The 56002-nt window shown below is 67.0% G+C and carries 56 protein-coding genes (2 of these 56 running past the window's edge); 18 read left to right on the top strand and 38 right to left on the bottom strand.

What is annotated here, in order from left to right:
* Positions 1-1101: the 5' portion of a serine hydrolase domain-containing protein gene (locus RM50_RS06550; protein ID WP_043451064.1), read on the bottom strand. 75 nt of this gene lie to the left of the window's left edge; 1101 of the gene's 1176 nt are visible here — the first part of the coding sequence; it begins with the start codon at positions 1099-1101; its stop codon lies off the left edge, out of view.
* 279 nt (positions 1102-1380) lie between these two features.
* Here RM50_RS06550 and RM50_RS06555 point away from each other — a divergent pair, with 279 nt between their 5' ends.
* Both RM50_RS06555 and RM50_RS06560 read left to right on the top strand, forming a co-directional pair.
* Positions 1381-1782 (top strand): DUF4259 domain-containing protein, encoded by a 402-nt coding sequence (locus RM50_RS06555; protein WP_043451153.1) that lies wholly within the window; start codon positions 1381-1383, stop codon positions 1780-1782.
* A complete protein-coding gene (locus RM50_RS06560) occupies positions 1779-2177 on the top strand; it encodes an STAS/SEC14 domain-containing protein (RefSeq protein WP_052260004.1) in 399 nt (132 codons plus the stop codon). Before RM50_RS06555 ends, RM50_RS06560 begins: the two co-directional genes overlap by 4 nt.
* Here RM50_RS06560 and RM50_RS06565 read toward each other — a convergent pair.
* Both RM50_RS06565 and RM50_RS06570 read right to left on the bottom strand, forming a co-directional pair.
* Positions 2174-3208 carry an AAA family ATPase gene (locus RM50_RS06565; protein WP_043451065.1) on the bottom strand — a complete coding sequence of 345 codons (1035 nt, stop codon included), beginning with the start codon at positions 3206-3208 and terminating at the stop codon, positions 2174-2176. The two genes, RM50_RS06560 and RM50_RS06565, sit on opposite strands and share 4 nt — an antisense overlap.
* A gap of 71 nt (positions 3209-3279) precedes the next feature.
* Positions 3280-3459: a hypothetical protein gene (locus tag RM50_RS06570; protein ID WP_043451067.1), complete on the bottom strand. Its 180-nt coding sequence runs from the start codon at positions 3457-3459 to the stop codon at positions 3280-3282.
* A 239-nt stretch (positions 3460-3698) separates the two neighbouring features.
* Here RM50_RS06570 and RM50_RS06575 point away from each other — a divergent pair, with 239 nt between their 5' ends.
* Positions 3699-4622 (top strand): phosphotransferase family protein, encoded by a 924-nt coding sequence (locus RM50_RS06575; RefSeq protein ID WP_043451069.1) that lies wholly within the window; start codon positions 3699-3701, stop codon positions 4620-4622.
* A 68-nt stretch (positions 4623-4690) separates the two neighbouring features.
* Here RM50_RS06575 and RM50_RS06580 read toward each other — a convergent pair whose 3' ends face one another.
* The gene (locus tag RM50_RS06580) at positions 4691-5257 is read right to left on the bottom strand and encodes a hypothetical protein (RefSeq protein ID WP_052260005.1); all 567 of its coding nucleotides are present in this window, start codon (positions 5255-5257) and stop codon (positions 4691-4693) included.
* 101 nt (positions 5258-5358) lie between these two features.
* Between RM50_RS06580 and RM50_RS06585 the strand changes: the two genes are divergently transcribed.
* Positions 5359-5643 (top strand): hypothetical protein, encoded by a 285-nt coding sequence (locus tag RM50_RS06585; RefSeq protein ID WP_043451070.1) that lies wholly within the window; start codon positions 5359-5361, stop codon positions 5641-5643.
* A gap of 247 nt (positions 5644-5890) precedes the next feature.
* Here RM50_RS06585 and RM50_RS06590 read toward each other — a convergent pair whose 3' ends face one another.
* The 5 genes from RM50_RS06590 to RM50_RS06610 are packed head-to-tail and all read right to left on the bottom strand — an operon-like array spanning position 5891 to position 11608.
* Positions 5891-7093, bottom strand: a complete 1203-nt coding sequence (locus tag RM50_RS06590; RefSeq protein WP_052260006.1) for a hypothetical protein — start codon at positions 7091-7093, stop codon at positions 5891-5893.
* Positions 7087-8376, bottom strand: coding sequence for a glucarate dehydratase family protein (locus RM50_RS06595; protein WP_052260007.1), 1290 nt, complete (start codon positions 8374-8376; stop codon positions 7087-7089). Before RM50_RS06595 ends, RM50_RS06590 begins: the two co-directional genes overlap by 7 nt.
* 42 nt (positions 8377-8418) lie before the next feature.
* Positions 8419-9333, bottom strand: coding sequence for a carbohydrate ABC transporter permease (locus RM50_RS06600; protein ID WP_043451071.1), 915 nt, complete (start codon positions 9331-9333; stop codon positions 8419-8421).
* Entirely contained in the window at positions 9330-10280 is a 951-nt protein-coding gene (locus RM50_RS06605) for a carbohydrate ABC transporter permease (protein WP_043451073.1), read from the bottom strand. Before RM50_RS06605 ends, RM50_RS06600 begins: the two co-directional genes overlap by 4 nt.
* Positions 10277-11608: an ABC transporter substrate-binding protein gene (locus RM50_RS06610; protein WP_043451074.1), complete on the bottom strand. Its 1332-nt coding sequence runs from the start codon at positions 11606-11608 to the stop codon at positions 10277-10279. The genes RM50_RS06605 and RM50_RS06610 overlap by 4 nt, the downstream gene beginning before the upstream one ends.
* A 79-nt stretch (positions 11609-11687) precedes the next feature.
* On the opposite strand from RM50_RS06610, the gene RM50_RS06615 reads away from it, so the two are divergent.
* On the top strand, positions 11688-12542 hold the full coding sequence (locus RM50_RS06615; RefSeq protein WP_276202733.1) for an NAD-dependent epimerase/dehydratase family protein: 855 nt from the start codon (positions 11688-11690) through the stop codon (positions 12540-12542).
* A 37-nt stretch (positions 12543-12579) separates the two neighbouring features.
* Positions 12580-13389 (top strand): IclR family transcriptional regulator, encoded by an 810-nt coding sequence (locus RM50_RS06620; protein WP_043451077.1) that lies wholly within the window; start codon positions 12580-12582, stop codon positions 13387-13389.
* Between the two features lie 16 nt (positions 13390-13405).
* Here RM50_RS06620 and RM50_RS06625 read toward each other — a convergent pair whose 3' ends face one another.
* From RM50_RS06625 to RM50_RS06650, 6 genes are all read right to left on the bottom strand, one after another.
* Positions 13406-13924 (bottom strand): DUF2087 domain-containing protein, encoded by a 519-nt coding sequence (locus tag RM50_RS06625; protein WP_052260009.1) that lies wholly within the window; start codon positions 13922-13924, stop codon positions 13406-13408.
* Positions 13925-14016: 92 nt separating this feature from the next.
* On the bottom strand, positions 14017-15537 hold the full coding sequence (locus RM50_RS06630) for a glycoside hydrolase family 32 protein (protein ID WP_043451080.1): 1521 nt from the start codon (positions 15535-15537) through the stop codon (positions 14017-14019).
* Positions 15538-15540: 3 nt separating this feature from the next.
* Positions 15541-16419 (bottom strand): carbohydrate ABC transporter permease, encoded by an 879-nt coding sequence (locus tag RM50_RS06635; protein ID WP_043451082.1) that lies wholly within the window; start codon positions 16417-16419, stop codon positions 15541-15543.
* Position 16420: 1 nt separating this feature from the next.
* Entirely contained in the window at positions 16421-17392 is a 972-nt protein-coding gene (locus RM50_RS06640; RefSeq protein WP_043451084.1) for a carbohydrate ABC transporter permease, read from the bottom strand.
* Positions 17393-17458: 66 nt separating this feature from the next.
* Positions 17459-18751 carry a sugar ABC transporter substrate-binding protein gene (locus tag RM50_RS06645; protein WP_043451085.1) on the bottom strand — a complete coding sequence of 431 codons (1293 nt, stop codon included), beginning with the start codon at positions 18749-18751 and terminating at the stop codon, positions 17459-17461.
* 143 nt (positions 18752-18894) lie between these two features.
* Entirely contained in the window at positions 18895-19917 is a 1023-nt protein-coding gene (locus RM50_RS06650) for a LacI family DNA-binding transcriptional regulator (protein WP_043451087.1), read from the bottom strand.
* 175 nt (positions 19918-20092) lie between these two features.
* On the opposite strand from RM50_RS06650, the gene RM50_RS06655 reads away from it, so the two are divergent.
* On the top strand, positions 20093-20839 hold the full coding sequence (locus RM50_RS06655; protein ID WP_043451089.1) for a glycosyltransferase family 2 protein: 747 nt from the start codon (positions 20093-20095) through the stop codon (positions 20837-20839).
* Between the two features lie 4 nt (positions 20840-20843).
* Here RM50_RS06655 and RM50_RS06660 read toward each other — a convergent pair whose 3' ends face one another.
* From RM50_RS06660 to RM50_RS06685, 6 genes are all read right to left on the bottom strand, one after another.
* Positions 20844-21791, bottom strand: a complete 948-nt coding sequence (locus RM50_RS06660; RefSeq protein ID WP_043451091.1) for an alpha/beta fold hydrolase — start codon at positions 21789-21791, stop codon at positions 20844-20846.
* 57 nt (positions 21792-21848) lie between these two features.
* Positions 21849-22841: an alpha/beta hydrolase gene (locus RM50_RS06665; protein WP_240471900.1), complete on the bottom strand. Its 993-nt coding sequence runs from the start codon at positions 22839-22841 to the stop codon at positions 21849-21851.
* A 90-nt stretch (positions 22842-22931) separates the two neighbouring features.
* On the bottom strand, positions 22932-23798 hold the full coding sequence (locus tag RM50_RS06670) for an HNH endonuclease (RefSeq protein ID WP_043451093.1): 867 nt from the start codon (positions 23796-23798) through the stop codon (positions 22932-22934).
* A gap of 51 nt (positions 23799-23849) precedes the next feature.
* Complete coding sequence (locus tag RM50_RS06675) at positions 23850-24044, bottom strand: hypothetical protein (RefSeq protein ID WP_043451095.1); 195 nt, start codon at positions 24042-24044, stop codon at positions 23850-23852.
* Positions 24041-24571, bottom strand: a complete 531-nt coding sequence (locus RM50_RS06680; protein ID WP_043451097.1) for a hypothetical protein — start codon at positions 24569-24571, stop codon at positions 24041-24043. Before RM50_RS06680 ends, RM50_RS06675 begins: the two co-directional genes overlap by 4 nt.
* A 68-nt stretch (positions 24572-24639) precedes the next feature.
* Positions 24640-25485: a universal stress protein gene (locus RM50_RS06685; RefSeq protein ID WP_043451098.1), complete on the bottom strand. Its 846-nt coding sequence runs from the start codon at positions 25483-25485 to the stop codon at positions 24640-24642.
* Positions 25486-25587: 102 nt separating this feature from the next.
* Here RM50_RS06685 and RM50_RS06690 point away from each other — a divergent pair, with 102 nt between their 5' ends.
* A complete protein-coding gene (locus RM50_RS06690; RefSeq protein WP_043451100.1) occupies positions 25588-27045 on the top strand; it encodes a DUF5129 domain-containing protein in 1458 nt (485 codons plus the stop codon).
* Positions 27046-27095: 50 nt separating this feature from the next.
* Here the strand turns inward: RM50_RS06690 and RM50_RS06695 are convergent, their stop codons facing one another.
* Positions 27096-27368: a YegP family protein gene (locus RM50_RS06695; RefSeq protein ID WP_043451101.1), complete on the bottom strand. Its 273-nt coding sequence runs from the start codon at positions 27366-27368 to the stop codon at positions 27096-27098.
* A 292-nt stretch (positions 27369-27660) separates the two neighbouring features.
* On the opposite strand from RM50_RS06695, the gene RM50_RS06700 reads away from it, so the two are divergent.
* Positions 27661-28035, top strand: a complete 375-nt coding sequence (locus RM50_RS06700; RefSeq protein WP_052260010.1) for a hypothetical protein — start codon at positions 27661-27663, stop codon at positions 28033-28035.
* A gap of 43 nt (positions 28036-28078) precedes the next feature.
* Here the strand turns inward: RM50_RS06700 and RM50_RS06705 are convergent, their stop codons facing one another.
* Together RM50_RS06705 and RM50_RS21065 are read right to left on the bottom strand one after the other, a co-directional pair.
* Positions 28079-28549, bottom strand: coding sequence for a GyrI-like domain-containing protein (locus tag RM50_RS06705; RefSeq protein WP_043451164.1), 471 nt, complete (start codon positions 28547-28549; stop codon positions 28079-28081).
* Between the two features lie 61 nt (positions 28550-28610).
* The gene (locus RM50_RS21065; RefSeq protein WP_240471901.1) at positions 28611-29063 is read right to left on the bottom strand and encodes a DUF5655 domain-containing protein; all 453 of its coding nucleotides are present in this window, start codon (positions 29061-29063) and stop codon (positions 28611-28613) included.
* A gap of 205 nt (positions 29064-29268) precedes the next feature.
* Here RM50_RS21065 and RM50_RS06715 point away from each other — a divergent pair, with 205 nt between their 5' ends.
* The 4 genes from RM50_RS06715 to ppsA are packed head-to-tail and all read left to right on the top strand — an operon-like array spanning position 29269 to position 36758.
* Positions 29269-31224, top strand: coding sequence for a heavy metal translocating P-type ATPase (locus RM50_RS06715; RefSeq protein ID WP_043451103.1), 1956 nt, complete (start codon positions 29269-29271; stop codon positions 31222-31224).
* Between the two features lie 46 nt (positions 31225-31270).
* Entirely contained in the window at positions 31271-31732 is a 462-nt protein-coding gene (locus RM50_RS06720; protein WP_043451166.1) for a universal stress protein, read from the top strand.
* On the top strand, positions 31729-34284 hold the full coding sequence (locus RM50_RS06725) for a cation-translocating P-type ATPase (protein WP_043451104.1): 2556 nt from the start codon (positions 31729-31731) through the stop codon (positions 34282-34284). Before RM50_RS06720 ends, RM50_RS06725 begins: the two co-directional genes overlap by 4 nt.
* Before the next feature lie 47 nt (positions 34285-34331).
* A complete protein-coding gene (gene ppsA / locus RM50_RS06730; RefSeq protein WP_043451106.1) occupies positions 34332-36758 on the top strand; it encodes a phosphoenolpyruvate synthase in 2427 nt (808 codons plus the stop codon).
* Positions 36759-36844: 86 nt separating this feature from the next.
* Here ppsA and RM50_RS06735 read toward each other — a convergent pair whose 3' ends face one another.
* From RM50_RS06735 to RM50_RS06750, 4 genes are all read right to left on the bottom strand, one after another.
* Positions 36845-37267, bottom strand: coding sequence for an Hsp20/alpha crystallin family protein (locus RM50_RS06735; RefSeq protein WP_043451108.1), 423 nt, complete (start codon positions 37265-37267; stop codon positions 36845-36847).
* Positions 37264-39816 carry a cation-translocating P-type ATPase gene (locus tag RM50_RS06740; RefSeq protein ID WP_346421904.1) on the bottom strand — a complete coding sequence of 851 codons (2553 nt, stop codon included), beginning with the start codon at positions 39814-39816 and terminating at the stop codon, positions 37264-37266. Before RM50_RS06740 ends, RM50_RS06735 begins: the two co-directional genes overlap by 4 nt.
* 24 nt (positions 39817-39840) lie before the next feature.
* Positions 39841-40707 carry a universal stress protein gene (locus RM50_RS06745; protein ID WP_043451110.1) on the bottom strand — a complete coding sequence of 289 codons (867 nt, stop codon included), beginning with the start codon at positions 40705-40707 and terminating at the stop codon, positions 39841-39843.
* 65 nt (positions 40708-40772) lie between these two features.
* Positions 40773-41231, bottom strand: coding sequence for a pyridoxamine 5'-phosphate oxidase family protein (locus RM50_RS06750; protein ID WP_043451112.1), 459 nt, complete (start codon positions 41229-41231; stop codon positions 40773-40775).
* Positions 41232-41542: 311 nt separating this feature from the next.
* Between RM50_RS06750 and RM50_RS06755 the strand changes: the two genes are divergently transcribed.
* Positions 41543-43210 (top strand): GAF domain-containing sensor histidine kinase, encoded by a 1668-nt coding sequence (locus tag RM50_RS06755; RefSeq protein WP_240471902.1) that lies wholly within the window; start codon positions 41543-41545, stop codon positions 43208-43210.
* Positions 43211-43234: 24 nt separating this feature from the next.
* On the opposite strand, the gene RM50_RS06760 is transcribed toward RM50_RS06755, so the two are convergent.
* Positions 43235-43858 (bottom strand): response regulator, encoded by a 624-nt coding sequence (locus RM50_RS06760; RefSeq protein ID WP_043451113.1) that lies wholly within the window; start codon positions 43856-43858, stop codon positions 43235-43237.
* Positions 43859-44156: 298 nt separating this feature from the next.
* On the opposite strand from RM50_RS06760, the gene RM50_RS06765 reads away from it, so the two are divergent.
* Entirely contained in the window at positions 44157-44675 is a 519-nt protein-coding gene (locus tag RM50_RS06765) for a universal stress protein (protein WP_082007005.1), read from the top strand.
* A 41-nt stretch (positions 44676-44716) separates the two neighbouring features.
* On the opposite strand, the gene RM50_RS06770 is transcribed toward RM50_RS06765, so the two are convergent.
* From RM50_RS06770 to RM50_RS06780, 3 genes are read right to left on the bottom strand one after another with little or no spacing between them, the layout of a single operon-like run.
* Complete coding sequence (locus RM50_RS06770) at positions 44717-45292, bottom strand: hemerythrin domain-containing protein (RefSeq protein ID WP_052260012.1); 576 nt, start codon at positions 45290-45292, stop codon at positions 44717-44719.
* The gene (locus RM50_RS06775; RefSeq protein WP_043451170.1) at positions 45289-45606 is read right to left on the bottom strand and encodes a DUF3040 domain-containing protein; all 318 of its coding nucleotides are present in this window, start codon (positions 45604-45606) and stop codon (positions 45289-45291) included. Before RM50_RS06775 ends, RM50_RS06770 begins: the two co-directional genes overlap by 4 nt.
* A 37-nt stretch (positions 45607-45643) precedes the next feature.
* Complete coding sequence (locus RM50_RS06780; RefSeq protein WP_043451117.1) at positions 45644-45907, bottom strand: SHOCT domain-containing protein; 264 nt, start codon at positions 45905-45907, stop codon at positions 45644-45646.
* 227 nt (positions 45908-46134) lie between these two features.
* On the opposite strand from RM50_RS06780, the gene RM50_RS06785 reads away from it, so the two are divergent.
* The gene (locus RM50_RS06785; protein ID WP_156133847.1) at positions 46135-46812 is read left to right on the top strand and encodes a hypothetical protein; all 678 of its coding nucleotides are present in this window, start codon (positions 46135-46137) and stop codon (positions 46810-46812) included.
* A 20-nt stretch (positions 46813-46832) separates the two neighbouring features.
* Here RM50_RS06785 and RM50_RS06790 read toward each other — a convergent pair whose 3' ends face one another.
* The 6 genes from RM50_RS06790 to RM50_RS06815 all read right to left on the bottom strand — a co-directional run bounded on the left by RM50_RS06790 (position 46833) and on the right by RM50_RS06815 (position 55178).
* The gene (locus RM50_RS06790) at positions 46833-49667 is read right to left on the bottom strand and encodes an HAD-IC family P-type ATPase (RefSeq protein ID WP_082007007.1); all 2835 of its coding nucleotides are present in this window, start codon (positions 49665-49667) and stop codon (positions 46833-46835) included.
* Between the two features lie 17 nt (positions 49668-49684).
* The gene (locus RM50_RS06795; protein ID WP_043451119.1) at positions 49685-50674 is read right to left on the bottom strand and encodes a polysaccharide deacetylase family protein; all 990 of its coding nucleotides are present in this window, start codon (positions 50672-50674) and stop codon (positions 49685-49687) included.
* Positions 50675-50719: 45 nt separating this feature from the next.
* A complete protein-coding gene (locus RM50_RS06800; RefSeq protein ID WP_043451121.1) occupies positions 50720-51187 on the bottom strand; it encodes a universal stress protein in 468 nt (155 codons plus the stop codon).
* A gap of 75 nt (positions 51188-51262) precedes the next feature.
* Entirely contained in the window at positions 51263-52999 is a 1737-nt protein-coding gene (locus tag RM50_RS06805; protein WP_043451122.1) for a DUF4389 domain-containing protein, read from the bottom strand.
* Between the two features lie 64 nt (positions 53000-53063).
* Positions 53064-53930, bottom strand: coding sequence for a universal stress protein (locus RM50_RS06810; protein WP_043451125.1), 867 nt, complete (start codon positions 53928-53930; stop codon positions 53064-53066).
* Positions 53931-54191: 261 nt separating this feature from the next.
* Positions 54192-55178 carry an AI-2E family transporter gene (locus RM50_RS06815; RefSeq protein WP_052260013.1) on the bottom strand — a complete coding sequence of 329 codons (987 nt, stop codon included), beginning with the start codon at positions 55176-55178 and terminating at the stop codon, positions 54192-54194.
* Between the two features lie 126 nt (positions 55179-55304).
* On the opposite strand from RM50_RS06815, the gene RM50_RS06820 reads away from it, so the two are divergent.
* Both RM50_RS06820 and RM50_RS06825 read left to right on the top strand, forming a co-directional pair.
* Complete coding sequence (locus RM50_RS06820) at positions 55305-55736, top strand: hypothetical protein (RefSeq protein ID WP_043451126.1); 432 nt, start codon at positions 55305-55307, stop codon at positions 55734-55736.
* Between the two features lie 50 nt (positions 55737-55786).
* On the top strand, positions 55787-56002 hold the start of the coding sequence (locus tag RM50_RS06825; protein WP_043451128.1) for a mycothiol transferase. Its footprint extends 309 nt past the window's final position; the window shows 216 of its 525 coding nt (coding positions 1-216); its start codon is at positions 55787-55789; the stop codon falls past the right edge of the window.

The following is a 56002-nucleotide window of genomic DNA, read 5'->3' on the forward strand; positions in this document are numbered from 1 at the left end:
CTTCTCCTCACTGGCTGGGTCCTCGAGTCCGGTCGGCAACGGTGGCACCGTCACGGTCATCGTTGCCTGGTACCGCCCATCAGCGCTGCTGACGGCTGTCGTTTGATGGCCCCAGAGCGAGCCGAGACCCTCGTATCTCGACTCCTTGGAGCACCCGTCCGCATGCTCCCACATGCCCAACCCGTAGGGCGCGAAACCAGGGCTGGTCTTCATTTCCTTCAGCGATGCCGACGAGACCGCCCGGCCGGTGAAGAGCGCGGACATAAAACGATTCACGTCTTCGACAGTGGACGTCGCCCCTCCAGCCGGGTTACCCGCCCAAGCGGTGTTGTCCGTGACGTCTACCCGCTCTCCTCGGATGGTGGCATATCCGTGGAGAAGTCCGGGCACGGTGAGGTCGACGGGTTTCAGGCTCGTATTCTTCAACCCGAGCGGTTCAAAGACCTCCTCCTGCATGACCTGGGTGAACGGCTCGTGCCGAAGTTCCTGTATCAGGAGGCCGAGGGCAAGGTAGTTCGTATTCGAGTACTTGAAAGTTCCGACGCTGGCTGCGGGCCAGGGGAGAGTCCCAGCCAACTTCAACCCACTCTCCATTGTCAGCTTTTGGGAGATCAATGGGCGGAAGTCGACATCCTGTGGCCCCGCCTCGTTGACCTCGGGCATGCCGGACGTATGACTGAGCAGCTGCCTGACGGTAATTGGCGCCGGCGGCTTGAGCGCCGACGTGAATCCAGGTATCACGTCATTGACAGGGTCGTCGAGATCGATGAGATGGTCCTCTACGAGCTTCAACACCGCCACCGCTGTCATCGTTTTAGTGACGCTGCCGATCTGTATCCGGTCCGTTGGCTGCGCGGGCGTTCTGGATTCAAGATCGCGGACGCCATAGGCCTTCGACCACTCGCCCTCGGGCCAGCGGATCTGGACGACGGCGGCCGCCGCCCCCTCGTCGAGGAACAGCTCGACCTGATTTTCCAGAAAAGCGAAGGGGCTCGGTGAGCTTGATGACGGCGCGGGCTCATCGGTGGAATAGGTACAGCCAGGCACAAGGAGGACGGCAGCAAGGGTCGCCAGCATCCAGTAGGGACTTTTCGTTTTCATTGCGGCAGCTGCTCGGGACGAGATGACAGATTTTGGCCGCTTGCGGCACCACATCCGGCCAGACCTGCAACGGCACCGCCGTCCCAGCTCCTAAATTGTATGACTGGTCGACGTGACGGAGAAGTATCGCGCACAAGAACCGCGCCACACGGTTCCGGACAGTAGCGGCTATCGAACCAACGGGTGGGCTCGGGCACGCCCGCCTCATCGTGGCGAGTGACGAGCATCTTGTATCGTCTGGCATATTGGTGCCAGCAACCAGATACCGAAAGGGCAATGATGGGCGCATGGGGTTACCTGCCGTTTGAGAACGACGACGCGCTGGACTGGCTGGACGAACTCGAGGCCGGCGGTGCGGACGTCATCCGCAAGGCGCTTTCGCAGGTGAGTGACAGATACGTCGAGGCGCCGGAAGGGGCGGTTGCTGTCGCCGCCGCGGAAGTTGCCTCAGCCAGCCAGGGCAACCCACTGGGAGAGCTCCCGGAGAACGTCGCTGACTGGGTGACAGCCCACGGGGCGGAAATCACCCCCGAGGACGTGGAAATGGCGCTGGAAGCGGTCGAACGGGTTGCGGGGGAAAGGTCCGAGCTGGCCGAGCTGTGGGACGACGCCGACGAACCCGAGTGGCGGGAATCCCTCACAGACCTCGCAGAGAGGCTGCGCGGGTCGCTAACGGCATGAGCACGGTGGACATCAAAGGCAAAGGCACCATGGAATTGTCCAATGGCGTCCTTATCCTGCGCTGGAAGCGGGGGGCATACGTCGGCATTGACGTAGCGAGGGCCGCTCTTGAAGCGATCTCCGCCCTGGGGCGTGGCAACAGGCTGCCGATGCTGGTCGAAATCCAGGGTGTGACCCACTCGGCAGCCGCTCGAAAAGTCTTTCCTGACCCGTCCAGCGTCTCCCGTATGGCGCTCTTGGGCTCTTCTCCCGTGGATCGGGTGGTCGCCATGTTCCGCTTGCCTCTCCTGCCGGCCGGGTTTCCCATCCGGTATTTCACATCTGCGGACAAAGCAATGGCGTGGTTGCTTGAACCATCGGGGGAGCCGGGCGCTGAGCCGGGAAGCAGCCGCTAGACCAGCCAGCGCCACCAGCGCGGCTGCTCCGGTTCCGGCGTCGGTTCCGGCTCCGGCTCCTCGCCCAGGGCCAGTGCGGCCTCGACGATGTCGTCAGCGGTAAGCGTCATCACGGCCTCGCGGTCGAGCGCGTCCAGGCTCTGTTCCTCATCGCGCGACAACCGCAGCGCTTGGCGGTTGAGCGCCTGCTCGAATAAGGTGCGGGCGAACCGGGCGTTGCCGGAGTCTTCGCCCGCGTGGAGCCCGGTGAAGATACGGCGGAGCATGTGGTCCGCACCCGGCTCCAACATGTACTCGTGCTGGGCGAGCATCTGGTGGAAGATCGTCTGGAGTGCGTCCACGGAGTAATCGGGAAAGGTGATCTCCCGGGCAAAGCGGGAGCGCAGGCCGGGGTTCGAGAGCAGGAAGGACTCCATCAGCGCCGGGTAACCTGCCACGATCACCACCAGACGGTGCCGGTGGTCTTCCATCCGCTTCAGCAGGACCTCGATAGCCTCCGGGCCGAAATCCATCCGGCCGTCCTCGGGGGCCAACGCGTAGGCCTCATCGATGAACAGGACACCATCCAAGGCGCGCCGGATCACCCGGTCCGTCTTGATGGCGGTCTGGCCGACGTACTGCCCCACCAGGCCCGAACGGTCCACCTCGACCAGGTGGCCCTTCTGCAGCAGGCCGACTGCACGGTACATCTCGGCCAGGAGCCGAGCCACGGTGGTTTTGCCCGTGCCCGGGTTTCCGAGGAATACCAGATGCTGTGACGTGGCCACCTCCGGCAGGCCGTGCGCCTTACGGCGTGCCTGGACCTGGAGTAGTGCGACGAGGGCCCGGACCTGTTCCTTCACCGTTTCCAGCCCGACCAGCGCGTCGAGCTCGGCCTGCAGTTCGGACAGCGATCGGGCCGGTCCTGGCCTTGTACCGATAAGATCACCGACCAGGTCGTCCACCCGCTCCGAGCCGGGCAGCTTGAGCTGATCGGCCAGATGGCCGATGGTTTCGCGCAGGTCATCGAGCGGTTTTCGGCTGGCAGCCATGCAACCACTGTAGTACCCGACGCCCGGCCGTGGGGGAGTCGGCGCAAGGTTCCCGCGACGTAGGGGTCTTCTCAGGAGGCGCCCAGCGACGTTTGGGATTCCCTCTCATCGGCCCCTTGGATTTTCCGGCTCCTGACGTCCGCAGGCGGCCGTCGGCGGGTTTTGGCCAAGGCAACCAGCAAGGTCAGGATGGTGCCCATCCAGGCAAGCCCGGTGAGGAACACCAGGCAGATCGCCGCTAAGGGGTGCATGGCGAAAGTCTAGGACTGAAGGACTGGGAGAAACGGGTGAAACTCCGCACTGTCAGCTCGAAAATATAAGCTCCTAACGGGTGGTTGGTCCCAGGATGCGGAAAGGGTGCGCCCCGTTCGCTGAGCGCACCCTTTCGATTCCCCTCGCAGTCGCATCCCCATCCGACTGGATCCATCATAAGCATGCTTAGCATGTGTCGCGCAAGCACCTGAAGGCCGTCCGCTCCTAAAATGGATGGGTGAACCTTTCGCATCTCGGTGCACCGATCGGGCCGATGACTCGGGTCCACGGCGGCTTCGCCAACCGGATGTACCGGCTCGATACCGACCAGGGGTCGTTCGCCGTGAAGGAGCTGAACCTTCACGACCGCCGTTGGACGTATCGGGTTGAGGACGTGTTCAGGTTTGAGCGGGCCGCCTTCGCTGCCGGCATTCCGATGCCGGAGCCGGTCTCGGCCAGCCACTCCACGCTCGTCCACCGATGGGTGGAAGGTGAGACGGTGCCCGAAGCGCCGGTGTCCGCGGCGTATGCCTTTGAAATCGGTGAGGTCCTCGCCCGTATCCATGCGCTCGACGTCCCGTGGACCTCGACGCCGTTCGAGGACCACGCGCCACGGGATTGGTCCGAGCTCGCGGCGCGGGCGGCGGCGACCGGACAGCCGTGGGCAGACGGGCTGGCCTCCCAGGTGGGGACCTTCGACGCGATTGCCCATTTCGTCGACGCCTGCGAACGGCCAGGCCCCGTCGTGCTGACCCACAGGGACATCCAACCGTGGAACCTGCTGGCCCGGGAGGGCCGGCCCGTGGTGCTCGACTGGGAGCTCGCCGGGATGCTCGACCTGTCCGGCGAGCTCGGTTCCACCGCGCTGGGCCTCGCGAAAGGACCTGGCGTCGATGACATCAGGCCCGGCATCTTCCGCTCCGTCCTTGACGGCTACGTGGCGGGGGGTGGAGTGCTGCCGCGGCCAGGTCCAAGCTGGTTCGTGTACATGATCGGCGGTTGGCTGGGGCATATGCGGTGGAATATCCTGCGGTGCCTCGCCGGTGTCGAGGCGCCCACCGGTCCTTCGCTCGCGCTGTCGCACGAGTCTGTGTGCAACGGAGTGACCGGCCTCGCGGCCCTGTTCGGCCGACTTCCGGAGTTGGAGGGCCTGCTCGACTGACACCTGCCTCCATGCGCGGGACAGGTCGTTCGATGCGCTCCTTGGGAAGATGGGCAGCCAAGCGGGAGTCAGCTGCCGGTCAACAGTACTCCGCCCACTGCTCCCGTCCACGGTGTTTCGTCGGACTGGGGCAGGGATAGGTGCGCGGAAACATAGCCCTGCTGAAGGGTGATGATTTCTGACGCGGTTCCCGGGCAGTCCACGGTGAGCTCGACGGGCCAGAGCGTGACAGTGGGATTCTCCTGACGGATGAAGATCTTGGCGTTGGGGGCGCCTATGCAGGCGGCAGTGACCGTGTATCGGCCTGCCTCGGACACCTTTTCCTTGCCGCCGAAGCCCCGCTCAGGGCCGTCCAGTGGGCCCTGCTCGAGGAGGAGGGTCGGCCCCGGCACGGCCCCCAGAAGGTCCTTGAGGTCCTGGTAGTTCCGCTCCCCGCGGCCAAGGACCTGGGGGTCGGGAGGTTGCCTGGGGGTCACCGTCATGGGGTGCGCTTCAGTTGTGGCTGTGTCGTCGGGCCCAGCTGTCGGTGTATGTGCCGGGTCCGGGTAGTCGTAGGCACATCCGGTTGTTCCCGTCAGCGGAACCAGCAGGCACAGGGTCAGTGCGACGCCGGTCCGGATGCCTTTTGTTCCCACGCCTCCATGGTCCCCATGCCCTCCCTTTGAAGCAACCATCCGCTTAGGACACGCCCGCTTTTGTCCGCGGTCCCGTTGGCGCCCGGGAGGACGATGGAGGCATGACGGCTCCTACGGTGGAAGCGGCGATCCATGAATTACTGGATCTCGCCTGGAATGTTGTCTACGACCTGCTCGAGGAGCGGGGGCTGCTCGGTGACGGATTGTTCGTTGAGGAGTTCACTGGCATCCATTCCTGGCTGGACGGCCCTGCCAGGTACACCATCGTCCATTCGCAAACGGTAGCTGTGCTTTTTGTGGACACGCGGCCCGTGGATGCCATCGCCTTCCACCACGACCTGCTGGGAGCCGATAATCCCGCAGGCTACTTCACGGTGCCCGGCTGAATACCCGCCTGCCTGTCTGGGGTGGTTATGGCAGACCCCGTGCAGGGCGCCGTCTGGAACAGAAGGATGGGCCGGCGGCGGTTTGGGGGGCTGCATCCCCGGTCTCCCGGATGCGGTGCCGCCGGCCCTGTCCTCTTTGGTAAGGCCCCGCCCCAGCGGCGGGATCTTGCCTCTAAGGTAGGCCGCATTCCTAAACGCGAGCCCACATTCGCCGCAACTTTGGCTCAAGACTAGCCGTGGATTCAGGTCACTTCCCAGCCTCACCCCGCACGATGTTAACGGCTTCGGACAGGGCGGCCAGCCGCCGGTTCGACGCCAGCCCCAGGTGATACACGTGCAGTTCGCCCGCGCCAGCCCCAGCCAAGGTGCCCCATTCACGGGCCAAAGTGCCGCCGTCGGACGCTTTCGGCGGCAACGCGAGCACATAGGCGCCCACGCGGACATCGTAGGCGCCCGCCATGGCTTCCACCGTCCCGGCGGCCTCGTGCGCGCCACCCCAGCAGGGCACGACGGCGGTCACGTCGCGCAGGTGCCTCCGAAAATGGCTCCTGCCAACCGCCTCAAAGGGGACGAACGGACCCGTGCTCCACGGATCCGGTGTGGTGTGGATGGAGACCCGGGGAAAAGACCCAGTGGCCTGGATGACTGCCAGGCATTCATCCAGAAGCATCGCCGTGGCATCCCATCGGGCATCCAGCAGCGGAAGGAAATCCTGGGCTCCCGACGCAAAAGCCGGCGTCATGGCCGGATCCTCGGCGTGCAGGACCGCCAGTTTCACCTGATGCTGGTATTCCCCGGGAGGAAGCCCCCGGGACTCATAGCCGTCTTTGCAGGCATCGCAAAAACACAGCGACAGCAGGGCCTGGACCCAAGGCGAATACTCTGCGCCCTCGGTTTTCTCGTGCCGGTTCTGGTGGCTGAAACCCAACGGGCCCGCCGCCTCGAGAATCAGTCCGTCCGGCTGTCCCAGCTCCAGGACCTGGCGGACCAGGCCGGCGGCGTAGGACCGGACCTGAGGCTGGGAGGGGCACAACGCGTACCTGTAGGCTTCGCCGAAGGCATTGCGGACGCACAGGTCGGGGTTGTTTCCGCCCGCGGCACTGGAGTGCGTTAACACCGTCCAGGCGTCCACGGGCAGACCTGCCGCCTGGAGGGCGGTTGCCGCCTCACCGAATGCGTTCGTCGTCCCGGTCCACTCCGCGCCGCTGCCCGGCGCCAGCCGCAGGCCAGCGAAGGCCTGGCCCGGGGGCACATAAAGTGCTGCGGAGCGGGCGTCCACCACCCGGCGGCCGGGATGCCGGGGGGTTCCAGCCCGCACCGAATGGTAAGCGGCGGCAAGCGCCACACGGTCCACGCCGGTGTCCCTGACCCAGGCCACCGCATCCGGGTCGCCCAGCACGTCCCAGGGATAGAGATAGCCGGTAACCTGCAGCGGCCGTGCAGCTACCACCGGGGGAGGGCGGCCGTGAAATCCGGGACAAAACGCTGCATGTAGCCAGTGTCGTCCCGGGCCGTCATGCGGGCGTCCAGGTACTGCTGGTGAAGTTCGGCCAGCTTCTCCCGGTCCAGTTCCACGCCAAGGCCGGTGCCGGCGGGTACCCGGACGCTGCCGTCAATGAACTTCAGGGCGCCGGGCTTGACCACGTCGTTATGTCCGTTCCAGGGATAGTGTGTGTCGCAGGCGTAGGTCAGGGCGGGTGTGGCCGCGGCAACGTGGACCATGGCAGCGAGGCTGATGCCGAGGTGGGAGTTGGAATGCATGGACAGTCCTATGCCGAAGGTTTCGCAGATGGCGCCCAGTTCCCGGGTGTGGCGGAGGCCGCCCCAGTAGTGGTGGTCGCCCAGGATGACCTGGACGGAACCGAGTTCCACACTTTTCTTGATGTGCTCGAAGGCCACGACGCACATGTTGGTGGCGAGGGGCATGGGGGCGGCAGCCGCAACCTGGCCCATACCCTCCAGGCCCGGCGTCGGATCTTCCAGGTACTCAAGCAGGCCCGCAGTTTCGGCTGCCACCCACGCGGACGTCTCCACCGTCCATGCGGTGTTGGGGTCCAGCCGGAGGGGAAGGTCCGGAAATGCTTCCCGCAAAGCGCGGATTGCTTCGATTTCCTGGGCCGGCGGAAAGACTCCGCCCTTCAGTTTGATGGATTTGAACCCAAACTCGCGGATCATGCGCTGTGCCTGGCCGACGATGCCCTCCGGGTCAAGCGCCTCCCCCCAGCCATCGGTAATGGCCGGTCGTCCATCGAGTGCGGGATGTTCGGCCCACTTATAGAAGAGGTAGGCGCTGAAGGGAACCTCGTCACGTACCGTTCCGCCCAGCAGTTCGCTGACGGTGCGGCCGGTTGCGTGCCCCTGGATGTCCAGGGCGGCGACTTCGAAGGCGGAGAAGACGGCTGCCCGTTCGAAGGCGGAGAGGTTTGGGTCCAGTGCCTTGTTGATGAGTTGTTCCATCCTGGAGGTCTCAAAGACGCTGATGCCTTTGATGGCGTTGGCGCCGGCGGCAAGGTTGTCCAGGCGGCTTTGGCCGCCGGCGCATTCGCCCAGGCCCAGGAGCCCGTTGGCGGTGCGGAGTTCGATAACCACCCGGTGCACCAGGGGCTCATGGACTCCGACGGCGTTCAGCAGCGGCGGATCGGAAAAGGCGATGGGAGTGATGGTGACGTCGGTTATGGCCAGGTCAGCCGCGGTGGCTGCTGCGGCGGCAGGAATAGTGGAACTGGTTTTCATGAGAGTTCTTTCGTGGTGGGGCTGGGGGAGGCCTGGCCGTCCCTAGCCCTTGGTGGCGCCCGAGGTGATGCCGCGGATCATGGAGCGTTGCAGGAAGAGGTACACCAGGAGGCTGGGGATCATGGCCATCAGTGCTCCGGCCAACAGCACGCCGGGTCCGACGGTGGTGTCATTGCGGAGTACCGACAATGCCACGGTGAGTGTGTAGTCGCCGGGATCATTGGCCGCGATGAGGGGGAGGAGGTACTGGTCCCAGACCATCATGAATCCGAAGATCCCGATCACACCCAGCGCCGGCTTGCACAGTGGCAGGATGATGGTGAACAGCATGCGGAATTCACCCACGCCGTCAAGACGGGCTGCCTCCTCGATTTCTGCGGGAATCTCCTTCATGAATTCGCTCATGATGAAGATGGAGAATCCCCAGATGCCTACGGGCAGGATGACGGCGAGGACTGTTCCCCGCAGGCTGATGCCCAGCAGCGGGAGGTCGCCCAGCACCAGGGACAGCGGGATTCCGATGATTTCCTCGGGCAGCATCATGGTCATCAGGACCAATAGGAGGACCAGGGCCTGTCCCCGGAATTTTTTGCGGCTGAGGCTGTAGGCGGCGAATACGGAGACGGTCATTTGGAGCAGGAGTCCGCCGCCGGCGACCACCAGCGAGTTCAGCAAGTAGCCCCAAAGACCTTGTTGCTGCGCTGCCTGGAAGTTCTGCAGCGTAAAAGTTTTGGGGAGCAGTGATATCTCAGTCGGGCTGGAATTCCGGTCAAAGGCGCCGGAGATGACGGCCATAAACGGCAGGGCGAAGATGCAGAACACCAGGGCGCAGAGGAGGACGCGCAGGACCATGTTGGGCCCGAAGCGGGGGGACCAGCCCAGGGCGGTGTCGAACCTGGCGCCGGCGGATGACGGCCTGCCTGCGCGCGGGTTCTTTCGGGTCAGTGTCTGGCTCATCGTGCTGCCTTCCTCTTGGCCAGGAGTTGGGTTCCGACGGTCAGGAGCAAGGTGACCACCAGAAGCAGGACTGCGGCAGCGGAGGCTACGCCAATATCGTTCCGCTGGAAGCCCAGGGAGTACATGCGGGTCATCCATACCTCTGTTGAGCCGGCCGGCCCGCCGCCTGTCAGCACGTACACTTCCGTGAAGCTGCGCAGGCTGCGGATGGCGGCCAGGGTCAGGACGATCACCAGCGAGGGACGGAGGGCGGGCAGGGTGATGTACCGCAGGCGCTGCCAGATTGTGGCCCCGTCTACTCCCGCGGACTCGTACAGGGAGCGGTCCACCCCGGTCAGCCCGGCGAGGATAATCACCATGTTGTAGGGTGCACCGCTCCAGATACCCACGACGGCGATGGACCAGAGTGCCGTGTCCGTGCCGTTGAGGAACTGCAGCGGACCGAGTCCCAGCCACCCAAGGATGCTGTTGAGGGGTCCGTCAGGGGTGGGGAAGTAGAGGAGCCGCCAGATTTCGCCGACCACGGCCAGGGCTGTGACCACGGGAAGGAAGATGGTGGTGCGGAGGATCCACAGCGACCGTGCCTGCCCTTCGAGGAGCAGCGCCAGGAGAAAGCCGACCACCAGTGCGCCGAGCGTTTGGGTGACACCCAGGACCACCGTGTGTCCGAGGGCCTCCATGAAGCGCGCATCGGTCAGCACGGCAACGTAGTTGTCGAGGCCGACGAAGACGTCTCCCAGGAACGGTTGGACCTTGAAGAAGCTCAGCCGGATGCCTTCGGCCATGGGGATGAATTTAAAGTAGAGACCGAGGACGGCGGCCGGCACCAGGAAGAGCCAGACGGCCAGGGCCTGTTTCGTGTTGCGGCGCCTGCCGCGGGTGGGCGCCGTCCCCGTCTCCGGCCCCGCGGCCAGCAGGCCTGCCGGTTTCGTTGGCGTTGCGGTCATGACGTGGCGTTCTGGCTTGTCAGTTCGTGGGTGATGGCCGAGTCAAGGTCCTTCAGGCCTGACGCCACGTTGTCCGCCGCGCAGTCCGAGAAGATCTTGTTCAGGGCTTCGGCGGCAGCCTGCTTGACCGGCACGAAGTTGATCGCCGAAGGGAAGGATTTCGACGAGTTCTTCAGGGCGTCCTGGACAACGGTCCACCGGGGATCGTTGTAGACCGCGGCAGCATCGACGTCGGAGTTCACGGGCACGCGGACAACCGGCTGCTTGCCGGCGGTCATGCCGGCTTTTTGTCCGTCGGCGGACACCAGGTAGTCAATAACCTTCCTGGTCTGGTCTTTTTTGCCATTGGTGGCCGTGACGTAGATGTTTTCGCCTTCGGCCAGGACAGTGTTGTCCACCGAACCTTTGGGGGCTTCGATGACTTCGTACTTGTCCTTGCCAAGCGCCGTGTCAAAGGAGGAGAAGTTGTAGGGGCCGGTGAGGATGATGCCGGTCTTTCCGGTCTGGAAGAAGGGTGAAGCGGCACTGGTGGCCGCCGTCAGTGCGCCGGGCTGCGTATTGCCGGGTGTGCAGAACTGTTGCTTGATCCAGGTAACGCCTTGCTGGGTTTCACTGCTGCTGGCGGCGGCGGTGTACTTTCCGTTGCCGTTGTTTTTCAGGTAGGCGCCGCCGTCCTGCCAAAGGTACGAAGAGGCCCACCAGCCCAGATATCCGCGTTCGGTGGATCCCGGTACGGTCATACCGAAGGTGTCCGCCTGCCCATTGCCGTCAGGGTCCTTGGTGGCGAATGCGGTGGCCAGCGCGGCGAGGTCGTCCTGTGTTTTCGGAACCGGAAGCCCCAGCTTTTCCCGCCAGTCCTTCCTGATCATAGTCACCATGGTCTGGCGTGAGAATGGAATGCCGTACGTAGCCCCATCCTGGCCCACCGTCTCAGTCCACAATGAGTCGGCGATCTTGTCGCCGCCGGACACCGATGACCTGTCCACTTTCTGCAGATAGCCCTGGGACGTGTAGTTGCCCAGTGCCGCGGAGTCGTTGATCACAATATCCGGCAGCTTCTTTGATGCGGCCCTGGTCTGCAGCTGCTGGTCGAGGTCCGGGACGCCCTGGAAGTTGACCGGGACGCCTGTTTTCGCGGTGAACTCCTTGAACAGCGCCGCGTACGTAGTTGAGGCGTCTGTGCCGGCACGCGCCCAGACCTCGATGGGTTGGCCGTCGTCCTTGGCAGCAGGTGCTGACGCCCCACTGCCGCAGCCTGTCAGCAGGGCGGCTGAGGTGGCTGCCACCGCCAGAACTGTCCGGGAGCGCGCCTTGAACTTCGAATCCACTTTGATTCTCCTTTTTACATATATAAACAGCTGCTACTATGTGAAACGTACTTCACGAGCGTATGATTAGCATCACAGGGTGTCAACCATTGGAGGAAGAGTGCCGGCAGCACCGAAAGCACGCGCGATCGCCATAACGGGTGGCGCCGGGATGATGGCCACCTTGCTGCGGCCCTACCTTGCCGCGGCGGGATACGAGGTGCGCCTTCTGGACCTGGTGGAGGCCCGGGACCCTGGGCCCACCGAAGTAGCCATGGTTGGGTCGGTAACCGATCCGGACTTCATGAACGACTCCCTGCGCGGCGTCTCCGGACTCGTCCATCTGGGCGGCCTCCACCGGGAGATGAACTGGATGGACATTGCCGCCACCAACATCACCGGCACCCAGGTAGCCCTCGAAGCAGCGAGGTGCAACGGCGTCGAACGCGTCCTGCTGGCCAGCTCCACGCACGCGGTGGGGTTCCACAACCTCTCGGATGCTGCGGTGGATGGGGTGCTCGCGCCACGGCCGGATACCTACTACGGCGTCAGCAAGGTGGCCGTTGAAGCATTGGGCAGCCTGTACGCGGACAAATACCGCATGAAGGTGGTCAGCGCCCGGATAGGAACCGGCGGCGCACGCCCGGGCAATTCAAGGACCCTGGGCTCCTGGCTCTCCCCGGCGGATTCATTCAGGCTCGTTGAGGCGGCGTTGAACGACCTCGGCGCCCCGGGCCATCACGTGGTGTGGGCTGTTTCAGCCAATACCCGTGGCTGGGCGAACCTTGAGGCCGGAAGGCGGATCGGGTACGACCCTCAGGACGACGCGGAGCTCTACGCCGACGGAATCGATACTTCCGGGGAGGATGCTGAAACGGGCCTCCTTGGCGGGTTTTGGGCCAGCGATGGCCATAGGGTAGGTATGGACAACTACCCGCACCTGGCCGCGAAGTGAGCTGCTGCAGTCCGGTGTGGCGAAAGGGGGAGCGGTAATGGCACCGGTGGATGTACAGGCCGGCACGCGGGGCGAAGCGCCCGGGGACGTCAAACTGGTCAAGTCCGCAGAGCGGACCATCGCCATCCTTGAGCTCCTGGCGTCCGCCCCGCAGCCGCTGACCACTGCCGAGATCTTCAAGCAGACAGGGTATCCGCGCTCCAGCCTGCACTGGCTGCTGCTGACGCTCCTGGAGCTTAACTGGATCGAGCAGACACCGGAGGGCGCTTACAGGATAGGCACGCATGCCCTGCTGTGCGGTACGGCCTACCTGGACAGGGATCCGGTCATGGAGCACGTTTCGGCCATCCTGGAGAAGGTCCGCAACGCCACTACCTTCACCACCCACTACGCGCGCATCGACCGGTCGGACGTCATCTACCTTGCAACGCGGCAGGCCGTGGACCGGCGCCGGCTGTCCTCACGGGTGGGACGCAAACTGCCGGCCCAGGTGACGGCATTGGGCAAAGCCATCCTCGCCGAGTATACGGACGCCGAGGTCCGGCAGCGCATTGGCGATGGTCCCTATGCCCGGCTGACCCCGAACAGCGTCCCCGATTTCACGGCGCTCCAGGCCGAGCTGGCTGACTTTCGGAAGACTGGCCATGCCATTGAATGGGAGCAGAATACAGTGGGCCTGTGCTGCGTGAGCGTCGTGGTTCCGTACCGCATCCCAGGCACCGACGCCATGAGCTGCTCCATGCCGGTGGAACTTGCCACCGAGGGAGTCATCGCGGAGACCGTCGAGACGCTCCACTCCGCAGCGGGTGAGCTGGCCCGGACCCTTCGCGCGGCCGGTATCCGCTGACCGGACCACACCGACGCTACTCCGCCAGCGAGTATGAGGAACCTGAAGCCGTGCGCCGCAGCAGGCCGAAGTCCACCAGATAGCGGCGCAGCAGCACCACATCGTCGGTATAACTGAGGAGCCGTTCGTTGACCTGCCTCTCAGTAAGCCGTTCCCCGGGCGACATTACCTCGCCCGCGATCCTGGCCAGGAGCGCCCGCCGTTCCGCGGCGTTCGCCGGGTACTGTTCAATCCGGCCCAGCCGCAGGAACCTGTCCAGGCCGGTGCGCGGCTGCCGCCGGGGCTGCTGGGCGAGCAGGTCCCGGAAGACCGCGTCCGCAGCCAGCAGGCCGCCGCGCCCATCCTCTTCCACAAGACCGGACTCGAGCAGGGCGGCGAACGCCTTGTTCCGCCGGTGCTCCTTGACCCCGGCCAGGACGTCGGGCGGGGCGGTTCCCAGCACTATCTGCGCATAGGCGGTTCTCGCATCGGCGTTGCCGAGGGTCGCCAGCACCCGGCGCCAGTGCGGGCCGCCCATTCTCCTGCCTCCGGCCATGCCGCTCCTTCCCGTGCCGCCGTCCCGGCGTCTGGCACCGTGATCTGCGGGGAGATCGTAGTCCTGATGGTCGGGTTCGGGAAGTGCAGGGATCAGGGCCCGACGACGTCGAATCCCACGAGGTGCGCGCCCTCACCCTGGGCGAAGATCGCAAGCGCCGTGGCCGCCCCGGACGGGAACACCAGGTCCGTGATGGTGGCGAGCCCGTCCTGGGCGAAGACCTCCACGGAGCAGCGGTCAAGGAAGACCTGCAGCCGGAGGCGGCCGTCGCGGAGCGGTACCGCCACGGTTTCCACCGAAGGGAACGCACCGTGGAAATCAACCTGCCCCGACTCCCGGCGGTCCAGACTCAGGGTTCCCAGGGCCACGTCGTAGCTGATCAGGGTCCGTTCAGCCCCGGACATCCGCACCATCAGCCCCACCCTCCCAGCGGTACCCGGTTGGAACTCCACGTCGATCCGCGCCACCTCCGCTGGTCCCGCGACCGGCAGAACTCCTGCGGCCAGCGCCTGCGGGCCCAGCCGCACCCAGGGGGAGCCCGTCCCGGTAAACGGGTCGACGGCGTGCTGCCGAAGTACCGGCATGCCGCCCACCCGGGTCAGCGAGACTTCCCGCGGCAGCGACATGGCGCTCCGCCAGCCTCCGGTGGGCGTGGCAGCGGCGTAGTCCCAGTTGTTCATCCACCCGATCATGATGCGGCGTCCGTCCGGCACGTTGCTGAATGATACTGCCGCATAGTAGTCCCGGCCCCAGTCCAGCCAGCCGTACTCGCGCATGCGCGAGCCGTCCTCCTGGAGCCCCTCGGTGACGGTCGATCCGGACCGGAACACCTCGCCGTCGAACTCTCCGATAAAGTACTGTCCTGCGGAGCCGCCGGCGATGCCTCCCGGGTTGATGTTCACCACAAGGACCCACCGCGTGTCTGCCGGGTCGCCGTCGATGGGCAGCTCGAAGAGGTCCGGGCACTCCCAGACCCCGCCCGTAGCGTTGGCTGGCCCGAAGGTGCTCAGGAACTCCCAGGCCTTGAGATCGGCCGACTTGTACAGCACCACCTGCCGCTGGACCGCCTCCACGGCGACCATCACCCAGTAACTCCCTGCGCCGCCGTCGTACCAAAAAACCTTGGGGTCCCGGAACTCCGCCGACGCCCGGTCCAGGACGGGATTGCCGTGGTACTTCGTCCACGTCCTGCCCTCGTCCAGGCTGTAGGCGAGGGACTGCGCCTGGCGGCCTGCCAGCGGTGAGGCGTCGCTGTAGGCACTGGTGTAGATGGCGACGAGCGGCGGAATGTCTGGCGTGCCCAGGCCGCTGGTGTTGTACCTGTCAAACACCGCCGAGCCGGAAAAAATGGCCTCCTGGTCGTCACAGGGGATGGCGACCGGCTGCTCGTCCCAGTACAGCAGGTCCTGCGACGTGGCGTGGCCCCAGGACATGTTGCCCCAGTCGGCGCCGTAGGGGTTGTGCTGGTAGAAGAGGTGGTAGGTGCCGTTGAGGTAAATGAGCCCGTTGGGATCGTTGAGCCAGTTGCGCCGGGCCGAGAAGTGCCACTGGGGCCGGAAACGGTCCGTCCCGGCAACTGCCGGGGCGTCGGCCGCCGTCGTAAGTGAAGCCATGGGTCAGCCCTTCACGCCGCTGGAGGCGATGCTGTTGACGAATGAACGCTGGAACGCGATGAAGAGCACCACCACAGGGACGGTGATGAGGGACGCGTACGCCATCACCTCGCCCCAGGAAACGTTCAGCTGGAAGAAGTACTGGATGCCGATCATGACGGGCCGCAGCTCCTCGGACTGGACCACCATGAGCGGCCAGAGGTAGGAGTTCCACGCCGGCAGGAAGGTCAGGATGGCCACCGTCGCGGTCGCGGGACCTGCCAGAGGCATCACCACTTGGCGATAGATCTTGAACCAGCCGGCACCGTCGATCCGCGCGGCCTCATCCAGTTCTTTGGGAATGGATTCGAAGTACTGGTGGAACAGGTAGATGGAGAAGGCGTTGGCGATGAACGGGATGATCTGGACCTGGTAGGTGTCCAGCCAGCCCTTGGAGAATTCGAGGCTGAAGCCGTTCAGCTCGAAATAGGGGAGCTGGTTGACCCACCACACCAGCGGCAGGGCGAGGGTCTGGAACGGAACAATCAGGGTGGCCAGGATCGTGGTGAACACGATCTTCCTGCCGCGCACCTGCATGCGGGACAGCGCGAAGGCGCACAGGCTGTTGACGAAGATCCCCAGGACCACGGTGACGGCGGAGACGCCCACGGAATTGAGGAGGAAGCGGGCGGCCGGGACCCGGTCGAAGACGGCGGCGTAGTTGTCGAAGGAGATGTTGCCGACCGGCAGGAACGCGGCGAGTGAGGACATGTCGCCGAAGATCTGCTGGTCCGGCTTCAGTGAGGACACCAGCATGAAGACGATGGGGAAGGCGGCGGTGACGGCGAAGAGGAGGCGCACCAGCATGGTGCCGGCGTTCTTGAGGAGCAGTTGGTTTTTCATGTCAGTCTTTCTCCCGGGTGAGGTGGCGCTGCACCGCGGAGACGATCAGTACCAGGACGAAGAACACCAGTGATATGGCGGAGGCGTAGGACGTTTCCTGCTGCCGGTAGCCGGAGCGGACGGCCTCGTAGACGATGGTGGTGGTCGAATCCATCGGCCCGCCCTGCGTCATCACGCTGATCTGGTCGAACAGTCCCAGTGCCTGGATGGTGATGGTGACCAGCACCAGGCTGCGGGTGTGGAAGAGGCCCGGCCAGGTGACGTACCGGAACTGCTGCCACCGGCTGGTTCCGTCCAGCTGTGATGCCTCGTACAGCTCGCCCGAGATGCCCTGCAGCCCGGCCAGCCAGATGATCATGTGGAAGCCCGCCGCCTGCCAGATGGACAGGACAATGATGGCCGGCATCGCGGTGTTCGGGTCGCCCAGCCAGTCCGGTCCGCTGACCAGGCCGAAGCTGACGGTGGAGAGGATTTCGTTGATGAGGCCGTCCTTGCGGTACATGAACAGCCACAGCAGTGAAACGACCACCATGGAGGTGACCACCGGCAGGAAGTAGACGGTGCGGAAGAAATTCACGCCGCGGAACTTCTTGTTGATCAGCAGCGCCATCACCAGGGCGAGGCCGGACTGCACCGGGACGATCACCACGGTGAAGTAGGCGACGTTGAGCAGGGCGCGGTAGAACGTGGGGTCGGTGAAGAGCCTCGCGAAGTTGTCCAGTCCCACGAATTCAATGGGACGGGGTGAGATGAGCCTGGCGTTGGTGAAGGCCAGACCGAAGCCCAGGATCGCGGGGATGAAGACAAAGGCCAGCAGGAGCACTGCTGCGGGGGCAATCATGCCCCAGCCGCTGAGCTGCTCGCGGCGGAAACCGGGACGGCGCCGTGCGCTGTTTGTGGCGTCCGACGGCGGCGGGGCGGCGTGCTGAGTGTCCGGAACGCGGGGACGGGTGGGGAGGGGAACAGTTGCCATGGGAATCTCCGATGATCGGGCGTGGGAGCCCCGCACGGGCTGGGTGCAGGGCTCCCACGGTTCCGGCTATTTCTGGTAGCCGCCGTTGGACTTGATGTTGGCGTCGATCGCCTTCACGGCCTTGTCCAGGGTGGACTTGGCGTCGGCTCCGTTGAGGATGTCCTGGGTGGCCTTCCCGAATTCGGTGGCGATGAAGGGGTAGGCGGGGGTTTCGGGCCTCATCACGGCGTACTCGCGGGAGAAGTCCATGAAGATCCGGTTGGCACCGCCCTCGGCGAAGGCCGGGATCTGGGCGGCCGCCTCGTTACTGGCAGGAATGGCGCCGGTGGCCTTGGCCACTGCGGCGACGTTTTCCGGCTTCAGCGAATAGGTCAGGTAGTCCATGGCCGCTTCGGAGTTGCTGCAGCCGCTGGTCACGCCCCACTGCCAGGACGCGCCCCCGATCTTGGGGCCCTTGCCCAGGTCCACCGGCGGCATGACCACCAGGTCATCGCCGAGAGCTGCCTTGGCCTTGTCCGCCGCCCAGGATCCGGTGTACACGATCGCGCTCTTGTTGTTCAGGAAATCCTGGGTGGAATCCTTGCCGCTCTTCTTGGCCATGAAGCCCTGGTCTGCCAGTCCGCGGAACCAGTCCGCCCACTGCACAGCCTTGTCACCGTTCAGCACGCCCTCCGCGCTCTGGAAACCGTCCCGGTTCACCAGGTCGCCGCCGAAGGACTGCAGGAAGGGGGAGTATGCATAGGGAAGCCATTCGCCGGTCCCGGCGGTGCCCAGGTCCAGGGGGTAATCCCATTTGCCCAGGGCCTTGAGCTTGGTGAGGGCGTCCTGGAACTCTTCCCTGGTCCAGGGCTGTTCGATGGTGGCGGCCCGGACCCCGGCGGCCTTCAGGTCCGAGGCGCGGGCCATCATGGCCAGGGCCACGTCGTAGTAGCCAACCGCGTAGGCCTTTCCATCCCATTGAGCCACGGTGCTGGGCAGCTGCTTGGAAAGGTCCGCCCCCAGTGCGAGGGGTTTAAGGTAGCCGGCCCACGCCCAGTTGGGAACGTTCGGGCCGTCGATGTCCACGAGGCAGGGCAGCTTGCCGGCCGCAGCCGCGGATACCACCGAGTCGTTGTACGAGTCCTGGGGGAAGGCCTGGACCTTGATCTTCACCTTGTCCTGGCTGCCGTTGTAGGAATCCACGATCTTCTGGACGGCGGCCAGCTCATCGGGGTTTCCGGCGTTGTGGGTCCACAGGGCAATTTCGCCGGATCCTTCCGTGGAGGAGGAGGCGCTGCCCTTGCCGCAACCGGCGAGGCTGGCGGTGAGGGCGGCGGCAGCTATGCTGGTCGCCAGGATCTTCGTGAACTTCTTGTTCATGGGTCAGTCTTTCTGCTTGGACAGCGGGGATTGATGGAGGGTCCTGCAGGGAACGCGGCCGCTGCAACGGCTGCGTTCCCGTTTTAGTTGGGACAGTGATGGTGTGGCGCGTGGCGTCTGCCCGTCGGTGACTGCCCGGGGTATCAGTCCCGGGGAGGGGCGACCGAATCCCGGGCCACGAGCGGGCAGTCGATGGTTTCGCGGACCCGGGGAGTCTGCGGATCCTCGAGCTCGGCGAGCAGCTGGAGGACAGCCCACCGGCCCATCTCGTAGTGGGGGAGCGCCATGGTGGACAGGCCTGGCCACAGGCTGCCGGAGATAAGCTCAAGGTTGTCGACGCCGACGACGGAGAGGTCGTCGGGGATCGTCAGGCCAAGGTGGCCGGCGGCCTGGTAGGCACCCATGGCCATCTGGTCGTTGAAGCAGAACAGCGCTGTGGGCCGGTCCGCTTGGGACAGCAGCCGGAATGCTGCGTCCCTGCCTCCTCCCGCGCTGGGGTGCCCGGTGGCCAGCCGGCCATCCGCCAGGTCCAGGCCATGGTGCTCCAGCCCGGCCCGGAAACCTGCCAGCCTTCCATGCGCGGCGGGAATGTCGTCTTCATTGTTGATCATGGCAATCCTGCGGTGGCCTGCCGCTGCGAGGAGCTTTGCTGCGGATTCACCGGCGCCAAACTCGTCCGGCACCACCGAGGAGAACCGGGGATCGTCCGTAGCCGCATCCAGCACCACAGTGGGAAGGCCATCGAGCTCGCCCGGCACGGAAATCGGCTGGTGGAACATGCGGGCATAGATGACGCCGTCCACCTGGTGCTGCTGCAGGGCACGGATCTCCTGGCGCTCAAGTTCGTTGTCGAGGCCTGAGTTGACCACCATGAGCAGGTGTCCGTGCTCGGAGGCGGCGTCCTGGGCGCCCTGGATCATGGCGCCGGCGAAAGGGGTGGTGGTGATTTCGTCGCTGACCAGGCCCAGGATCCGGGAGCGCTGGTTGCGCAGCCCGCTGGCCAGGCGGTTGGGGGCGTAGCCGAGTTCTTCGGCCACCGCCTTGATGTGCTCAACGGTGCGTGCGTTGACCCGTGAGCTGTGGGTGTCGCTCAGGGCATGCGACACGGTGGTTACGGAGACGCCGGCCGCTTTCGCCACGTCCCTGATGTTTACCTTGGTCGCCATCGACTGCATCCCTTTGCAAAACGTTTTGTATGTTGTGTGCATCACTATAGGCAAAACGTTTTGCAGGTGTCAAGGGTGGGCCGTGACGCCGTGAATGATGCATAAAATGCCGCGCACCCTCAAGACTGGGCAGAAACAGTGCCGGCATGGCGCAGGCGCCGGTAGGCTGCCCGGTATGGATGCCGCCACGCCGATCTCCGTCGTCATACCGACGCACAACGATGCCGGCGAGCTGAGGGCATGCCTGGCCCTCCTGGCTGCGCAGACCAGGCCCGCTGACGAAATCATCGTGGTGGACAACTCCAGTACGGACGATACCGCTGCCGTCTGCGCCGCCGCGGGCGTCCATCGCCTCCCGGTGCATCTGCAGGGCATCCCGGCAACGGCCGCCGCCGGGTTCGATGCGGCAGCGGGTGCAATCATCGCCAGGCTGGACACCGACTCCCGCCCGCCCGTGGACTGGCTGGAGCGCATCGAGCGGACCCTCGCGGCCGCCCCGCCCCTCACTGCCGTGACCGGGCCGGGGGTCTTTCGCGGCGGGAACGCCCCGGCGCGGCTGGCCGGCCGGTGCCTGCTGCAGGGCGGCTACTTCGGCCTGATTGGCTACCTGCTGGGGCATCCTCCCGTTTACGGATCGAACTTCGCGCTCCGGCGGGAAGTGTGGGCCGGCATCCGGGCGGATGTGGTCCGGGACAACGCGCTGGTCCACGACGACCTGGACATCTCCTACCGGCTCCGGCCGGACATGGACGTGATCTACGATCCAGCGCTGAAGGTGGGCGTCTCCGCGCGCCCCTTTACCAGCTGGGCCGCTTTCCGGCACCGGCTTGTGCTGTCGGTCGTCACGTTCCGTGTCGAATTCCACTACCAACCACCCCTGCGCCGCCGGCGCGAACGTTCCCGCTGGCGGCTGCAACCCTGAGCGGTTACCCCTCCTCCGCCTTGGCGTAGAGGGCCAGGAGGTCGCGGCTGAACTCGTGCGGTGACGTTTCACAGGGGCTGTGGCCACCCCGGTAGACACCGATCCGGGCCCGGATGGCCTGGGCGAACAGGCGGTGCAGTTGAAGCGGCCACAGGTCGTGCTCGCCCACTGCAACAAACTTGGGCAGGGGTGCCTCCGCCAGCTGCTGCCTGACATCCGGAACTTCCTGCATCAGGGTGTAGATGTCGCGCACGGATTCCCGCCGCGTGAAGCGGAACCGGTGGTCCACGAACCGCTGCCGCCCCGCAGGTACGTGGGCTACCCTGCCGCTCCGGATCCCCCAGATCAGCAGGGCGGCGCCGGCCCTGCCGTTCACCCAGGTGCTGAAGCGGCCGATGCGGCTGACGCCCCTGAAGCTGTGCCCCGTCTCCGGCGGGCAGCTGAGCAGGGTCAGGGACCTGAAGAGCTCCGGCCGTTCCAGGTACGCCAGCTGCGCGATGATGCCTGCGAAGGAATAGCCCACCACGTGCACAGGGGTGGTGGTGGATTCCAGGACCGCCAGGAAGTCGTCCACGAACAGCCGGTAATCGTAGTGCTTCCGGGGAGGGACCAGGTTCTCCGGTCCCGCTGCCGCTGATTGGTACTGGCCTGCCAGGTCGTAGCTCAGAACAAAGTAGCCCGCGTCCGCGAGGTCGGGCATCATGAGCGAAAAGTCCTCTTTGGAACCTGTGGCACCCGGTACAAGGACGACGCCGGGATCGTGGGGGTTGCCCAGCGACATGGCGGCGAGTTTCCCGCTGGGAACGTCGATGGTGCGGTGGGCCGCGCCCGGCGGCGGCAAGAACCAGTCGACGTCGCCCAACTGGGCGTCCAGCAGTGCGGCGGCGTCGACGAGGGCGGAACCGAACTCGTCGGGGTTGACCCCGTATTCCGCCTGGTCCGGATCCGCCATGGTCCCAACATAGTCCACGTTGACCTCCGCCGGAGCGGGCAGCCTGCCCGGCTTGTGTCAGGCCACGCCGCGGACAAAGGCGTGCAGGCGCCGGTACACTTCCTGGGATTCCGGATAGTGGTAATCCTGTTGCCAGGTGTGCTCGGTGTTCGCGCTGTCCCAGGGGTAGATCAGGGCATCCACGGGAACGTCGTGCTGCCGAAGCCGGTCCATGAAATTCAGGTTCGCCTGGTAGAAGTAGTCCCGCTCCGAGGTGGTGACGAACACAGGCGGGTGGCTCCCGTCCAGCCATTCGATGGGGGACAGGAACGCTGCGGCCTCCATCAGGCGCGCACCTGCCCTGTGTGCCGTGGGCAGCCTCCTGCCGCCTGCCGGAGGCAGCTCTGTTGCCGCCGGACCCGTCGCGTTGGCGGCGGCCGGCACGAGCATGCGGACGAAGTTGAGGCTGAGGACAAAGCCTGCTTCGAAGAAGACCGAGAAATCCACCACGCTGCAGTGCTGCACCAGCCCTTTCAGGTGCGCCGCGGCAACGGCCGGCTTCAGGGAGTAGTGCGCCGCCAGTTCCGGGCGCAGGGTTGCGGCGGTCAGCAGGGCGGCAATCTGGCCGCCGGCCGAGTCGCCTCCCAATACCAGGCGGCCGGGATCCCCGCCGTAATCCGTGATGTTGGCTGCAACCCAGGCCAGGGCGGCGTTGGCATCCTCAAGCACGTGTCCCATGTGGAACCTGGGTGCCTGCCGGTAGTTGACGTTGACCACCACCATCCCGCCCAGCACCTGGTTGGCGCAGTACTTGGTGAGCGCCGCCTTGTCCCCGGACGTCCAGCCGCCGCCGTGGAAATAGACGTAGACCGGAAGCAGGCCGCCAGGTGCGGGTGGCACCCCCAGCGGCGCAAGCACATCGAGGCGGTGGGAGCGGAGCCCGTCCCCGGCATAGTCGACGTCGTGTGTGTAGGAGATGGTGATGATGGGGTCTGCATTGAAGCGTGCCTGTTCGCGGGCGCTGACCGAGCGCATCAGGAGCCGCCACGTCCACACAGGGACGCGGCGCATAACACTTCGGGCTCTCCGTGCAAAGGGCAGCGCCCCGGGGGAACGTGCGGCCAACGTCATCCCTGCAATTTTACCGCCGGCACCTGGATCCTACGCCGGTCCGCGAAGGATCCGACGGGCATCTTCCTGCGCCTGGAGGGCGGCGTCGCTGACCACTCCGCCGCTGATATGGCCGCTGCCGGAGATCATGCTCCGGAGTTCGGCCAGGGTCCGCGGCGGATGGGTGCCGTGGGCCACGGTGTGGCAGTTCCGGCAGAGCGGTATGAGGTCGGCTATCGGGTCGAGCTGGTAACCGCTGTCAAGCATCGCCGGCGGAACGACGTGGTGTACGGCGATGGCGTCCGCAGCTTGCCCGCCGTAGGCGGATTCGAACATGAACCCGCACGCGGCGCAGGACGTGCCGTGGAAGGCCAGGCAGGCCCGGCGCGCATCGCCGTCCCGCTCCCACCGGTTCACCAGGACAGCGCTGGTGGCCTCCGGCGGCAACGTGCCGGGTGCCACTTCGGCAGGATCCGCCGCCGACGGCCCGTAGTCCCGCCACATCCGGCGCAGGACAGGTTCGTACGACGGCGGCACGGTCACCAGGGGCGGGCCGCCCGCCCCAACCCAACCGCCGTCCGGAATTGCCGCGTCAAGGATGCCCGGACGGATCTGCTCACCGAGCGGGAGCAGGGAGTCGAAGACCACCGCCACGAACCACTCCAAGGCACCCGGGCCGCCCCCGGCGCCGGCCTGGTACGGAACGGAGGAAATCCAACCGTGGCCAATGAGTCCGCTCGCTGCATCATTGGTGCCCTGCAGCAGGAGCCAGGCCTCAGTTCCGGGTTCGAGGTCGGGGCAGGAGGCGAGGCGCCAGCGCTCCAGGAACCTGCCCGAGGCCGCCAACTGTCCAACCAGCGCCGGGTAGTTCCACTGAAGCAGCCTGTCGGCGGAGCAGCGGAGAATTACCGCAGCCATTGCACGCCGGACCCTGCCACCCGCCGTCGACCCCTACGCCCACGCAACGGGCTAGATCGGTTCCTTGGCCAGGGCCTTGGTCCTGGCAGGTGTCTCGCGCCCCAAGCGTTCATCGAGGGTGACGCGGAGCCTGGCCGCGGCGACCTGCACACGGTGCTCGGCAGGGGTGGTCTTTTTCCTGGCCGGTTTGGCTGCGGCGCTACGGGGAGCGTGGACATAACCGTGGTCGGGCGACGTGGCGCTCATGGTCCAACCTCCTTGGTACTGTCGTTCTCCGTCGTTCCATTCTCGCCCAACTTCCCGCCGTCGTCCACGAACCCGCTCTCCTGTCCGGGGTCAGTCCCGGGTTCAAGCTCGTCGCCGTTCTCTTCGCCGCCGACGCTCTTCCAGGCGATATCGAACAGCTCGAGCTCCTCCCTTCGGGCCAGTTCGCTCCGCGCCAGCACCTCCAACGTGGCCAGCCCGAGCGCCTTTGTCCCTTCGTCCGGATCCAGCGCCCGGTCCAACGCCCACTGGGTCCGGCGCCACCACTCCGCCCGGCTGTCCGCCCCGGTCTTCTGCTGCAGGGCGTTGGCGTCCGCTTCGCGCTTCTGGTCCAGCGCGGTCTTGTCGGCCGCGGTGCGTTGCTTGAGCGTACGCCAGTTGATGTAGAAGGCCAGCAACGCGGCGATGAGAACGGCCAGCGGTCCCAGCCCGGCGAGGATGACCCACCAGTCCGCCGGCCCCGAATGGACGACGACGTCCAGCGGGCCGGGGGAGGGAACAGGGGTCACGGTCCCAGCTTAGGCGGAGATCCCGCCGGCCGTGCGGAGGACACCCTTGCCGGAGCCGGCACTGGTCATCAGCCATGGCGCGAGACGAGGACCGGTCCAGGGGCGCGGTGCAGGACCGCGTGGGCGGTTGAACCGATGGTCTCCCTCAGGATTCCGCTGCCCTGGGAACCCACCACCACAATCCGGGCCCCGCCGGCAGCGCCGAGGATGCCGTGCGGGACGGAATGGTCCCGGACCAGCGTGCCGTGGACGGGAACGGACGGTGCCAGGGAAGCTGCGTGGGCCAGGGCGGCATTGAGGACTTGTTCCGGATCAGGTCCAGGCCCGCGTGCAGCGCGGAAGTGGCCAGACGGTTCGTGGTGGACGTGAACCACCTTCAGGGGAGCCTGCCAGGCAACGGCGAGGCCACAGGCATCCGCCAGTGCGGAGGGGGAGCCCGCGGAGTCGACGGCGGCCAGGACCGGTCCCTGCGGGTGGGCGTCCTGCCGGATCACGGCGACGGGGCACGCTGCAGCTGCAGCCAGTTCCAGGCTCACGGAGCCCACCAGAAGGCCGAGGAAGCCGCCCAGGCCGCGGCTTCCCACGACCAGCAGGTGTTCCCCGGCCGACATGTCCACCAGAAGCTGCGCGGGCAGCCCGTGAACCAGGCTGCTCCTGATCCCGACACCTTGTACCTCCGCCACCGCCTGCGCCACCCCCTCGTCGAGGACGGCCTGGGCGGACTGCTCCAACCCGCTGCCCGAGACGCCGGGAACCGGACCAAGGTGCCTTGTCAGCAGCGGCCACAGGGAACAGTGCACTACCTGCAGGGGGCGCTTTGCGGCCCATGCATACCGCGCCGCCCAGCGGACGGCCGCCGCGGCCTCAGCCGAGCCGTCGTAACCGGCAACAACAGACCCTGGGTCCCGCGTCAACCTGCCACGCTCCTGCCTGGAACAGCTGTCACCAGCGGGACCTTAGCCCCTTTGGCGGGCCCGCTTCCTGGTTCCATCCTGATTGTAGGCAACGGGAGGGACATGGTCAGCGTGGCAGGACGGATTGCGGTGGTGCTGCTTACCCTGGCTGCCTTTCTCGTGGGCAGCGGGGGTGCCGCCAGCGCCGTGGCTCCTTCAGCCGTGGTGGTGGAGGACACGGCAGGGGTGCTGGACCAAAAAACGCTGCTCCCCGCCGTCGAACGCATCCAGTTCTACGAGCCCACGAAGGTTGCAGTCTTCACGTATAACGGAAAGGCCGCGGACAACCTCAATGAGGAGGTCCTCAGGTTCGCCCGGTCCAGGCACCCCGAATGGATCAGCGCGGACGGACAAAAGTGGGCCGACGGCCTGTTTATTTTCGCGCTCGACCCCGTGGGACGCCACGTGGGCACGTACATGGGCGAGGACCGGAAAGTATCGCTGGAGCAGCGCAGCGACATCCAGGACGCCACAAAGGAACTGTTCCGTGACGCACAGTGGACTGACGGCACGGTGGCTGGAATCCGCCGTGCCGCGGAACTCATCAACCAGCCCTGGTACCGCTCAACCGCGTTCCTGGTAACAGCATGGGTAACCGGTGGTCTCGCCGCGCTGGGGGCAGCGGCATGGCTGATCGTGCGTGCCGTGACCAGGGGAGCATGCCGAAGGCAGATTGATCGCGGAGACCGCAGTTACTCCAACGTCAGCATGGATCTGGACGTCACAGAGCTGAATGCGTCCACCATTCCCGGTTCCTCGCGCTACGGCAGCCAGGTGCTCGAGAAGCACCGCACCTTCATGGAGCGCTATGCCGCTGCCACGGAACTGTCCAACCGGGTTCACACGCTCGGGAAACGGTCGCTGAGCAGCAGGAAAAGCCTCAAGCTTGCCCGGCAGTTCGCGGAGAGTGCCGCCGAGCTGGATGCCCTGGATGACGTCATCGCCGACAGCAATGCCCTGCTGAACCGGGCCGGCACCTGGCCCACTGCCTGGGACCGGCAACTCGCACCGTTCCGCAAGGACCTGGCAGGGCTGGAGCAGCTTCTTGCCAAGCGCCACGGCCAGGGGGATTCGGCCACGGCCACCGCCCTGCGGTCCTTCCGCGATGAAAGCCTCCGGGAGGTTGAACGGTGGACGGCGGAACTTGCTGAGGGGCGGATCAGTCCGGAAACAGCGCTCGACAGGCTCTACGAAGCGCGCTCGCGGCTTTCGGAACTGTTGGAGAACCATGCGGAGACGGTGATCCAGGGCTTCGCCAGGAACGAGCGTGAGGCCGCCATGATGCGTGAGCAGATGGAGACGGCCCATGGCGGCCTGGACCACCACCGGCAGCGGATTTACGAACCGAGCATCCTGGGCACGGTGTACCCGTCCTACATGTTCTTCTCGGTGGCCACCTTCAACTCCGGCTTCAATACCGGGGTCAGCAGCGTCAACTCCGCCAGGGGCGGCGGCAGCACCACAGGGTATGGCGGCAGTGGCGGGAGCTTCTCGGGCTCCGGGAGTTCCTCGGGCTTCTAGAACCGGGGCACCGGCGTGGTCCCGTGAGGCGGGGCCGGCCCGGTACCTGCTCAGGCTGCGCCCAGGGAGCCCAACACGCGTACGCCGCGCCGCGCAGCGTGGCGCGCCTGGTGCGGGCAGGCACGGACAATTTCCGGTGCCGGCAGCACCACGTCCCGGATCAGGCCGGTCCCGGCACATTCCCGGACCTCTTCTATGGCAGCGGCCGCCGCCCGTTTGTCGGTGAACTGGCCGGAAACCGCCAGCACGTGGCCGTCCGGCATCACCATCCGGAACCGGATCCGGGACTCTTCATCAACAAACAGTTCGAACGTACCTGCCATATGCTTTGTTCTCCTCAAGCGTCATGCCGCCGTGTCCGGCGTCGTCATTGACGCCGGGGCGGGCTGGCCGACTCCCGGCCCAGCAAAACCGGGACGCACACCCCAGCCCCGGTGCGACTTCCGGCCCCACCAACCCTCTCAAAGGACCATGCCGTGTTATAGGGACCAAAGTCCCTGATCCCGGTCGCGGAAGATGCCAGCGGGCCATGCCGTGACAAACGGCCCTGCCGCATCCATCCGGCCCTTGGAAGACTGGGGAGCTGAAAGCGTACGGATTTACCCGGAGGAAGACATGACACAGGAACGCCCGCAATCCGGCCCTGCCGGTGGCACCGGCAGCCCAGGCGGGGAGGAACGGCTGGGCGTTGAGCTGGAGGACGCGGCCTCCCGCACATGGTGGGCGCGCATCCTCTACACCCTCGGCTCGCAGTACGGGCGGACACAGCTCCGGTTCGTGGCCAGGGCCAGCGACGGCCGCCGTCTCTACGTGAGCGACACCTTTCCCGGTCCGCCACTCAACGCGACGCCGCCCGAGGAAGCCTGGGCTCCAGGGCTGCAGGCGAGCCTTCACCAGCTGTGCCAGGACATTACCCGGGATGGCTGGTCCGAAACGGGCCGGGGCGCGCAGCCCTGGGATCTTACCTTCAGCCGGCGAAAGGCCCCGTAAGCCAGCCCATCAGGTCGCTGAGGGAATGCCAGGGGCCGGGATCCTAGGCGACCGGCCAGACCACGCGCGTCTGCCAGGTTGCGGGATCGGGCTGCTTCAGCGGGTCGGACAGGTAGTACTCCCACATGTCGCTGCCGGGAGTAGCGCCTTCGGCCCGCATGTGTTCCCTGATGGCGTCGTACGTGGTCCCGAGCTGGTCGTAAGGCCCGGTGTGGATGGCTTCGAAGGCGTCGGTGTCAGGAAGCATCCCGCTGGTCACCCCGCCGGTTCCATGGAAGCTCCCCTGGATGGGAAACCCTGCTTCCACATCCACCGACGCTCCCGGCATGCCGTGGTACAGCGCGAAGGGCGGTCCGGCCGGGATGGCACCCTGCGCCTGGACGGCGGCCATCACGGCACCGAAGGCACGGTCGAAGAAGCCCGTCAGGGAGTCCATGGGGACGCGTTCCCGGACCACCGCCACGGGTTGTTCGGTGATGTGGACCCTGTGCGGCTGCTGGCCATTGTCATTCATGCCACCAGCCTTGCCTTTCCACTGGAAGGCTGACAGTGCCATAGGACTCTAGGGCAGTGTCTCAGCCCGCGGCCCCGTACGCTTCGCGCATCCAATTGCGGACCTCGGCATCCAGTTGCCCGCTGTCAGTGAGTTCCAGATGGTGGATCCACATGCCAGGTGCCGGGTTCGCCACCTGTTTGAAACGGGGCGACTCCACGTTGCGTGGCAGCGCGAGGGAAAGGACGAGTGGAACGGCGGACTTCACATACATCCCGGGGCGCCATAAGTAGGCGTAACCCCGCCGCCGGCGGAAGGAAACCTGGCTCTTGCTGACGCGCACCTCGTGCGGGCCAAGTTCGGCCGCCATCCGCTCCGCCATGTGGTAGAGCTCAAACGCTGCCGGTGCTCCGTCGAAGAACCGCTCCAGGGTCCAGGGTTGCGAGGCCGGCACGTCTGCCTGAGCGCTGCCGCTGCCCGCCGGGGAATCAGAATCGGCAGGACCGGCGGTGTCGTAGGGGGAAACGGAATTCATCCGGCGCTCCTGGTCTGGCTGGTCGGGCGTTCCTGCCTTCACCATGCCAGCGGCAGAGGCGCCGGGGCAGGGTCGAAGGTCATGCCCGCGGCGGGCAGCAGGTACAGGCCGGGGGCCCAAATGCCCTAGCCCGGCAGGCTGCCCCCCCGCTATGTTCGGCCTTATGTGGCACAACACTTACCGGCGGCTGCGGAAAGGGGGCTGAATGAGGAGGCCCACTTCCCTGCCTGCCGGGATCGGTGAAAGCCCGGGCAGCGCTGATGACGGGAGCGCACCAAAAGCGCCACTGGCTAAGGTGTGGGACGTCCTCAGGCGGTATCCCGGCGTCGCCCTCACCTGCCTGGCGTTGGCGCTCACGCTGGTGCTGCTGCAGGCGGGGCTGGACCTGCAGGTCCGTATCCTGGCTTCCGGCTATGCCGCCGTGATCGTGCTGGTCCGCGCCGCGGGCATGGTCCGGTCGTTGCGTGCCGGGCGGTGGGGAATCGACCTCCTGGCCCTGATGGCAATCGTCAGTACCGTCGCCGTGGGCGAGTATCTTGCGGCGCTGGTGGTCATCCTGATGCTCACCGGCGGAGAGGCGCTGGAGGACTTCGCGCAGGGGCGCGCCGCCCGGGAACTGCGCTCCCTCCTGGACCGGGCACCCCGCTTCGCCCACCGGGAAGGCCCCGGGGCTGCGCTGGAGGAGGTACCGATCGGCGACGTTGTTCCCGGGGACGTCCTGGTGGTCCGGCCCTCCGAGCTGGTACCGGTCGACGGCGAACTCCTGTCCGACTCGGCGGTTCTCGATGAGTCATCGCTGACCGGGGAAAGCCTGCCGGTGGAGCGCAGCAGGGGGGAAGGGCTGCTCAGCGGCTCGGTCAACGGGGAGGCCGCCATTCGCGTGCGGGCAGCAGCCACCGCTGCCGACTCCCAGTACAGCCGCATCATCGCCCTGGTCGAAGAGGCTTCCAACAGCCGCGCCCCCGTGGTCCGGCTCGCCGACCGCTACGCCGTGCCGTTCACCCTGCTCGCGTTGCTGATGGCGGCGACGGGGTGGTTCCTCTCGGGAGAGGCACTGCGCTTCGCGCAGGTCCTGGTGGTTGCCACGCCCTGCCCGCTCCTGATCGCCGCACCAGTGGCGTTCCTGGCGGGGACCAGCCAAGCCGCGCACAAGGGCATCATCATCAAGAACACCCGCACCCTTGAGCAGCTGGCAAAGGCCAGGACAGCCGTCTTTGACAAGACAGGAACCCTGACCTCGGGCCGGCCCGTCCTGGACGAACTCCGGGTGGCGCCAGGACTGGGTCTCGCCCTGGGCGCGGACAGGATCCTCCAACTGGCGGCCTCCGCCGAACAATATTCCTCCCACGTGCTGGCAGCTTCCGTGATCCAGGCCGCCACAGCCGCCGGCCTTGATCTCCTGCCCGTCCAGCACGCAACGGAAAGTGCCACGAAAGGGGTGGAGGCCCAGTGCGGGGGTCACCGGGTGGTGGTGGGCAAAGCCGGCCTGGTGGGAAGTCTGTCGACGGGTTTCCAGGAGGCTGTCCTGCGCGCCGGCCAACTGGCGGTCTACGTGGGGGTGGACGGCGAATATGCCGGCGCCCTGGTCATGAAAGACCCGTTGCGCCACGACGCGGTGGACACGCTTGCCCGGCTTCACGCCCTGGGCGTCAGGCACACCATGCTGCTGACCGGCGACGTCCATGCCACGGCCGCGCACATTGCCAGGGAAGCCGGAATCGGCAGGATCCAGGCGGAATGCCTCCCCGAAGACAAGGTCACCACCGTTGCCGCCCTGAAGGAACGGCCCGTCCTGATGGTAGGCGACGGCGTCAACGACGCTCCCGTGCTGGCAGCGGCCGACGTGGGGATTGCGATGGGTGCCAAGGGTGCCACGGCGGCCAGTGAATCAGCGGACGTGGTGGTCATGCTCGATGACCTGTCCAAGGTTGCCCTCGCCGTGGCCATTGGAAAGCGGACGGTGTCCGTGGCCCTGGTGAGCATCTGGACGGGAATAGGACTCAGCATTGTCCTGATGGCCATCGCCATGACGGGATACATCCCGGCCGTGACCGGTGCCCTCCTGCAGGAGCTGGTGGATCTCGCCACGATCCTTAATGGCCTGCGGGCGCTGCACGGTGCCGGGCGCCAACGTGCGGTGCGGCAGCTGCAGCCGGCATGACTTTTGGCCCTTCCCAGCCCAGAGCCCAGCCGGGAACGTAGTGTCCATGAACGCAGAAACAGGGGCAAAGCCCGTCATCGTCGGCGTCGACGGCTCTGAATACTCCTCCGCCGCCCTCCGGTATGCGGGGACGCTGGCCTCCCGGCTGGGCACCCGGCTCGAGGTCATCTCCTGCGTCGGGATGCCGGACTACCTGGTCATGTCCCGCCTCGAAGGGGCTGACCGCCAGTTCACCGCAAGGCTCGAGGACGCCGCAGGCCGCCTGGTGGAGGATGCCCTCGGCCGGGCATTTTCCGGGGAGCGGCCGGAGAACATCGATGTCAGCATCAAGTTCGGGCCGCCGGCGAAGGTGCTGGTGGACGAGAGCCGCCGCGCACAAATGCTGGTGGTGGGACGGCACGGTGAGGGCGGCCTGCTGAAATCGTCCATGGGCTCGGTCAGCAAGGCATGCGCCGCGCATTCCGCCTGCCCGGTGCTCCTGGTGGGGCAGGAGGCGGACCCTGTGTGAGGACCGCGGAGGGCCTGAGTTCTGACCGGGCCGCCCAACTCCTGAAGGAGGCGGGCCCCAACCAGCTTCCAGCGGAAAAGCCGGTCCCGCAGTGGCGCAAGCTCTGGGGGGAGATGACGCATTTCTTCGCGCTCATGCTGTGGTGCGCCGCCGCGCTCGCCTTCATCGCGGACATGCCGCAACTGGCCGTGGCGATCATCGTCGTCGTCATTGTCAACGGGGTGTTCGCCCATATCCAGCAGGAACGTGCCCAGCATGCGGCAGCCAGGCTCCGCGGCCTGCTGCCGGCCGATGTGGTGGTGCGGCGGGACGGGACGGCGCGGAAGGTCCACGCCAGTGCACTGGTGGCCGGCGATGTGGTGCTGCTCTCCGCCGGCGACCGCGTCCCCGCGGACCTGGCACTGCTCTCCGCGTCGGGCTGCGCCGTGGATGAGTCCATGTTGACGGGCGAAAGCGTCCCGGTGCCCAAGGCGGCGGGGGATGCGGCGTGGGGCGGCACGTTCCTGGTCAACGGCTATGCGGAGGCGACGGTGTCCGCCACCGGCGCCGCGACGCGGCTTGCCGGCATCGCCGCGCTCACCAGCGGGGCTATCCCTCCGCCCACCCCGCTTGCCCAGGAACTGCGCCGCATCGTGCGGATTACCGCCGGGATGGCCTTAGGCATCGCAGCAGTCTTCTTCCTGGCATCCCTGCTGGTGGGATTCCAATGGCGCGATTCATTCCTCTTCTCGATCGGTGTGGCCGTGGCACTGGTTCCCGAGGGCCTGCTGCCCACGGTGACCCTCTCCCTGGCCATGGGCGCCCAACGCATGGCCGCCCGCAACGGACTGGTGCGGAACCTTGAAGCCGTGGAAACCCTCGGATCCACCACCTTCATCTGCACGGACAAGACGGGAACCCTGACGCAGAACCGGATGAACGCCGTCGAGGTCTTCACCACGGAAGGATCCGTCCAGGTCACGGGCGAAGGTTATGCCCCTTCCGCGGAGATCCAGGGTGCGGGCGTCGAAAGGGCAGCTGCTGCCGCGCTCGCAGCCCGGACGGCGTCGCAGGGGCGGGCGGAACTGCATGACGGCCAGTGGCGCGCGCAGGGCGACCCGATGGAAGCGGCCCTGGACGTGCTGGCCCGCCGGCTGACGGGCACGGAGGCCGGGGCCGCACCGTCACGCAGGCTGCCCTTTGATCCGGTGCGGCGCAGGGAGTCGGCCATCGTGGGGGCGGACCTGTTGTGCAAGGGTGCCCCGGAAACCGTGCTGCCCGTGTGCGGATCGGTGCCAGGACCGGTCAAGGAACAGGTGGAGGTGATGGCATCACGTGGCCTGCGGGTCATCGCGGTGGCCCGCCGCCGGCTGGACGGAGTGCCCGGTACGTGGCTGTCGAGCCCCGCGTCCGAGCTGGAAACAGACATGGAGCTGCTGGGCCTGGTCGGGTTGCAGGACCCGCCCAGGCCGGACGTGGGAGAGGTGATCCGCACGGCCCGGCAGGCCGGCGTGAAGATCGCCATGATTACCGGTGACCACCCTGCCACGGCCGGTGCCATTGCCCGCCAGATCGGCCTGACCGGTACACCGGAATACGTCCTGGAGGGGGCGGACCTTCCTGACGACGAACAGCTGCTCGGCGCGCTCCTGGACCGTGACGGCGTGGTGGTCAGCAGGGTCTCCCCGGAGCAGAAGCTCCGGGTGGCCAAGGCGCTGCAGTCCCGCGGGCACGTGGTGGCCATGACGGGCGACGGCGTCAACGACGGTCCCGCCCTGCGCGAGGCTGACATTGGGGTGGCAATGGGCCTGAGCGGGACCGACGTGGCGCGTGAAGCCGCGGACCTGGTCCTCCTCGACGACCATTTCGGCACCATCGTGGCTGCCATTGAACAGGGCCGCGCCACCTACGCCAACATCCACCGGTTCCTCACCTACCACCTCACCGACAACGTGGCCGAACTGACCCCCTTCGTGATCTGGGCGCTCTCCGGCGGGATGTTTCCGCTGGCCCTGGGGGTGCTGCAGATCCTTGCCCTGGACATCGGCACCGACCTGCTGCCGGCACTGGCACTTGGCGCGGAACCGCCGGGCGAACGCGTGCTGGCGCGTCCGCCGGAGCGGCGCCACCTCATGGACCGCCAACTGATAATCCGGGTATTCTGCATCCTCGGTCCGGTGGAAGCAGCCATGGAAATGGCCGTCTTCTCCGCGGTCCTGGCCGACGGCGGCTGGACCCGCGGCCAGGTTCCACCGGCCGGACTGCTGATGTCCGCCTCCGGTGCCGCCTTTACCGCCGTCGTCCTTGGCCAGCTTTCAAATGCCTTTGCCTGCCGCAGCGCCACGGTTCCACCGTGGAAGCTGGGCTGGGTGACCAACCGGCTCCTGGTATGGGCCGTGCTGGCCGAACTGGCAGTCCTGGCCGTGTGCCTGTACGTGCCCTACCTCGCAAGCCTGCTGGGACAGGCACCGCCGGGACCCATGGGCTTCCTGCTGGCCGCCCTGGCAGTCCCCGCCGTCCTGGCCGCTGACTGGATCCACAAGTCGGTCCGCGGCCGGCTGCGGCGGAGCTAGGACCAAAGCCTCTGACTGCCCCGGCGGGCTGGGGCAAGAATCGAGCCATGAGCGTCCCCACAGAAACCTCCCTGGCCAACGCCAACGTCACGTGGATCGAAGATACCGGGATCGCGGACATCCCCTCGGTAGGCGGGAAGAACGCTTCCCTGGGCGAACTGAGCCGTGCCCTGCAATCCGCCGGGGTCCGGGTTCCCGAAGGGTTCGCCACCACGGCTGGCGCCTACCGGGCCTTCCTTGCCGCCAACGGACTCGAACCCAGGATCAGGACCCTCATGGAGGAGCAGCGGACGGGACGGTCCACGCTCCGCCAGACAGGGGCGGCCATCCGGGAATTGTTTCTGCAGGCAACCTTCCCCGCCGACATCGCGGCGGACATCCAGGAACACTACCGGGTCCTCTGCGAGCGCACCGGGCAGGCCCGGCTGGCGGTTGCGGTGCGCAGCAGCGCCACCGCCGAGGACCTTCCGGATGCAAGCTTCGCCGGCCAGCAGGAAACCTTCCTGAACGTGGCCGGCGAACGCGCTGTCCTGGAAGCATGCCGGCGCTGTTACGCCTCGCTGTTCACCGACCGCGCCATCAGCTACCGGGAGATGAAGGGGTACGACCACCTGGACGTTGCCTTGTCCGTGGGGGTCCAGCGGATGGTCCGCTCCGACCTCGGGGCCTCGGGAGTGATGTTCTCCATCGACACCGAATCCGGCTTTCCCGGCGTGGTGGTCATCAGCGCAGCCTGGGGGCTGGGGGAAACGGTGGTCCAGGGAACCATCAACCCGGACAAGTACCAGGTGTTCAAGCCGCTGCTGGCGGATCAGCGCTTCAGCCCCGTGATCGAGCGGCAGCTGGGGGCCAAGGAACGCAAAATGGTCTACAGCCACGGCGGGGACGCACGCACCATGATGGTGGAGACCACCGACCGTGAGCAGCGAGCGCTGGTGCTGGACGACCCTGAGATTGTCCTGCTTGCACGCTGGGCGGCGGCGGTGGAGGCCCACTACGGCCGGCCCATGGACATGGAATGGGCCAAGGACGGGCTAACCGGCGAACTCTTCATGGTCCAGGCGCGGCCGGAAACTGTCCAGGCGCGCCGCAGCACGTCCTCCTTCCGGACCTACCACCTGGCGCAGCCCGGACGGGTCCTGGTCAGCGGTGCCGCCATCGGCGACTCCATCGCCGCCGGGCAGGCATGCGTGGTCCGCGACGCCAAGGACATCGAATCCTTTGTTGACGGCTCCGTGCTGGTCACCCGCATGACGGACCCGGACTGGGTCCCTGTGATGAAACGCGCCGCCGGGATCATCACCGACCACGGCGGCCCCACGAGCCACGCCGCGATTGTCAGCCGGGAACTGGGGGTGCCCGCGGTGGTCGGGACCCGCAACGCGACCGAAGTCCTGGCCGACCGCGCCCCGGTCACCTTGTCCTGTGCCGAAGGTGAGGAGGGCCGCGTGTACGAGGGCCTGCTGGAGTTCTCGGTGGAGGAGGTGGACATGGCTGGCCTCCCCGCCACCAGCACCGCAGTCATGGTCAACATCGCCAGCCCGGCGGCGGCGTTTACCTGGTGGCGGCTGCCTGCTGCGGGGGTGGGCCTGGCCCGGATGGAATTCATCATCAACAACCTGATCCGAATCCACCCCATGGCGCTGGTCCACCCCGAACGGGTCGCTGACCAGGAAGAGGCGGCACTGATCCGGGAACTCACCGGCGGCTACAAGGACCCGCAGGAGTATTTCATTGACGTGCTGGCCACAGGGATCGCCAAGATCGCGGCCCCCTTTTATCCCAAGCCAGTGATTGTGCGGCTCAGCGACTTCAAGAGCAACGAGTACAGCCACCTGATCGGCGGAAGCTCCTTCGAACGTCCCGAGGAAAACCCCATGCTGGGCTTCCGCGGCGCTTCCCGCTACTACAGCAGCCACTACCGGGAGGGGTTCGCGCTGGAATGCAAAGCCCTCAAACGGGTGCGGGAACAGGCGGGCTTCGGCAACGTCATCGTCATGGTCCCCTTTTGCCGGACGGTGCGGGAAGCGGACCAGGTCATCGAGGCGATGGAAGAGCACGGGCTGGTGCGGGGAGCGGAGGGCCTGCAGCTGTACATGATGTGTGAAATTCCGTCGAACGTGGTCCTCGCGGAGGAATTCGCCAAGCGCTTTGACGGCTTCTCCATCGGTTCGAACGACCTGACCCAGCTGGTGCTGGGGGTGGACAGGGATTCGGAGGAGCTCGCCGGGCTCTTTGATGAACGGGACCCGGCCGTGATGTCCATGATCGCCCAGGCAATCAGCAAGGCCCATGCCGCCGGCATCAAGATTGGCATCTGCGGGCAGGGGCCCAGCAACCACCCGGACCTGGCGGAATTCCTGGTCGGTGAGGGAATCGACTCGGTGTCCCTGAATCCGGACACGTTCGTCCGGACCCTCCCGGTGATCGCGGCGGCCGAAGAGGCCGCGGCCGGCAGGAAACAACGGGGATAACGGGCCACGGTGGGCCGGCACCCAGGGTGGGGCGGCACCAAGGTGCCCGGCCCCACGGGGCCAGGCACCGGCGTCGTACGTTCTTTTCAGCCCCTGGTGATGGGGATCTTTGATGCCCCGGTCTCCTGCCCCTGTTCCGGCAGGGGAGCCCGCACCTCAAGCACGCCATCCTTGTATGACGCCTTGACGTCGGACTGCTGCACGCCGCTGGGAAGGGCAAGGCGCCGGACGAAGGAACCGTAGCGGAACTCGGACCGGTAGCTGTCCTTCTCCTTGTGTTCCTTCTTCTCCTGCCTCTCGCCCTTGATCGTCAGGACACCATCGGCAACGGTCACGTCCACGTCCTTCTCCGGATCGATCCCGGGCAGCTCCGCCCGTACAACGAGCGTGTTGCCGTCCACCATCTCTTCAACCCGGATGGCGGAGGTCCCCATGTCACCCTCGAAAAGCCGTTCGATGACATCCATGGGGGAGCGGCGGGTATCAAACCATTTCATCAGGTCAGTCATTCTTGCCTCCTGCTGTGTGGGGCCGGATTTTGGCGTTGTCCGGCAGTTCCACCATCCCGCTCCGGTGACCCCGCATCCAGAGTCAAAGGTCCCAGCGGGAAGCCGGAACGTCTGTCCGGCCTGCGGCCGAAGCGGGCGGCAAGTTCGATGGCGATGCAGCCGGCCGCGGCAACAACTGCCGAAAGGATGAGGAGCCCGCCGGTGGGCCACTCGACCCGGAAGAAGTCCTGCGCCAACGGAACGGTGAACAGGAGGACCAGGCCCGCGTACATGCCCGCGAGGATCAGGACCTTGGTCCGGTTCAGGGGGCGGGAGGCGGTGACCAGGATCCACGCGGCCAGCAGCCCCAGGGTCAGGGTGGCGGCGGACTGCGCTGCTTCCTGGCTGTGTCCGCCCCAGGTCTGGGCGTAGGCGCTGACGGCCAGGACGCCCACGGCCGTGCAGATGCCCGCCGGGACGGCGAAGGCGAGGGAGCGCCGGAGGAATCCGGGGGCGTAGCGCTGTCCTCCGGGCTGCAGTGCCAGGAAGAATGCCGGCAGCCCGATGGTCAGTCCGTCCAGGGCCGACAGCTGCCGCGGCAGGAACGGGAAGGCCAGCACCAGGACGCCGGTGATGACCGAGATGACGGTGGCGTAGACCGTCTTGCTGAGGAAGACCAGGGAGACCCGCTCAATGTTGCTGATGGCCCGCCGGCCCTCGTCCACCACTGCGGGCAGACGTTCGAACCGCCCATCCAGGAGCACCATGCGCGCCACGGCCTTGGTTGCCGGCGAGGCAGAGTCCATGGCGATGCCCAGGTCCGCTTCCTTCAAGGCCAGGACATCATTCACCCCGTCCCCGGTCATTGCCACGGTATGTCCCCGCCGCTTCAGGGCCAGGACCAGGTCGCGCTTCTGTGACGGGGTCACGCTTCCGAACAGGCTCTGCGCCTCCACGGTTTCCTCCAGCCGCAGCGGGTCGTCCGGGAGCGTGCGCGCGTCATACGCCTCCCCGGAGCCAAAACCCACGCTTCGCGCCAGCGCCGCGACGGTCCGCGGATCATCGCCGGAGATGACCTTCACGGCGACCCCCTGCTGCCGGAAATAGTCCAGGGTCGCGGCCGCGTCCGCGCGGAGGCTCTCGCGGAAGGTCAGCAGCATGACCGGGGCAAGGTCCGCCGGCAGGCACGGATTTGCGGTGTCCGGCGGCAGCGGCGCCGGTGTGTGCGCCAGGGCCAAGGTACGCAGGCCCGTTGAGGCAAGGGCGGCGGCCTTGCCGTGCGCCTCCGCAGCGCGGGGAGAACCGAGCACGGCATCGGGGGCGCCCAGGACCCAGGTGCCCGGTGCGGCGGATTCCGGCGCGAAGGTCACCGAGCTCCACTTTCGGGCGGACGAGAACGGAACCGAATCCGGGGCCTGCAGCGGCACCGGCACGGGAAACGCCACACCCATGGCGGCGCTGGTGCTGCTGGCGTCCGCGTTGGCGCCGAACCACTCCACTGCCGCCTGCCAGCCGGGGGCGGGGATGGTGCCGGCGCCGTGGAGGGCATCAAACACGATGGAACCGGAGGACAATGTGCCGGTCTTATCAAGGCAGAGGACGTCCACCCGCGCCAGCACCTCCACTGCGGCGAGTTCCTGGACCAGCACCTGTTGGCGTGCCAGCCGGAGCCCGCCCACGGCAAAGGCGACGCTGGTCATCAGGAGCAGTCCGAGGGGGATCATTGCCATGATGCCCGCGACGGCCCCCACGGCGGCCGGGATCCACCGTCCGGATCCGATGGCTCCGGCCCAGCCGCCCTGGTCCTGCATCTGCGCATTCGTGAGAAGCAGGGCCGTGGGAAGGAGCAGCCAGCTGATCACGGCGAAGACTTTCCCCAGGCCCCGCCTTATCTCTGACGTCACCAGGGAAAAGCGCCGCGCCTCGGCTGCCAGCCGGTACGCGAACGTGTCAGGTCCCACCTTGAGAACGACGGCGCGGCCGTTGCCGGCAAGGATCAGGGAACCGGAGAGCAACACGTCGCCGTCCGCCTTGGCAACAGGTTCGGATTCACCGGTCAGCAGGGACTCGTCCACTTCCAGGGGGCTGCCGGCAAGGAGCACCAGGTCAGCGGTGACCTGGTCCCCGGCGTTGAGCACCACCAGGTCGTCAGGAACCAGTTCCCCCGAGGGGATAAGTTCCCTGCCACCGTTCCTGACCACTGTGGTCCTGGCGGCCTCCAGGATGGCGAGCTGGTCAAGGGAGCGTTTGGCCCGGTACTCCTGGACAATGCCGATCAGCGAATTGCTTACGGCAGACAGCCCAAAGAGAGCATCCCGCCATTGCCCCAGCACCAGGAGAAGGATAAAGCATCCACCCACCACCGCGTTGAACAGGGTAAAGACGTTCGCCCGGACGATCTCCCCGATGCTCCTGCTGGTGGCCGTCGGCACACTGTTGACGCGGCCGGCAAGGGTCCGCTCCCGCACCTCGGCGGTGGACAGTCCTGCCCCGGCATGGCGGCTGTCCAGGCCCGGGGCAGCTGCCCCGTTTTCCCCGGCAGCTGCCTCGCTCTTCCCGGCTGTTGGCACGGCGTCGCCCGGTTGCAGTGCGGATCAGTCGCTGTGCGGCTGCTTGTGCATCCGGGTGATGACGGTGGGGCATGGGGGCTGCGACAGGACAGCATGTGCCGTGGACCCGAGGAACAGCCTTTCGAAGCCGCCCTTACCCCGGCTGCCCAGGACCAGGAGCCGGGCGCCGGCGGCTGCACGGACCAAGGCGTCCGCCGGTTCCAGCACGGTTTCCATGACCGAATGCACCGTGAGGTCGGGGTAGTCCTGCCGCAGCCCGGCTTCGGTTTCGGCGAGCACGATCTGCTCCTCCTCCATCACATGGGTGGCAAAGCTGCTCTGCGGGAGCCCGGCGGCGATCCATCGGTTGGGACCGGTGAACGCGTAGAGGACGGTGAGTTCCTCGCCGAGCGCGTCGGCTTCGGCAGCGGCAAAGGCCACGGCCTGCGTCGCTTCGCGGGATCCGTCCACGCCCACCAGAATGCCGCGGCCGGCGTCCTGGCCGTCGCCGATGACGGCAACTGGGCATTCCGCCGCGGCAGCAGCCTGCAGGGCCCGGTCTGTCAGCGCACCCCGGGTCTTGCCGCTGGTGCCAAGCACCAGCATCGAGGCCTCTTTCGAGTAGTCACCCAGCGCGGCACCGACGCCTCCCTCCAGCAGCTGGAGCGTCACGTGCAGGCCCGGTTCGGCGGCAGTGGCTTTTTCACCGGCTTCCTTCAGCAGGGCCAGCCCCGATTCACGCAGGACTTCAAGGTAGGGAAGGACTTCCGCTGCCATCCACCGGTCGTCAACAACATTGACGACGGCGAGCGGGCACGTGAGCCTGTTGGCCCGGGCTGCCGCCCACAACAGTGCGGCATTGGACGCCGGGGAATCAGTGATGCCGACGGCGATGGGCTGGGCAGGTGCCATGGGGAACCATCCTTGTGGGTGCGGGGTGGGGGTGGGGCCGGCCGGGTCCCGGTCCGACCGGGGGACTAATCCGCCGAGGGCTCGCGGGGCGGCCACCAGTGGGTGGGTGCGGCGATGACGAACCGCCGGCCGCTGAGCTCCTCTGGCGTGATCCGGAGCAGGACGTTCTTTTGGCCTGGTTGCCACGGGGACAGTCCTGCGTCCATGGCGTCCTGGATCTCCTCCTCATCCGAGACGACGGCGCCGTGGCCCTTGAGGATGACGCTCCACGCGATGGTGCCGTACTGGTTCATTCCATCGGCCTCCACGGCGACCGGTGTCCGCCCGTCCAGGGCGGCAAGCCTGGTCCCTTCGCCCGTCCGGATCAGCAGGGTGCCGTTGGTGGGTACGAAGTTCACCGGGAAGTTTTCCACGCCGTCACCGTCCCTGAAGGCAATCCGGCAAATGGAGGTTGAACGGAGGTACCGCCAGCAGTCGTGGACGCCGAGTTCCTTGATTTCAGGTGCAGTCGCTGCGCTGTTCATGGCCGTAGCCTAGGGCGGGAAAAGTGGTGCCGGTAGGGAAGAAGGTCCCGCAGGTGGCACCGCCCTTCCCTGCAGCGGGGCTGCGGGCCGCCGGGCGGCAGGACAGGCCGTTGACGTGGGCTTCTACAATGGTCCCAGGCCGGTCTTCCAATTGACGTGAAGGTCCGGTTTGGGGGCGGGGACAGGACTCCGTTTTCCGGACACTTGGATCTCGCCGGTAGGCCTGCAGCGCCGCAGGTTCCTGCCGCAGGAGGTGGAACGTGAGCATGGAGCACCCCTGGCACCCGCCAATGAGGGACAGAGTTGAAGACATGCTCCGGGACTTCACGGCCCGCGGGCATGAACTCCTGGATACCCAGGAGCGCATGAATGCCCTGTTGGCCGCCGTGGTGGCCCTTGCCGAGGACCTCAGCCTGGAAGCCGTGCTGGACCGTCTTGTCCGGTCCGCGTGCGCACTGGTGGGCGCCCGGTATGGTGCCCTGGGCGTCATCGGCGAAGACCGCAGACTAAGCCACTTCATTACCGTGGGCATTAACGAGGAAGGCATCCGTTCCATTGGTGACCTGCCCACAGGGCACGGCGTCCTGGGCCTGCTCATCCGGAAACCCAGGCCCCTGCGGCTCCACGACCTCGGCCAGCATCCAATTGCCTCCGGCTTCCCGCCCAACCATCCGCCCATGCGGACCTTCCTGGGCGTTCCGGTCCGCGTCCGGGACGAAGTCTTCGGGAACCTGTACCTGACGGAAAAGCAGGGCGGCGAGGATTTCACCACCGAGGACGAGGACCTCGCCGTGGCCCTGGCCGCCGCAGCGGGCGTCGCCATCCAGAATGCCCGCCTCTTCGAAGACAGCAGCCGCCGGCAGAAATGGCTGGAGGCAGGCATGGAACTGAGCAGCCGGTTGATCATGGCCTCACAGCCCGGGGACGCCGAGCAACTGGATATCGTGGCCGATGCCGCCCTGAGGGTGTCGGAGTCCACGCTTGCGGTCATTGCCGTCCCGGCCGGCGGCGGTGCCCTTCGGTGCCGTTCATCCGTTGGCGTGCAGGGTCTCCAGGCCGGCCAGGAGCTGAAGGTTCCGCCGTCGCTGGCGGGTGTTGTGGAAAACGGGGGATCGTTCGTGGCCAGGGACCCGCGGCAGCTCTTTGATGACGGGGTGGCGGAGAAGCTTGGCTCCGTCCTGGTCTGTGCGCTGGGTCACAGCGGCAGCCACAATGGCGTCCTCCTGCTGGCACGCGCCCAGGGGACGGCGGTCTTCAACCAGGCCGAAGCGGAGTCCAGCGCCATTTTCGGAAGCCGGATCGGCCTTGCCCTGGACCTTGCGCGGGCCAACGCCCAGCGTGAACAGAACCTCCTTTTCACCGACCGGGAACGGATCGCCCGGGACCTGCACGACCTGGTGATCCAGCGGCTGTTCGCTGCCGGGCTGAGTATCCAAAGCCTGCGCCGGTACACGCTGGACCCCGTGGCGCATGAGCGCATTGCGGCCGTCACCACCGAACTCGATGAAACCATCCGCAAGCTGCGGGATACCATCTACTCGCTGCGCACCGCGGATGAGGAGCGCGAACCCTTGACGGGACGTATCCTGCGGGCGGTCCGGGAAAGCTCGCGCAGTTATGCCGTAACACCCAAGGTGTCCCTGGATGGAGCCGTGGACTCCATTCGGGAGGACGTGTCCGTCCACCTCCTGTCCGTGCTGTCCGAGGCGCTCAGTAATGCGCTCCGGCATTCAGGCGCCGACGACATCCAGGTGACGGTCGCCGTGGAGCGTCCGGATCCCGGCACCGGGGATGCCGCAGCAGGCAGGGAACGGGTACAGGTCGTGATCAGTGACAACGGCCAAGGCTTCACGGAGCCTGCCCGCGTCAGCGGCCTGGCGAACATGCGGCGCCGCGCTGAGCTGCTGAAAGGCAGCTGCACCATCGAAAGCACCCCGGGGGTGGGCACCACCGTAAGGTGGTCCGCCAGGCTTGCCTAGTGCGCCTGCGGGCAGGTCCGGCCGTTAAGCGGAGTCGGAGGAACTCTTGGTGACGTAGACCGCTGCCTGCGTCCGCCGCTCGAACCCCAGTTTGGCCAGGATGGACGACACGTAGTTCTTGACGGTCTTCTCGGCCAGGAACAGCTCGTCGCCGATCTGCCGGTTGGTCAACCCCTGGCCGATCAGCGCCAGCACCTTCTTCTCCTGGGCGCTGAGGCCCTCCAGCCTGGGATCGGTGTGCACCGTGGAAAGACCCGTGATGATCTGCTGCTCCACCCCCGGTTCGAACAACGATTCACCGGCCGCGGCTCTGCGGATTCCGGCCAGGAGGTCATCACTCCTGATCTGCTTCAGGATGTACCCCGACGCGCCTGCCAGGACTGCGCCACGGAGTGCCTGCTCGTCGTCGTAGCTCGTGAGGATCAGGCAGCGCAGGCGCGGATCGAGGGAACGCACGTCCCGGCATACTTCGATCCCTGTCCCGTCCGGAAGCCGCCCGTCAAGGATTGCGATGTCCGGATGAAGGGCCGGGATGCGGCGGGTGGCCTCCGCGGCGGATCCGCTTTCGCCGACCACGAGGAATCCTTCACCTTCCAGCAGGTCCTTCAACCCCTGCCGGACAAGCTCGTGGTCATCCAGGATGAACACCCGGACCGGTCCCGGAGATCGTGTGGCCCCGTCAGTTCCTGCTTCACCCTTGTGCACCGAGAGCTCCCCACATTTTCAGGATCAGTACCCCGACGACAGCGGGGTGGCCCCTGGGAGGGCCTGCCCCCATTCTTACCCGTCAAGGGGTGGCCGGGAAGGGACCAAAGTCCGCGCGCCGCAGGGAACCCCGCCATCCGCCGCTGCCCGTCCTCCCGGTAGCCCGGCGCACGATGACTTATGGCACTGTTCCGGGACGCATTTCCGGTCCAGGCTGGGGGAACAGCACCAAGGAGGGAACGTGGCACCAGCAGGGGACGGGATACCAGCCACTGGTGTGGCAACCGGGGCTGCCCCGGGAAAACACCCCAGGATCATCGTGGGCGTGGATGGATCTGAAGCGTCCATGGCTGCACTGCGCGTGGCCGGGGCGCTGGCAGAGCCGCTCTCGGCCCGGGTGGAGGCGTGGGCCTGCTGGGACGTTCCGGCCGGCTATGGGGTGTACCTGGCAGTGGGGATCGAGGGCTTCAGGTACGCGGCCGACCAAGTGCTCCAGCAGACCCTGACGGACGCGTTCGGGGAGTTGCCAGGCTTTGTGCATCCCCGGCTGGTGCGCGGCAAGCCCGGCCCGGTGCTCATTGACGCCAGCCGCAACGCATCCCTGGTGATCGTCGGCCGGCGGGGACATGGAAGCTTCGTTCCCGGTTCGGTCAGTTCAGCATGCGTGAGCCACGCACACTGCCCCGTGCTGGTGGTGCACGCCCCCGAAAAGGCAACCGGGAACCGTCCTGACGGGGCCGGCGCCGCGGTGGTGCCCTGAAGCGCGAAGGCCCAACCCGCCGTCGTACTGCTCCCGCCGCATTACCCGTGCCCGTGCTGCCCGTGCCGGTGGCGGTCCTTTTCTTCGCCGTGCGGTGCAGCGTGGTGGTGGGAACCGGCGTGCCCGCCGGTACCCACCAGTTCGTGGAGGCCTTCAACTGCCCGGCTAAGGGACAGCCCGGGGGAGGCCACGATGAAAGGCATCAGCAGGCGGTTCTCCTTGTCCAGATGCAGGGCGAAGATCCGCTGGATGGCGCCGGCGGCGACCGCAGCAGGGACCCCGTCCGCCGTCCTCAGCTCCTCGACCAGGTCCACGATCACCTGGTGCTCGGCCAGCATGCCGTCCACCAGAAGCTTCGCCTCCGGCATCCCGTGGGGCCCGCTGTACAAGGGGCCCTCTTCCGCCAGGGCGTGCGGAACGAGTTCCTCGTCGCACCAATCCAGCAAAGCCGCCTGGGTTGATTGCCCGGCAGCGGCGTCCCCTGCCTCCACCGCTTCGGTGAGCAGCCCCACCAGAACGTTCAACTGCTTCAGCATCCCGGCATGGTGGGCCTCCACGGACTGCAGCGCCCGCGTGTCCGCGGAGGAGTCCTTGCCGGCCCCCGTAGCCCGGTTCATCCGTTGTTGCCTTCCATCTGGTTGACCTGGCCGTCCACCTTCCGTGGAGACCAGCGGAGGTCCTTCAGTGCCCAGTAGCACGCGGCGTTCATGACGGCGAAGCCCGCGATGCCCACGTAAGGGACCCGGATCACCAGGCCCAGGAGCAGGACGCAGACGCCGGCTGCAAAGAGGACCAGGCCGCGCGTGACCCGGGTCCGCAGGGACAGTCCAACGGCGTGCCGGCCAAGCAGGGCGGCCAGCCTGGGGTCTTCCTGCTCCAGGCCTTGGCGGATCAGTTCCAGTTCGCGTTTCTCGAATTCAGAGAGTGGCACCACTGCCCCCTTATGTCCTTTGCCCAGGGCCGCAAACTCAAGCGCCCGGGTGGCCGCGCAGGACAGCCAGCCGGTTCTGGTATTCCGCGGTGTCGATTTCCCCGCGCGCGAACCGCTCGGCCAGGACTTCCTCCGCCGCGCGCGAAGGCGGCGGCTGGGTGGCGTGCGGGGACGGTGTGCGCAGGAAACGGGCCAGCAGGACGATACCGGTGATGATTGCCCCCCAGACCACCACCATGCTGATGCTCATCAGCACATAGCCCCACCAGCCCATGCCGTCATTCCAGCCGTACACTTCCATGACCTCCGGTCCATGAAGGCGGACGCCAACCGTCTGCTTCCGTTACCAGTATTGGCCGCTGCGCGTGCGTGGGGGAGAGCCATTGGTCCTGTTCCGGAGGCGGGGTCCTCCTGCCGTCTGTTCCGGCGGCCGGAGGGGCTTTCGGCACTGGCATGGGGCGGGCGCCGGCATGATGCTGGACGGCGGGTGGCTCATGGGAGTGCGCGCTTGCGAAGGGAAGGCGGCCAGTGGAACCTGCGGCAAGGGCCGACGACGGCGGGACATCCGGACGTGCATACCTCGCCGGATGGGTGGGCTGGGTCACCATGGGCGAAAGCCTGGGCTTCCTCGCCCCGGCCCTTGCCCAGTTCGTTGCCGCAACGTTCCTGCCGGACGCTCTCTTTGGGCTGCTGGTTGTGGCGGGCCTTGCCGAGGGCGGGATCCTCGGCTGGTTCCAGGCCCGGATCCTGAGGGTCCGGCTGCCGGGCCTGTCCACGGCCCGGTGGACTGTGCTGACGGGGTTGGCCGCCGGCGTCGCCTGGTCCGTGGGGATGCTGCCGTCGACTTTTGCAGGGTGGCAGGACTGGCCCCCGGCCGCGCGGATTGGCGCAGGCACGCTGGCGGCCGTTGTGCTGCTCGGCTCCATCGGGACCGCCCAGTGGCTTGAGCTGCGGAGGTTGCAACGGCAGCACCTGATCAGCCGGGCGTGGTGCTGGATTGCCGGGAGCGCCGCAGCCTGGGCGGCCGGCCTGGCAGTGTTTACGCTTGTTGCTCCGCCCTTGTGGCAGCCGGGACAGCCGGCGTGGCTGATCGCCGCCATTGGGGTGGTGGCCGCAGTGCTCATGGCGGCAGCGATGGCCCTGGTCACCGGCCTGGTCCTGGTCCGTGTTGTCCCCGAGGCAGCGCCTGAAGCGCGACGGGGCTAACAAGCCCGGAACATCCACCGTCAAAAGCCCTGGCGCCGCAGCCGTTTGTCCACGGCGACGGCGGCGGATGCCAGCAAGGCGAGGCCGAAGATCCGCAACCACGCTTCGGGACCGATCGGTGCGGTGTGGAAGAGTTCGTTCATCAGCGGTGCGTAGGTGAGGGCCAGCTGTGCGGCCGCCTGGACCGCCACGCCGAGGAGGAGCCAGCGGTTGCCCAGCAGCCCCGTCCGCCATGCCGGCCGGGTCAGCGACCGGCAGCTGAAGAGGTAGAACACTTCCACGGCCACGAAGAGGTTCACGGCGGACGTGCGGGCCTCCGCCACAGTGGCGCCGATGGCGAGCTCATGGTCGAACAGCCACCAGGTCCCCACGACAAGGAGGGCCGAGACAAGCAGGATCCGGACCGTAAGGGCCCAGGTCAGGAGGGGACGGTCCGGTGCCCTGGGCGGCCGGGACATGAGTCCGGGCTCCTTGGGTTCAAAAGCCAGCATCAGTCCAAGGGCGACGGCCGTGGTCATGTTGATCCATAGGATCTGGGTGGGCAGGATCGGCAGCGTTGCGCCCAGCAGGATGGCGGCGAGGATCACCAGTCCTTCAGCCATGTTGGTAGGCAGGGTCCAGACAATGAACTTGGTCAGGTTGTCGAAAACGTTGCGGCCTTCTTCCACCGCTGCCTCGATGGTGGCGAAGTCGTCATCGGTCAGCACGATGTCGGAGGCTTCCTTGGCCACCTCCGTTCCGGTGCGTCCCATCGATATGCCAACGTTGGCCTGGCGAAGGGCCGGTGCGTCGTTGACGCCGTCCCCGGTCATGGCAACCACGTGCCCCCGGGACTGCAGGGCGCCGATGAGTCGAAGCTTCTGCTCCGGCGACACCCGGGCGAAAACGGTGGCCCGGTCCACCGCATCGGCGAACCTGTCCGCGGGTATGGCGTCCAGCTCTGCGCCGGCCAGGGCTGTTCCGGGGCCATGGTCAACGGCCAGGCCCACCGCTGCGGCGACGGTCATGGCCGTTCGCACGTGGTCTCCGGTGATCATCTTGACTGCCACGCCGGCGCGGCGGCAGGCTTCGACGGACCCGGCGGCCGCTTCGCGCGGCGGGTCATGCATGGCCTGGAGTCCTGTCAGTACCATCCGGCCGCGCAGCCCCGTGGCGGAGAGGGTATGCGTTTCCGCTGGGAGCCGCAGCATGGCGGTGGCGAGCACCCGGAGCCCCTGGTCCGCGAGCGCGTGCGCGGCGGTGAGGGCTGCGTGCCTGCGGACCGGCCGGCAACTGCCGTCCGCAGCCATTTCAAGGCTGCACAGTTCCAGGATCCGCTCCACCGCGCCCTTAACGAACACAGTGCCGCCGCCGGAGCGGAGCGTGGACGTGTGCAGTGTCGCCATGAACTGCCCTTCGGAGGTGAACGGCAGTTCCTGCTGCCGCGGATTCGCGGCCAGGAAGTCCTGCACCGCGATTCCGCCCTTGGCGGCAGCGACCAGCATCGCGGCTTCGGTGGGATCGCCCCGCACCTGCCACCCCGACGCCGTGCTGTGGACACTGGCGTCATTGCAGGCCGCACCGGCCAGGAGGGTCCAACGCAGGGCCGCATCCCTGCCGTCAGGTTCCGCTGGCCTGAGCGGTTGCTGCGCCTCCGCGTTCGGTGCCGCTGAAGCGGCGATGTGTCCTTCCGGTCCGTAGCCGGAGCCGGTCACGCCATAGCTTCCCGAGGGCGTCCAGAGTGCCCGGACGGTCATCTGGTTCCTGGTGAACGTGCCGGTCTTGTCAGAGCAGATCACGGTGGTGCTGCCGAGCGTCTCCACCACGGGGAGCCGCCGGACAACGGCGCGGCGGCGGGCCATGCGGCGGACACCGATGGCAAGGGTCACGGTCACCGCGGCGGGCAGGCCCTCGGGAATGGCTCCCACGGCGAGGGCGACGGCGGCGGTGAACATCTGGCCCGGCGGTTCGCCGTGTGCCAGGCCGGCAGCGAAGGCCAAGGCAGCGAGGGCGAGGATGGCAAGGGTCAAGGTGGAGCTGAATTTGGCCAGTTTCTGCGTCAGGGGTGTGGCCGTGGGCCGTACGGCGCCCATGAGTCGGTGGACTTCCCCAAGTTCTGTTTCGCCGCCGGTGGCGACCACGACGCCTTCCCCGGTGCCGGCGATGACCAGGGTGCCGCTGTACATCATGTTCCGCCGGTCGGCCACGGGCGTGACCCGGGGCAGGACCACCTGGTCCTTGGCCACGGGCTCTGATTCTCCCGTCAGGGCGGACTCATCGGCCCGCAGGGCGGAAAGGCGTACCAGGCGGAGGTCGGCCGGGACCTTGTCGCCCGCCTCGAGCAGGACCAGGTCGCCGGGGACCAGGTCCTCGGAGGGCACCTGTTTGCGCTCCCCGCCGCGCAGCACGGCGGCGTGCGTGCGGACCAGCGAGTGGAGGGCATCCAACGCCGCCTCTGCCCGTACTTCCTGGATGAACCCGATCAGCGTATTCAGCAGCACCACCGCCAGGATGACGGCCGAATCCAGGAATTCGCCAAGGAACGCGGTTACAGCGACGGCGGCCAGCAGGACGAAGACCAGGGGGTTATTGAACTGGCGTCCAAGCTTGCGGGCCAACCCCGCCCGCTGCGTCCGGGAAAGCTCGTTGGCCCCGAACTGTGCGCGCCGGCGCACCACCTCTTCCGGGCCCAGGCCTCTGGCGGCATCGGTCTCCAGGAGCAGGACCACCTCGTGGACCGGGAGCCCGTGATGCGCCGGATCGGCGTCATTTCCGGTCCTGTGGCGTCTTCCGGACGGTTTCGGAGGGCTGCTGTCCGCCTCCGCGTCCCGGGAGGGCCTGGCCTTCCCCTTGCCCGTCCCCCTGGCCTTTCCCACGGGCGCCACCGCCTCCCTCACCGGCCCAGCAACGCATCGAGGGTGGTGAAGCCGTACCCCGCAGCCCTGATGCCATCGATGACCTGGGGCAGGGCGTCGGCATCCAGGGTGGTGCCGTCGTCGGGGTTGGAACCAATGTGCATGAGGACGATTTCACCGGGCTGAAGTCCTGCCTGGACGCGGTCCGCGACGATCTGGACGCTGGCACCGCCACTGGTTCCTTTCCAGCCCAGCGTGTCCAGCGTCCACCTGACCGGCACATATCCCAGCGAGTTGACCGCGGCGATGGTCCGGGCGTCGCGCTCACCAAAAGGAAAGCGGAACAGGGGCCGCGGATCGCCGCCGGCTGCGAGGATTGCCTGCTCCGCCGCAAGCACCTCTTGCGTAATCCGGGCGCTGTCCAGCCCGGTGAACCCCGGATGCGTCATGGAGTGGTTCGCCACCCGGTGCCCTGCCGCGGCAATATCTGACACGCCCTGCGGGTTGCTGGCCGCCCAGTTCCCAGTGAGGAAGAACGTTCCGGCAACGCCTTTCGAGGACAGGGTGGCCAGGATCTTCGGCAATCCGGCCGCGTTTGCCCCGGCGTCGAAGGTGAGGGCAACCACGCGGCCCGCCCCCGGGATGACCGTGAGGTCCTGGCCCCGGAGGGACTCCGGAAACGGCGGCGGGGGTGCACCTGGCTCCGCCGGCGCCGTTGGCTGGGCCGGGGGTTCACCCGGTTGCCCGGCGGGCGGGGGCTCGGCTATTGGCGGGACCGTGACGGGCGGCTCCACCGGAGTCTGGCCGGCTTCAGACGTATCCGTCTCCGACGGCGGCGGGGAGAAGGACGGGCCGGTTGTGCCGGACGGTTGTCCGGATACCGGCGCGGACGTGGAAGGGGATGACGACGGCGGACCGGCCGTCCGCGCCGGAAGCAGCAGGGCCAGGACGACGGCGAGCACCACCAACGCGACTGCGAGCGCGACGGCGGGCGCCCGCCGTCGCGCTCCACCATCCGGCACTGCCATCACCCGCCCCTTGCGCTGACCCTGGCCTATGCCCTCCTGGGCAGGTCAGGAACCGCTGGGGCCGCCCGGTGCGGTCTCCGGGCTGTGGACCACCAACACCGGGCAATGTGCGTGGGCGACCAGCGCGGAGCTGACGGAACCCAGCAGCAGGCCGCCGAATCCGCCGTGCCCCCGGCGCCCCACCACGATCATGTCAGCGTCCCGGCTGGCGTCGATCAGCGCCTCCCGCGGATGGCTCCGCACCAGGGTGGCGGTGACATTTTCCGGGATGCCCGGACCGAAGGCCTGGGCCACTGTCTCGTCCAGGACCTTCCGGGCCCCCTCCTCGAAGCCCTCGACGCCCATCATGACGTAGCCGCTGTACATCTGGGGGTACTCCCAGCAGGCCAGGGCCTGCACCTTGGCCCCCAGGGGGGTGGCAAGCCGCTGGGCCTGGCGAAGCGCCTCCACCGACGCCTCCGAACCGTCCACGCCCACCACAATCCTTGCTATCGGTGCCCCGGCAATGCTCATGTCCCGCTCCCTGATCGGATCCGTATTGTCCCGCCCATCATCGCCCGGGGACCTGCCATGGGGTAGGGCCTAAGGTCACGGCGCCGGTGGCGGCGGTGCGCCGCCCGGGGAGGGCGGTCCTGCAGGCCACGCAGGCGCTGCAGCCCATGCGGGCTCCGTGGGACCCTGGTCCAGCCGGAACGGCGGATATTCGTCCCGCATCAGCGCGGTGTACACCATGACCCGGTAGATCCAGCGGTCCACGCCGAGGATGAGGTTGAACAGCGGGCGCTGGTAGCGGCCGGTGAACAGCAGGATCACGGCCGCGATCAGGACCAGCAGCCCCAGCAGGGATAGGCCTGAACCGCGCTCGTAGGTGCTGCCCACCACGTTGTCGTTCGCCTCCCACCTCCACACCGACCCTGTGGTTCCGGCGAAGGCCGCCACCAGGAGCAGGTGCGGAATGGACAGCAGCCACCACTTCACCAGGACCAGGCCCCGTGACAACCGCTCCGGATAGTCCACATCGAAGTCGGCGGGGTAGTTGGTGCGCTTCAGGGTGAACGGCGGGTACAGGTCCGTGCCGACGGCCGCATAGGCGTAGAACGCCACCCGCCAGTTCCAGCGCATAACGCCCACGTTGAAGTCGAACAGGGTCCGTGGGTACCGGCCAGTGAAAAGGATGGCGAACCCTGCCACGACGGTGGTCACCACGAACGCGAACCAGAGGAAGAACAGCAGGATGAAGTGCGGTATGGCCAGGAACCACTTGACCAGCCACATCCAGCGGGACAGGCCGGGATCGATGTCCCCGACGAGCCTGGCGGGGTAAGCACCGGGGCCGCCGGAGGCCGTGCCGGACGCCTGGAGCGGAGGCACGGGGGCGGGTGCGGCGGTCGCGTTGCCTTGCCCCCACGTTGCAGCCGGCGCGGAGGCCGGGACCTGGCCTGGGCTTCCTCCTCCCTGCGGTGCGGGGAGGGGTGGTCCGGCAGTCCCTTGGCCTGGCGGGTAGGGGCCGGGCGGGTACGGGCCTGGCGGGTACGGGCCGGTCTGGTACGGGCCGGCGTAGCCCCCGCCCGGGTAACCTGGTCCCGCCTTCACAGGTCCACCGGCTGCCGGCCCTCCGGCACCCGGACCAGGCCCGCCGGAAATCGGCGGCCCTGCGTGCCGTCCCAACCCAGCGGCGCCAAAGACAATCAGCGGTATGCCGATGACCAGGGCGATGACGCCGCCCACGAGCAGGCCGGTGGCTGCCGGCCGGATCAGGTCGGAGCGGAAGCCCGCCTGTGCCTGGACGTCGATGCCTGCGGAGGCGTCGGCGTTCATCACCACCACTTCCCATGCCCCGGGCGTGATGTTCCAGGTGAGTTCCTGTTCGCCGGTCCCCGAGACGGAGGCAGTCCAGAAGCCCTGGCCGGTGGGCGGCGAGGCGGGGTTGCCGCCGGGTACGTCACGGTAGTCGGCGCGGAAAGGCCGCTGCCGGATGTTCAGCAGCTCCGAGTGGTGCACGCCTGACAAGTACTGTTCGACGTCGTCCTGCCGCCCGATGCCGATGAACACGGGTTTGTCCGGCGTTACTGAGCCGATCCGCAGCCGGAGGGTGCCGATGTCGAAGGGAAGCCGTCCCGGCACGTCCTCGCCGATCGCGTCCGCCCGCGGCGAAGTCAGGGCGAAGGAGTTGACGGAGAAGCGCGACGTGCCGGACGTCAGGTATCCGTCGCCCTGGATCGAGCCCACGGCCGATGCCACGGCTCCTCCTGCCAGCGCGGCCAGTCCGGGAAGCGCGATCAGGATCCCGAGGATCAGAATGATGATGGCAGCAGGTTTTTTCATGGCGGCCTAACCTTCCGCGACGGGTACGCCGGAGTAGGGCAACGGGATCGGCGGGCGGTGCGGCCTAGATGGTGCCTTTGGCTGCTTCGGTCCGCGTGATGATGGTGGTGCAGGGGAGATGCTTCAGGACACCGTGCGCGGTTGAACCAAGCAGCAGGCGCTTGAAGGCACCCCTGCCGCGGCTGCCAACAACCAGGAGGCGTGCTCCGGCGGCCGCATCGACGAGCGCATCCACAGCTCCCTTGTCTGTTTCGAGGCGCTGGTTCACCGTCAGGTCCGGATAGTCTTCCTTGAGGCCGGCAACGGTCTCCGAAAGCACAACCCGTTCCTCCTCCACGATGGCGTCCGCGAGGGCAGCGGGTGTCAGTCCGGCATCGACGACCGGATTTGGAGCGTTCACTGCGTAGACAACCGTCAGTTCGTCCCCGTCGCGGTCCGCTTCGGCGGCTGCGAACGCCACCGCCTGCGTGGCTTCTGCTGAGCCGTCGACGCCCACCACCACGCCGGACCTGCCCTCGGGATCGTGGGTTCCGACGACGGCGACCGGGACCTTGGCCCCTGTGGCCACCTGGAGTGCCCGGTCAGCGAGGGCGCCGCCCATGTGGCCGCTGCCTGAGCCGACCACCATCATGGAGGTCTTCTTGGAGTACTTGGCCAGGGACCCGCCCACGCTTCCGGTGAGCAGTTCCGTCGCCGGCGTGATGGGCACCGCCCCTTCGAGGCGCCCGGCGGCAGTCTTGAGGAGCTCTTCGCCGGCCTGCTGCAGCGTTCCGAACCATGGATAGGGTTCAGCGACCCAGCGGTCATCGACCACATGGACGATCACCAGCGGCAGGCCCTGGCGGTGGGCGCGCCGGGCTGCCCACAGGACAGCTGCCTGGCTTTGGGCTGAGTCGTTGGTGCATACAGCGATGGGTTTCCGGGATGGCATGGCCGCACTTCCTGCTCGTCGTGAACTGGTCTTCCTGCCACTCCAGACTGGCCCCCTCGCCGCAGGCACTGTAGGGCCAAAAGTCACGGAAGCGCTGTTCAGCGCGGGCCCCCGGTGCCGCCGGCGCGATTGGTTCCGGGCCCGGCGCGTCCCTGTCAGCAATTGTCTTGCAGATGGTCCAGCCGACGGCGGCCACGGGCACCGCCAACAGGGCGCCGATGACGCCGGCAAGCGTCGCCCCGGCGGCCAGGGCGAGGATGATCACCAGTCCATGAATCCGCAGGACGCGTCCCATGAAAGGGGCTGTAGGATGTGGTGTTCAAACTGGTTGGCAGCCACCAGGATTACCAGGACAACCAGTGCGGTAACCGGTCCGTTTTCCACCAGCGCCACCAGTACGGCGAGGCTGCCCGCGGCGGTCGCTCCGATGATGGGGATGAAGCCGCCCAGGAACACCACCGCTGCCAGCGGGACGGCCAGCGGAACCCGCAGGATCAGGAGCCCGGCCAGGACAATCACGGCGTCGATGGCCGCGATGATGAGGGTACCGCGGACGTACCCGCCCAGCACCACGATGCTCCGTTCCGCCGCCAGGTGTGCCTTGCCCTGCTGGCCCGCCGGCAGAAACCCAATGAGGAATGCCCTGATTTGCCCGCCGTCCTTGAGGAAGAAGAACAGGATGACCGCCGTCAGCACGGTTCCCGCCGCAATCTCCCCGGCGGTCCTCAGGCCGGTCAAAGCGTCGGCGCCCAGGCTGCCCCCGGCAAGGAATTTCTGGAACTCCCCGCGGGCCGCATCGATCTGGTCGCTGGTCAGGGCGACTGGACCGGTGGTGATGAATTGCTGCAGTTGCCCTATCCCGGCCTCGGCGCGTGCCGCCAGGACCCCCGCCTGGTCGCGGACCACGGCAGTGATGCCTCCCACCACACCTGCCATGACCGCAACGATCAGCAGGAAGGACGCCAGCACCGCCAGGGCGCGCGGCCAGCCCCGTGAGGCGAGCCAACGGACCGCCGGGGCCATCGCCGATGCCAGGATCGAAGCAATCAGGACCGGGACAAGGACCAGCGGAACCCGGGTGACGGCCTGCACCACCACCCAGGCCAGCGCCAGGACGGAGAGTGCCTGGACCGATCGGATGCTTGCCCGGCCCAGGCCGTCCGCCCAAAGCGCCGCCATCCTTGCGGGGAGGGACTGCGGCCGGGACGGTTCCGCCCCGCGCCCCTCCGGCGCTGCATTGCTTTCCATGGGTCCTCCTGCCGTGACTGAACCTCAAAGCGTAGTTGCTCCTGGCGCACCGCATGGTTCCCAGGCACCGCGCTTCCTCAGTATGCTTACTATTGTGAGCCTCCGGACAACGAGAAAGGCAGCAACATGACTGAACAGAATGTCCCCGACGATGAACTGGAAGTCGTAGAGGACAACGACGTGATTCCCGACGAAACTCCCGGCGCGGCGTCATCCCTGGAACTGGACCCTGTCTCCGGGGAGCCGGACAGCTATCCCGGCGCTGCCGAAAACAACCCCGACCGCTGGCGGGAAGACCCCCTGCTGCAGGACGAAGGGGTAAGCGGTGAAGAGGAAGACTTCCTGAGCGAGCAGACGCTGCGGGACGAAACCGCGCAGGCCCGCTACCGTGCCGGCGACGAGCAGGTGCCGCCGGATTCCCCAACGCTGGGGGAGGCGGCGGCCGATGTGGACTTTGGCGAGGCACCATCCGGCCTCGAAGCGGATGCCAGCGACGACGAGGAGAACTTCGGCGGCTCGCCGTTGAGCGAGTTCGAACCCGACGACCTGGAACGCTAGCAATCGGGCCGGGCCGGCAATCAGGCCGGTCCGGCGCTGGGAGGAGAGCCATGCACTCGAAAGAACTGCTGCAGGAGGCCTTCGGCAGGCTTCCGGGCCTGGTCGCGCAGATCCTCGACGGGCTCAACGACGCTGACCTGCACAGGCGCCCGTCCGGCAACGGCAACTCCATCGCATGGCTGGTCTGGCACCTTGGCCGCGTTGAAGACGCGCAGGTCGCCTCCGCCGCCGGGCTGGAACAGGTCTGGACCGCGGAGGCTTTCGTT

The sequence above is a fragment of the Pseudarthrobacter phenanthrenivorans genome (assembly GCF_000813845.1).
GTDB classification, from domain to species: Bacteria; Actinomycetota; Actinomycetes; order Actinomycetales; family Micrococcaceae; genus Arthrobacter; species Arthrobacter phenanthrenivorans_B.

Coding starts and splice junctions, on each gene's coding strand:
- RM50_RS21065 (WP_240471901.1), bottom strand. CDS start 29,063: ATGAATTCCGTTTCCCCCTACGACACCGCCGGTCCTGCCGATTCTGAT.
- RM50_RS06815 (WP_052260013.1), bottom strand. CDS start 55,178: ATGGAAAGCAATGCAGCGCCGGAGGGGCGCGGGGCGGAACCGTCCCGG.
- RM50_RS06630 (WP_043451080.1), bottom strand. CDS start 15,537: ATGGCTTCACTTACGACGGCGGCCGACGCCCCGGCAGTTGCCGGGACG.
- RM50_RS06800 (WP_043451121.1), bottom strand. CDS start 51,187: ATGAGCATTGCCGGGGCACCGATAGCAAGGATTGTGGTGGGCGTGGAC.
- RM50_RS06555 (WP_043451153.1), top strand. CDS start 1,381: ATGGGCGCATGGGGTTACCTGCCGTTTGAGAACGACGACGCGCTGGAC.
- RM50_RS06715 (WP_043451103.1), top strand. CDS start 29,269: ATGAGGAGGCCCACTTCCCTGCCTGCCGGGATCGGTGAAAGCCCGGGC.
- RM50_RS06655 (WP_043451089.1), top strand. CDS start 20,093: ATGGATGCCGCCACGCCGATCTCCGTCGTCATACCGACGCACAACGAT.
- RM50_RS06625 (WP_052260009.1), bottom strand. CDS start 13,924: ATGGCCGGAGGCAGGAGAATGGGCGGCCCGCACTGGCGCCGGGTGCTG.
- RM50_RS06570 (WP_043451067.1), bottom strand. CDS start 3,459: ATGCACCCCTTAGCGGCGATCTGCCTGGTGTTCCTCACCGGGCTTGCC.
- RM50_RS06660 (WP_043451091.1), bottom strand. CDS start 21,791: ATGGCGGATCCGGACCAGGCGGAATACGGGGTCAACCCCGACGAGTTC.
- RM50_RS06585 (WP_043451070.1), top strand. CDS start 5,359: ATGACGGCTCCTACGGTGGAAGCGGCGATCCATGAATTACTGGATCTC.
- RM50_RS06650 (WP_043451087.1), bottom strand. CDS start 19,917: ATGGCGACCAAGGTAAACATCAGGGACGTGGCGAAAGCGGCCGGCGTC.
- RM50_RS06705 (WP_043451164.1), bottom strand. CDS start 28,549: ATGAATGACAATGGCCAGCAGCCGCACAGGGTCCACATCACCGAACAA.
- RM50_RS06640 (WP_043451084.1), bottom strand. CDS start 17,392: ATGGCAACTGTTCCCCTCCCCACCCGTCCCCGCGTTCCGGACACTCAG.
- RM50_RS06670 (WP_043451093.1), bottom strand. CDS start 23,798: ATGGCTGCGGTAATTCTCCGCTGCTCCGCCGACAGGCTGCTTCAGTGG.
- RM50_RS06820 (WP_043451126.1), top strand. CDS start 55,305: ATGACTGAACAGAATGTCCCCGACGATGAACTGGAAGTCGTAGAGGAC.
- RM50_RS06645 (WP_043451085.1), bottom strand. CDS start 18,751: ATGAACAAGAAGTTCACGAAGATCCTGGCGACCAGCATAGCTGCCGCC.
- RM50_RS06795 (WP_043451119.1), bottom strand. CDS start 50,674: ATGGCAGTGCCGGATGGTGGAGCGCGACGGCGGGCGCCCGCCGTCGCG.
- RM50_RS06780 (WP_043451117.1), bottom strand. CDS start 45,907: ATGGAAGTGTACGGCTGGAATGACGGCATGGGCTGGTGGGGCTATGTG.
- RM50_RS06735 (WP_043451108.1), bottom strand. CDS start 37,267: ATGACTGACCTGATGAAATGGTTTGATACCCGCCGCTCCCCCATGGAT.
- RM50_RS06605 (WP_043451073.1), bottom strand. CDS start 10,280: ATGACCGCAACGCCAACGAAACCGGCAGGCCTGCTGGCCGCGGGGCCG.
- RM50_RS06675 (WP_043451095.1), bottom strand. CDS start 24,044: ATGAGCGCCACGTCGCCCGACCACGGTTATGTCCACGCTCCCCGTAGC.
- RM50_RS06665 (WP_240471900.1), bottom strand. CDS start 22,841: ATGCGCCGCGTCCCTGTGTGGACGTGGCGGCTCCTGATGCGCTCGGTC.
- RM50_RS06695 (WP_043451101.1), bottom strand. CDS start 27,368: ATGGCAGGTACGTTCGAACTGTTTGTTGATGAAGAGTCCCGGATCCGG.
- RM50_RS06745 (WP_043451110.1), bottom strand. CDS start 40,707: ATGGCACCTGCCCAGCCCATCGCCGTCGGCATCACTGATTCCCCGGCG.
- RM50_RS06595 (WP_052260007.1), bottom strand. CDS start 8,376: ATGAAAACCAGTTCCACTATTCCTGCCGCCGCAGCAGCCACCGCGGCT.
- RM50_RS06770 (WP_052260012.1), bottom strand. CDS start 45,292: ATGAACCGGGCTACGGGGGCCGGCAAGGACTCCTCCGCGGACACGCGG.
- RM50_RS06620 (WP_043451077.1), top strand. CDS start 12,580: ATGGCACCGGTGGATGTACAGGCCGGCACGCGGGGCGAAGCGCCCGGG.
- RM50_RS06635 (WP_043451082.1), bottom strand. CDS start 16,419: ATGAAAAACCAACTGCTCCTCAAGAACGCCGGCACCATGCTGGTGCGC.
- RM50_RS06810 (WP_043451125.1), bottom strand. CDS start 53,930: ATGCCATCCCGGAAACCCATCGCTGTATGCACCAACGACTCAGCCCAA.
- RM50_RS06560 (WP_052260004.1), top strand. CDS start 1,779: ATGAGCACGGTGGACATCAAAGGCAAAGGCACCATGGAATTGTCCAAT.
- RM50_RS06750 (WP_043451112.1), bottom strand. CDS start 41,231: ATGAACAGCGCAGCGACTGCACCTGAAATCAAGGAACTCGGCGTCCAC.
- RM50_RS06690 (WP_043451100.1), top strand. CDS start 25,588: ATGGTCAGCGTGGCAGGACGGATTGCGGTGGTGCTGCTTACCCTGGCT.
- RM50_RS06720 (WP_043451166.1), top strand. CDS start 31,271: ATGAACGCAGAAACAGGGGCAAAGCCCGTCATCGTCGGCGTCGACGGC.
- RM50_RS06700 (WP_052260010.1), top strand. CDS start 27,661: ATGACACAGGAACGCCCGCAATCCGGCCCTGCCGGTGGCACCGGCAGC.
- RM50_RS06600 (WP_043451071.1), bottom strand. CDS start 9,333: ATGAGCCAGACACTGACCCGAAAGAACCCGCGCGCAGGCAGGCCGTCA.
- RM50_RS06805 (WP_043451122.1), bottom strand. CDS start 52,999: ATGAAAAAACCTGCTGCCATCATCATTCTGATCCTCGGGATCCTGATC.
- RM50_RS06565 (WP_043451065.1), bottom strand. CDS start 3,208: ATGGCTGCCAGCCGAAAACCGCTCGATGACCTGCGCGAAACCATCGGC.
- RM50_RS06755 (WP_240471902.1), top strand. CDS start 41,543: ATGCTCCGGGACTTCACGGCCCGCGGGCATGAACTCCTGGATACCCAG.
- ppsA (WP_043451106.1), top strand. CDS start 34,332: ATGAGCGTCCCCACAGAAACCTCCCTGGCCAACGCCAACGTCACGTGG.